Source organism: Yersinia sp. 2545 StPb PI (assembly GCF_052217125.1).
In the GTDB taxonomy this organism is placed as follows: domain Bacteria; phylum Pseudomonadota; class Gammaproteobacteria; order Enterobacterales; family Enterobacteriaceae; genus Yersinia; species Yersinia enterocolitica_E.
Window position 1 is genome coordinate 1 of the sequence record NZ_JAZGPY010000002.1, and the last position, 57,671, is coordinate 57,671.

A 57,671-nucleotide genomic window follows, 5' to 3' on the forward strand; every position below is an offset into this window, starting at 1 on the left:
AACGCCAACCGTGCGACCTTAACCACCGGTCAGGCACAGCTCAATAACGGCCAACTCACTGGCTACAATGTGGATCGGGGTGAGATTGTTATTCAGGGCAAAGGTCTGGACAGCAGCCGTCAGGACCATACCGACCTGATTGCCCGTTCGGTTAAAGTCAATGCCGGTCTCTGGGCCAATGATCTAAAAGTCACCGCCGGACGCAATCAGGTTGACGCCGCGCACCAAAATATTACCACCAAAGCCGACGATGGCAGCGCCCGCCCTACCGTGGCGGTGGATGTCGCCAATTTGGGTGGCATGTACGCCGGTAAAATTCGCCTGATCGGGACTGAAACCGGTGTCGGGGTGCGCAATGCCGGTGAGATAGGGGCGTCAGCCGGTGATATCACTATCACGGCGGATGGCATGCTGGTCAACAGCGGTCAGATCAACAGTGCTCAACATTTGGCGGTGAATACCGCCGCCGGTATAGCGAACGCAGGTGTGCTCTATGCGCAGGGCAATACCCAGCTCACCACCGCAGGCAAGTTGAATAACACCGGCACTGTCGCGGCGGCGGGTGATACCTCGCTGCGCGCGGCAGAAGTCAATAGTAGCCGCAACTCGGTACTGGGTGCCGGTGTCAAGTCCGACAACAGCGCGATCACCAGTGGCACCTTGCGCGTTGATGCCAGCGGGATGTTAACCGCCCAAGGCAAAAATATTAGCGGGACGGCGCAAGTGCTTAACGCGCACAGTATCGATCTGAGTGGCAGCCAAACCCAGAGCCGTGACCTGACACTCACCGCACAAGGTGGCGCTATCGATCTCACCGGCGCTGAACTGTTAGCCAGTGGCAACCTGTCTGCGTCGACCGCCGCGCTGTTACGTACCGACAGCGCCAGACTGATTGCGGAGAGGGTCACGCTGAACGCCCAATCGCTCTCCAATGTTGGCGGGGTGATAGCGCAAACCGGTACTACGGACTTCAACCTGAATCTGCCGGGTGATGTCGATAACCGGGGCGGCACAATTCTCTCTAAAGGCAATGTGGCGGTCAATGCACAGCGCCTGAATAGCAACGGGGGCAGCCTGTTAGCGGCGGGCGTACACAGTGATGGCCGCCTGATGGAGAGCGGTGACTTGAGGGTAACCACCCGTCAGGACCTGATCGCGCAAGGGCAGACCCTCGCCGCCGGTGCGATGACGCTAACCGGTAGCCGGGTTGATTTGACCGACAGCCATACCCAAGCCCGAGAGATAGACATCACCGCCAACAGTGGCGATATCAGTACGCAGCGCGCCAATATTCTCGCCCTTGGAACGCTGACCATTAATGCGGGGGCGAATGCCGGGCAAACCCTCAATAACCAGAGTGGCACACTGGCGGCGAATAACATCGCATTGAATCTGGGCCAGCTTGACAATAACGCAGGCAAGATAGTTGCCAGTCAGGATCTGACCCTTGATTTACAGCGTGATTTCAGCAATCTGGCCGACTCGACACTGCAGGCCGGACATGATTTAACCTTAACCACCCGCGGCGCGTTAACCAATGACGGGCAATTATTAGCGGGTGGCAAACTCAGCACCGATTCAAGCAGCTTGCTTAATAGCGGCCATATTATTGCGACGCAAGCCAGCCTCAGCGCAGCGGGCGCATTGATTAACCGTGGTGAGATATTAACCCGCGGGCGACTCGATACCGACTCCAATACCCTGTTCAACACCGGCACCCTGATCAGTGCCGAAGCCACGCTTAAAGCACGGGAGCGTATTACCAACTCCGGCCCTGGTGCCCTGATCGGTGCCACCGATGAAAACGGCACCTTAGCCTTGTTGGCACCGGTAATTGAAAACAGTGATACCGTCACCCACACTGATTCCGCCCCAACCACCACCCTTTTAGGCATGGGCAAGGTTATCTTTGCCGGTGCGTTGGACAATAGCGGCAATTATCTGGCGGCGGCTCAGGTGCTCAATATTTCGGGTTTGATTGAATCCGGCAAAGATATGTTGATTTACGCCACGACACTGACCAATCGCCGTCATATTCTCACCGCCAATAGCAACTTTGTTGTGGCCGACACCGTGAATGGGTCCGCGGTCTGGACAGAAGAAAACCCTGATATTCCGGGGGGACGCTATGCTGAACCGCCTCATGGCGGCTCGATGAATAGCGACTATATTGGCACCGATTATACATCGACTATCGCCTATAACAGCATCGATAACATTAGCCCAGAGGCGCAACTGCTGGCCGGTGGGAACCTGACCCCACAAGTGGGTACGCTGGAGAACTTCTGGAGTAAAATCAGTGCGCAGGGAGAGAGTGATCTTTCGGGTGTCACCCTGAACCAGGATGGTTGGGGGAATGCACAACGCCTGATTGAACAAACAACATCCACGGGTGAGTGGCGTTATCGGACCTACAAAGGCGATTTATGGGGCACCTCTTGGGGCCCTGAGGTTAGTGAGCGCGCGACTAACCAATATGCCTCCAGTATTACCGCACAAACCCTCAGCGGCAGTGGCACCACGATCAATAACGGTGCCAACCCTGGTGCCATTGCGCCCCCTAAAGGTAGCGACAATAGCGGAAAAGATATCGCCATCGAGTTTAACGGTATCTCGCTGACACAGCCCAACGGTGGACTGTATAAGTTCAATACCGACTACACCGTCAGCGGCGGTTATCTGATTGAAACTAACCCGGCGTTTGCCAATCTGAATAACTGGCGCGGATCAGACTACGTGCTCCAGCAGTTGAACAGTAACCCAGATGTGATATTCAAACGGCTGGGAGATAATGCCTATGAACAGCGTCTGGTGCGCGATCAGGTGCTGGCACTGACCGGTCAGGCGGTCGCCAGTGATTACCGCAGCGCCCAAGAGCAGTTCGAGCAACTCTTTGCGGCGGGACTCGAGTACAGCAAGACGTTCAATCTTGCCCTTGGCACCCACCTCAGTGCCGAGCAGATGGCGGCATTGACCCGTAACATTGTGCTGATGGAAAGCCGCGAAGTCGCCGGGCAAACCGTGCTGGTGCCGGTGGTCTATCTGGCGGGGGTCAAGCCGGGCGATTTACAGGCCAACGGCGCATTAATTGCCGCCGAGAATATCAGCTTAACCGAGGTTCAGGGGTTCACTAATCAGGGCGCGATGAAAGCCGGCAATAACCTGAGCATTAGCATGGCACAAGGCATCACGCTCAATAACCGCGGCGGCTTACTTCAGGCCGGTGGCAATATGCTGCTCAGTACACTGAACAGCGATATTGACCTGACCAGCGCGCGGTTAAATGCCACCAACCTGCAACTCGATAGCGGTCGCGATGTGATCCTGCGCACCGGCAGTGAGCAACTCAGCAGTGATAATGGTGCGGTTCAACGCAGCCAAACCGTACTGGGGCCGCTGGCGAGTATCAATGTCAGCAATAACGCGGTTATCAATACTGAGCGTGATTTTATCCTGCAAGGTGCCGGCCTCAATGTCGGTCAGGATTTGCAGGTGAATACCGGCGGCGACTGGCTGTTGAATACAGTACAAAGCAGCGACCAGATAAGTGCGAATTATGGTTATGGCAGTTCGACCAGTGAGCATATTCGCCATCTGGGCAGCGAGGTCAATGTCGGCGGTGCGCTAACCGCTAAAGTAGACAATCTGACTGCGGTGGGGGCTAACATTAACGCCAGCACGGTGGATGTGCAGGCGCAGAATATTAACCTCAGTGCAGCCACCGACAGTCTGCACGTCACTGGCGAATCGTCGAGCAAGCGCCATACCAGTTCAGTGGATCTCTACGATGAAACCCTGCGCGGCAGCCAGTTGAACGCCACCGGCGATATCAATTTGCAGACGTCAAAAGACATCAATATCAGTGCCAGTGCGGTACAAACCCATGGCGCACTGAAGCTGGCGGCGGGCGGCGATGTCACCCTCACCACCCAGACTGAACAGCATGATGCGCAGCGCACTCATACCGGCACCAAAAAAGGGCTGGCCTCCAGCACCACCACGCGTACCGAAGACAGTATTAGCCAGACACTGGCGGCCGGCTCCATGCTATCGGTAGGCAGCATTGATGTCAGCGGCAACAATATCGCGGTCATCGGCAGTCATGTGGTGGCCGATAACGACATTAATCTGCGGGCGAAAGAGAACATTACCGTCGGCACGGCGCAACAGATCGAGAGTGAGTCTCATCTGTATGAGCAGAAAAAATCGGGCCTGATGAGTACTGGCGGGATTGGTGTCACGGTGGGCAGCAACAGCCAAAAAACCACCGACACTGGCAAATCTATCTCCAACGTGGGCAGCACGGTGGGCAGTGTGCTGGGCAATGTCAGCATGACCGCCGGTGAAGATCTGACGGTGCAAGGCTCCGAGGTGTTAGCCGGTAAAGACATCAGTCTGACCGGTAAAAACGTCGCTATTTTGGCGGCGGAGAATCAAAGCAGCCAGACCCATACCGTTGAGCAAAAAAGTAGCGGCCTGACACTGGCACTGTCTGGCGCGGTTGGCAGCGCCCTCAATACCGCGGTCACCACCGCCAAAGATGCCCGCGAAGAGAGCAATGGCCGACTGTCTGCGCTGCAAGGGGTTAAAGCGGCACTCAGTGGTGCGCAGGCGGTGCAAGCAGGTCAGTTGGTGCAGGCGCAAGGGGGCGATACTGCCAGCATGTTCGGCATCAGCGCCTCATTAGGCTCACAAAAATCGGCCTCGCAGCAACATCAGGAACAGACCAGTGTGACAGGCTCGACCCTGACGGCGGGCAACAACCTGAGCGTGACGGCCACCGGTGAGGGGAACCCGGCGAACAGCGGCGATATTGTGGTGCAAGGCAGCCAGCTCAAAGCCGGCGGCGACACCACCCTGGATGCGGCGCGTGATGTGCTGTTGCTCGGTGCCGCCAACACGCAGAAAACCGACGGCAGCAACAGCAGCAGCGGTGGCAGTGTGGGGGTCAGTCTGGGGTTCGGTAGCGCTGGCGGTGGCCTGAGCATCTTTGCCAATGCCAACAAGGGTCAGGGCAATGAGCGCGGCGACGGCACCTTCTGGACTGAAACGCAGATTGACACAGGCGGCAAACTGTCGCTCAGCAGCGGGCGTGACACTTCGCTGATAGGCGCGCAAGCCAGCGGTGAAACTGTCAAAGTGGATGTCGGCCGTGACCTGTTACTGCAAAGCCAGCAAGACAGCGATAACTATGATGCGAAGCAGACCAGTACCAGCGGCGGTGTCAGCATGGCGGTGGTCGGCGGCGGTGGCTCTGCCAACCTGAGCATCAGTAAAGATAAGCTGCACAGCAATTATGACTCGGTACAGGAGCAGACCGGTATTTTTGCAGGCTCTGGCGGCTTTGATATCACCGTGGGTGAACACACTCAGCTCGATGGCGCAGTGATTGCCAGCACCGCAGACAAGAGCAAAAACAGTCTGGATACCGGCACACTGGGCTTTAGCAATATTGAAAATAAAGCCGATTTCAAGGCTGAACATCAGGGCGGTAGCCTGAGCACCGGTGGCCCGGTGGGGTCTGACCTGCTGAGCAATCTGGGCAGTGTGGTGCTGTCGGGTCTGGGTAATGACGGTCATGCCGAGGGCACCACGCAGGCAGCGGTCAGTGAGGGCAGCATCACTATTCGTGACACCGATAAACAACAGCAGAATGTCGATGACCTGAGCCGCGACACCGACAATGCCAATGCCAATGGCAGCATTGCTCCTATCTTTGATAAAGAGAAAGAGCAGAACCGCCTGCGCGAAGCCCAACTGATTGGCGAGATAGGGGGGCAGGCAATGGATATTGCGCGGACGCAAGGCAAGATTATTGCGACCAACGCGGCGAATGAGAAAATGAAGGACGTGAAGCCTGAAGATATTGCTGCGGCAGAAAAACAGTGGGCGAAGGCCAACCCAGGCCAAGTCCCCACTGCTGAGGACATCAACCAGCAGATTTACCAGACGGCTTACAATCAGGCGTTTAACGAGTCAGGTTTAGGAACCGGCGGCGCAGTGCAACGTGCCATGCAGGCAGCGACGGCGGCAGTACAAGGGTTGTCAGGTGGCAATATGGCGGCGGCACTGGCGAATGGTGCTGCACCGTATATCACTAAACTTATCGCCGATACCCTGCCTGATGATCCGGTATCGCGCACACTGGCACATGCGGCGGTTAATGCCGCACTGGCAGCGGCACAGGGTAATAATGCGCTGGTTGGTGCGGGTGGCGCGGTGACAGGCGAACTGATAGGCATGATTGCAATGAATGCCTATGGTAAGCCGGTTAGCGAACTGAGCGAAACGGAAAAACAAACGGTCTCGGCACTGGCAACACTGGCGGCAGGATTGGCGGGTGGATTGATTGGTGACAGTACAGCGGATACAGTAGCAGGGGCACAGACCGGTAAAACGGTAGTGGAGAATAACTCCCTGAGTGGAGATCAAGCCCGCGAGTCTGTTAAGCAGGTTACGAGCAACCTGAAAGATCAGGTAAGAGACAAACTGGGTGAAGGCGCACTCTCCGCTATCGTTAACAGTATAATTAATGCGACAGCTGACACAGGTGATGCGATATTAGGCGGGGCAGATTACGGCGCTGATGCGGCGATGGCGCTCACCTCATGTGCCATGGGAGACAGTTACTGCACTCAGGCATTGAACGATCTGGCGGATAAAAATCAGGCTGCGGCAGATACGCTGAAAGCCCTGATGAAGAGTGAAACCTGGTCAGCGGTTGCAGGACAGGTGAAAGAAGCGGCTCAAGGTAACCAGCTTGCTCTTGAAGCAACAGGCGGAATGCTGGCGGGTATTCTCTTGCCGAATAAGAAAGTGCCATATGTTCCTAATGCTGGCGCAGTTGGAAATATGGGCGAGTTCTTTAAGCAGGCTGGTTTTGGTAGTTTGACAAAAGATAGCTCACAGAAAACCAGCCAAATTTATCAAGGGCAGAGCGTCTATCAAGCCAAAGATTCTGTTGGCGAATATATTGCCAAAGGTGATAAATATTACCTTGATGGGGCGCATAAAAACCATCTTGAGGTTTTTGATAGCAAAGGAAAAGTTAAGGCGGTACTGAATCTTGATGGTTCTTATAATGACGCCAAAACACAAGCTGCGATTAAAGAAGGGCGGAGATTACCGAAATGATAAGCAATTCTCTCTTTGACAGTATGAAGGAAGATTTTATTTCTATATTAGAGAATAAATCGTCTTCACCTATAGATAAAGACGATTTATTCATTGAATACAATACGGTATTAGATAAGAAGTTTGAAAAGTATTTAGATCTGTTACAAACGCAAGGAAAGTTACTGGCTTTGGCTAAAAGTAAAGATGATGAGCTTGCAATGCAGTCTGCTTTGCTGAGACTAAGAACCTATGCGATGAGCCTATCTGGTTTTTTTGATGCTATCGTAGAGGATACAGAAATTATTCTTCGGTTGGATACATGGCCAGAAATACCAGAAGGATACAAACTTCCTGAATACTACAGTGACCCAGACTAAAAAATAAAAGATCCCGACCTTGGTGCTGGGATCTTTATATACAATTAAGCCCTGAAAATTTCCACTTCCCGCTGCTGTAACCGAATCACACCGGGCGCAGCGGTATATGCCTGTCAGTGATGGCTATGATCCTAGTGTTCATAGCTATAGGGGGTCCAGTGGAAGAACCCTCGAAAATGATGAGTACCAGATCACTTATCGTTCCAAAAATGTTGTTTTACATGCGCTTCCAGTATTAACGACATGGCATTTACATCAAGTTCCCCGCTACTTTTTTTGAAGTTATAGCGGCCAGTAAACAGCATATGGCTCTAGGCTCTAGGCTATTGGCGATATCCGAGTAAATTCATCAATAATCTCCTGAGATACGCTACTGGAAACCATTCTTTCATACACTGAATTTAGTATCATGCTGTTGTAAGCAATGATGCAGTTAGTAATTAATCTGGCTGCATGGGCACTAATGCAGTTTTCAACGATCCTTTTACCCTGAAATACACCGTGGTAAGTTTTCCATATATTACTCTGAAGTTGATGGTATCCCATGGGGCATGAAAAATGACTTATCGGTTTTGCTGCTTCAACAGATGGATGAGTCAGGAATAGTCAATAGCACGGAGTTTGCTCAACAGCTCCAGACAATTTATGGTTTAGAAAGCGGAAATATTGGTTGGTGTAGCAATGGTTGCTGTTACTGGTGGTGCTGGTAAATATCAGCCGAATAAAGGTGCAGTGGGAAATATGAATGAATTCCTAAAGCAACCGGGTTTGGAAACCAGATACAGGATAACTCACGTAAAACCAATCAGATGTTCCAGGGGCAAAGTGTGTATCAAGCCAAAGGTGATGTTGGTACATACATTTCTAAAGGCGATAAATATTATCTTGATGGATTACACAAAACCATATATAAGTGATTGATAGTAATAGAAATATAAAGGCTGCGCTTAATTTAGATGGAACAATAAATCAAGATAAAACCAACAAAGCAGTTGCAGAAGGGAGAAAACTACCAAAATGATTGATATGAACTCCATTGATTACTTTAAGAACATTTTTTTGAAAATGATTTTTGAAAAAAAATCACAAAACCTGAGGGAGAAGAATTATATCTTAGCGAAGATGATGATATTAAATGTCGGCTCGAAAAAATTTCATACGGCTAAATCAAGCTATTGATTTGTTTGTCAGTGCAGAGAGTAATAGGGATGAATTAGCTATGAGAGCGGCCCTCTTAGATATTAGAGTTTTTATGATGTCTATTTATGGCATTTTTTATCAATCAGTTGAAGATATTGACTTTTTTATCAGAGAGACAAAAGAGTTTTCTTTCCCTAAAGGCTACCAAGTTCCTGAACATTATAACTATCGTGGAGAATAACCTCCTGAAGGTTGTGCAATAGTTTCACCATGTCGAAGTCTTATCGCGAAGCAAGTTCTGGAAATTTCTACTTCCCACTGCTGCAACCGAATCACACCCGGTGCAGCGGCAAAGCCAGCAGGACAGAGATAACTATGATGCGAAGCAGACCAGTACCAGCGGTGGTGTCAGCATTGCGGTGGATCTGCCAACCTGAGCATGGGTCAGGATAAGCCCCTAGCAAATGATTTTGGTGAGTTTTTTTATAGACAGATACAAAGTATAGATTGATCGTAATGGTGCAATAAACTCACATTGACGTAGGAGATGGGCTTTGCATAACAATGATAAAACCATTATAATATTGATTTAATAGATATTTTTAATAAAAAAGAAACCCGATAGTTAACCTGTTTAACCTTCTGAGTCTTTTGGCAGCCTAAGCGCTCCATAACCGGTCTGCTAAGAGTACCCGATATAATTGCTCAATCTTTTATCGAGAATAGTACTTTTATGATGAAAAAAATATTATTAACGTCCACGTTAATAACCGCATTCTTATTAAGTGGATGTGCCTCTGAGTCCTCACGCTCGTTAGAAGTGGCGAAAGTCGCCTCTTACGGCACGCAATATAACGGCCCTCGCAGCCCTATTTCTGTGGGTAAATTCGACAACCGTTCAAGCTATATGAGCGGAATATTCTCCGATGGCGTTGATCGCTTGGGGAGCCAGTCAAAAACTATTCTGCTGACGCACTTACAGCAAACGGACCGCTTTAACGTATTAGAGCGCACCAATATGGAAGAGCTGAAAACAGAAGCAGCTATTTCAGGGCAAAGTCAGCAATTGAAAGGTGCGACTTATGTCGTGACCGGCGATGTGACCGAATTCGGTCGCAAAGAGACTGGCGATCGTCAGCTATTTGGCATTTTGGGTCGGGGTAAATCTCAGATTGCCTATGCCAAAGTGAATCTGAATATCGTCAATGTGAAAACCTCTGAAGTGGTGTTCTCTTCACAAGGTGCTGGCGAGTATGAACTCTCCAACCGCGAAGTGATCGGTTTTGGCGGAACAGCAAGTTACGACTCAACCTTGAATGGCAAAGTACTGGACTTGGCTATCCGTGAAGCGGTCAACAATCTGGTTACTGGCATCGAATCGGGTGCATGGCAACCAGCGAAATAAACATTAATAGCAAAATAATTTTTAATCACGGGTATGGATACTGCAACATGAAATTAGTGAAAAATCTCTCTTTGCTGCTAGCTGCAGCTGTATTGGCGGGTTGTGCCACAGCACCGAAACCTATTTATAACTGGGATAACTACCAAACAACGATTTATGATTACTATAAATCGGATGCCAGCCCTGAGCAGCAAATTGCAGCTTTAAAAGAAAATATTGAAAAGTCACGCGCGAAAAATATGCCCGTCCCTCCGGGCTTACATGCTCATTTGGGCATGCTGTATGGCAATACCGGGCATACCGATTTAGCAATGGCTGAATTCAATACCGAGAAAACGGCATTCCCTGAGTCTGCTCCGTTTATGGACTTCTTGATGAGCAAGGATAAAGGGGCATTTAAATGAAATCTATTTTCGCAATATGCGCTGTCATGATAACGCTGTTACTGACCGGCTGTGCCAAGCCGGTACAGCAGGACTATTCTGCATTTAAGCAAAGTAAACCAAAGAGTATTTTAGTACTGCTGCCACAGAACCAATCGCCAGAAGTTTCTGCCAGCCATGGCATGTTGTCTCAGGTCACTTATCCACTCTCTGAGGCAGGCTATTACGTGTTGCCGGTCGCCGTCGTGGAAGAGACATTTAAGCAAAATGGCATGACGAATGCGGGCGACATCAGTGCCGCCAGCCCAGCCAAACTGCATAAAATCTTTGGTGCAGATGCGGTGCTTTACATTACCGTGGTGCAATATGGCACCTCTTATCAGGTCATCACCAGCGATACTCGTGTCACCGCGAATGCCAAATTGGTGGATTTGAGAAACGGAAAATTATTGTGGAGCGGCAGTGCTACTGCATCCAGCAATGAAGGTGATAACTCGTCTGCTGGTGTCATCGGCATGCTGGTGCAAGCGGCGGTAACACAGATAAGCAATACCCTCACCGATCGTAGCCATGATATTGCCGGTGTTACCAGTACACGAATGCTGACGGCTGGAACGCCTAACGGCATTCTGTATGGCCCGCGTTCACCGAATTACGGTAAAGATGCTCAGTAACTCTCTTTAATGCCCATGCCCTCTGAAGTTGCGGGGGCATTTGTTCCCCGCCGTCACTAAAAATGCGGTTCTGTCGCATTAAGGCGTCGTCAGGTAAAATGCTGTTTTTTTTTACGATGTTGCCTGCCCATATCTCTCATTCGAAAAGCCTTCCGTCGTCTGCATTACCCCACTGATGTTATCGCTCAGTGTGTTCGCTGGTATCTCGCTTATGCCCTGAGACTGCGTAACCTCGAAGAGATGATGGCAGAGCGCGGTATTCTTGTTGACCACTCCACTCTGCATCGTTGGGTTATCCGCTTGGTACCGTTGTTAGATAAGGTTTTTCGCCGACACAAGCGCACAGTAGGTCGGCGGTGGCGCATGGATGAAACCTACATCAAAATCAAAGGCCAGTGGAAGTATCTGTATCGGGCGGTCGATACAGCAGGTCACACCATCGACTTTTTGCTGACCGCCAAACGGGACTCTGCAGCCGCATTACGCTTCTTTCGCAAGGCTATTCGCCATCACGGCGAACCCGAGGTTGTCACTATCGATAAAAGTGGGGCTAACACCGCAGCTTTGGCCACGCTCAACGCGGACAAACCCGATGAGGAAGCGATTACCGTCAGGCAAAGTAAGTACCTGAACAACCTGATTGAGCAAGATCACCGAAATATCAAACGTCGGAGTCGACCGATGCTGGGATTCAAATCGTTTCGGCGGGCAAAAACGATCCTGGCCGGCATCGAACTGAGCAACATGATACGAAAAGGGCAATATCAACATCCGCAAAGTGAGGGATTGTCACTCGCGGAACAATTCTATTTGCTGGCTGCCTAAATAACCGACAACGCAACTTTGGCCAACTTCATGTCACTAATGCGACAAAGCCCTATTTTCTCCGGAACGACTACTGAGGGTCATTCCAAACTGCCTGTATGCCCGCTCAGCGCATAACCCAAGCATAATTGAGGAGCAACGGAACAGTAAATGCCGTTAAGCGGTCATTTTCAATAGCAAAAAACATCAAACACGGAGGTAGCTTTGAATTCGCAATGTGGATAAGCGGACCTGAAACCCAAAATTTTTCTCTCAAACCAACTACACTTTATTGCTTCACAGCTTCTTAACTGGTTGACATACATATCACATCATCAGATATAGTCGTAAACATTAACAAAATTTTCCTCAGAGCATTTCCAAGACTCTCCGGGATTCTTTTGAGCCGTTGGTAAGGAACTCCTCAGTGGCAATAGTCAGACATCTACAAATCTTAAATTTCCGGTCAGTCAAACAGGCAGAATGGTTTCCTCAACCGGGCCTTAACTGTCTTATTGGTCCTGGGGATGCTGGAAAATCGACTTTTCTTGATGCAATTGACCTGGTACTCGGTGCAAGACGGACTTATGCTTTCAGCGACGCCGACTTTCACCTTCTAGATACCACCCGTCCGATTCAGATCTCCGTAACTCTTGGAGAGTTAGATAGTGAACTGAAAAACCTCGAAATGTATGGTCGCTATTTGCGTGGTTATAACGCCGAGAATCACCAGATTAACGATGAACCCCAGCACAATGATGAGGTCGTAATTACACTGAGAATGACGGTTGTAACGGTCAACTAAAACCGGACACGGATTTAGGCACATTGCTGTAGTCGGCGTTCATATTCATCCGGCGATATATTTCCCAGCCGATAATGCCGCCTTTTCAGATTATAAAAACTGTCAATATAATCGATAACATCAGCGATACCCTGACTTCGGGTTTCATAACGACGATAGTTAACCCTCTCAGCTTTCAGGCTGCGGAAAAACCTTTCCGTAACAGCATTATCCAGGCAGTTACCTTTTCGGCTCATGCTACCTGTAACATCCAGCTCCTGCTGGCAGCATTGGAACTGCGCGCTGGTATATTGCGACCCTTGATCGCTATGGAACACCACAGACCCTGTGGGTCGTCGTTTATTGACCGCCAGCCTTAAGGCCCGGACAGTCAAGTCGCTGTCCGGTTTATCTGAGAAGGCCCAACTCACTATTTTTCTTGAACATAAGTCCATCACGATAGCCAGATATAACCAGCCCTGAGCGGTACGCAGATAGGTAATATCACCTGACCACCAGGTATTCAATGTCTCTGGATTAAACTGCCGGTTCAACAGATTAGCGGCCACGACAGCGGGTTTTCCACCGCGTGGATAGCGATGACGCCCGGGCCGTTTAGCTACCAGTAATAAGTTTTTCATTATCTGCCGAACGCGGTATCTGCCCACGTTAAAACCTTGTTCCCGTAACTCGATGCACATGCGCCGGCTGCCATATGTGGCATCCATTTCAGCGTGAACATGCTTAGCCGCCGCGTGCAACATCAGAACATCGGGCTTGATCATTAGCCGACGACTACGGGCATAAAATACGCTGCGCGTGAGCGATAAGCAGCGGCATACCTGTTGGATATTTGCACCGACCTTCTTCAGTTTCACCGCGACTTTTTGTCGTTGTTCATTTCCATGGCGAAGAAGGCCGAAGCCTTTTTTAACAGGTCATTGTCGCTCTGCAACTGCCGTACCTGCTTTTCAAGTTCTTGTATTCGCCGTTGTTCCGGTGTTATAGCACTGGCTATCGGTGTATTTCCGCGGATCTCTCCGCGATACTGCCTTAGCCAGCGTTGTAAGGTTGAAAGGCCAATATTCATTGTTTCAGCGGCCTGAGTCACCGGGTACTTATGTTGAAGAACCAGATTGATGCACTCTTGTTTAAACTCATGAGTAAATGATTTTTTTCGCATTCTCACCTCGTTAGTGTTGCTCATTATATCTCTAACAAAGTGTCCGGAATGATTAGACCACTACAATTTTTTGAACATGGGGTTCTTCGCCGGAACCGCCGAAATTTCCGTGACGCATCATTTTGGCGTGCGGCGGCCTGTACGTAAGACTGCCGTCAACCGGACAGCAAAGAAATAGCCGTTTGGAGCGGAAAATGGCTGATTGCAACGTCTCACATAGCTGGTACGGATAAATTCTCATTCACGGCACCATAAACGTACACGTCAACACATACCAAAGATGCTTCAAAAATCGACTAATTCGTAGTGCCGGAAATTTCGGCGGTTCCGGCACATAACCCCTATCAGCTATATAATAACCAGCTACGACACTGAAATATTAGTGTTTTCTACCATCGTTTATATGGGGAAAAGGTTCTAAGCATGAGCATAGCAAACTGTGATCTGAATACATTCGCTACTAAACTCAACGATGTATTAACACTCAGTGTGCCAATTCGCACCCCTGAAAAACTTTTTGGGCGGGAACGCCAGTTGGAAACAATCCAACTGGCTCTGAAATCCCCAGGAAGGCATGTTTTCATTTATGGTGATCGGGGTGTCGGTAAAACATCGCTGGCTCATACTGCTGCCAATCTGGTGCAGTCTTCAGACAAAAAACCTCTAATGGTAAGTTGTGATCCTGATTCAACGCTGGAGTCCGTAATCACTGCTATTTGTGCGCAGAGTTTGACGAATATGCCTTTCGAACGGTATAAAACCTCAACTACTCTGGGTATAAATCTGTCTGCTATTAAAGCTGAGGCAAGGTTGGATGAAAGAGACCTTCCTTCAATTCAAACGATTATGAATATGGCTACGGCGGTAGCTGGCCTCAAATACATTAGCCAATATTACTCTGAAAACACCGTCATCGTTATTGATGAGTTCGATCTAATCCGCAATGAAGAAGAAAGAGCCAGATTCGGTCTACTTATCAAGCAACTCAGCGATGGAGATGTCCCTATACACATTATTTTTACTGGAATTGGGCAGTCTATTTCTGACTTGATTGGTGGTCACCTTTCCAGTCAGCGACAGATCGAACAAATAGATCTGGATCGTTTACACTGGAGTGGACGACAATGCATCGTAGAAAGCGCTTTTAGTCACTTTAGCATTGATATCCCCTCTGTAATTGCAGATCGCATCTGCGCCCTTAGTGATGGCTTCCCCTATTATGTTCATTTAATGTGCAGCAAACTTCTTCATGAGTGTTATATGGCAGAAGGTATTATCGACAGCGTTACCCGAGAACTCTTCATGTCCTCTCTAGATGCAGCTGTCATGTCAGCTGAGGAAACACTGAGAAGATGCTATGAAATGGCCACATATCGTGATGAACACATGCACTATATATTGTGGGCTATGGCCGAAGGTGCCGACCTTAATCGTAAGAAAGATCATTTTATTATTTCATATCTGCAAGTCATGAAGTTATTGGTGCTGCAACCGCTAACGCAGAAGGCTTTTGATAGTCGTATCAGCAGATTACGGCAAGATAATCATGGTGCCATACTTTCCCATGCCCTCATAGGCAACGACGGAGTTCGACCAGGCTGGTATCGTTTTGAACATTAGCCCGCCTGCGGCGGGAGCTAAGACTCTGTTAGAGAGTGACTTTCTTCAGCCATCGTAGCTCGCTATACTCCCGTGTATGCACATACCTCGACCGGCAAAACTCCTCTTCCAGATTGATGATGGCTGGGGCCAGTTACTCGCTAAACACGGCAATGTCGTCCCCGAATGGACCAAACTGGTCGTCGAGCGAATGCTCGCCTGCGGGACCGGCGCCATGGGCGTTCGCCGCTATTGTTGCGCTTCTGCCCACTGTTCTCACACCAAATACTTCTGCCAAAGTTGTAAAAACAAAGGCTGCAGTGCCTGTGGCATGAAAGCCACCGAGCAATGGATTGCTGAGCAACAGCACATCCTGCCCGACTGCGAATGGCAACACATCACCTTCACCATGCCCGATAAACTCTGGCCCGCCTTTGCCAACAACTGGCCCCTACTCAACAAACTCTTCGCCTGCGCTGCCAATACCCTGCTGAAATGGGCTAAAAAACTCGATATCGAAATAGGCTTGTTTGTAGCCCTGCATACCTATGGCCGCCAGCTCAATCAGCATCCGCACATTCATCTGTCCGTCACGCGCGGAGGTTTGTGCCTCAAACACGGCGTCTGGCGGCCGGTTTACTTCAAAAAGAAAATCGTTGAGCGCTATTGGCGTCAAGCCGTCATCACCTTGTTGCGAGAAAGCTATGCCTCGCTCAATGTATCTGCTGCCGGCTATCAACACATTCGGGATTACCGGGAATGGTGCCAGTTTCTTGAGGCGCAGTTTCAGCGTCGCTGGAAAATCCACTTTGCCAAAAAGACCCGACACGCCCGGCAAAACGTCAATTACCTCGGTCGCTATCTGAAACGGCCACCGATTGCCGCCTCAAAACTGCGTCATTACACCGGCGGAGCCGTTGTTCATCATTACTATGACCACCGGACTCAGCAACACCGTACGCAACGACTCAGCCAGGAAGAGATGCTGTGGCGCTATATCAGCCATATCCCGTCACGTCATTTTAAGATGGTGAGGTATTACGGTTTTCTGGCCAACCGCAAACGGGGTGAGTTATTGCCTAAGGTCTACACCGCCCTGGGGATTGAAATGAAGAAAAAACCGCAGAAACCGGGCTTTGCGTCGCTGATGAAACAATTTACGAATGTGGATCCTTACCAGTGCGTGTTGTGTGGTAGTCGGATGATTTTTAACAGTGCGGAAGCCGGTATCCGTGCAGAAGAGTTATTGGCGCGACGTCGGCAGGAGTTCAAAACAGAGCGATGGTTGCGGCAAGCGGCATAGGGAAGATCTGCCTGAAATTTGGATTGGGCATCAAAATGGGGGTTATTTTAACCAATCGTCAACGTCGCGCTGCATGAGCTGACGAAACTCATGGCCCTATAACCCTATTTTGCCTCTAACCTAAGGGAAAAAAAGGGATCCAACTTCCTAACCATCGAGTGTATTATGCTGTTGATAATAAAGAGATTATACTCCTACTCATCGGCGGTGATAAGACTACACAGGATAAAGATTTAGATAAGGCCGTGACCTTTTGGCGAGATTATCAAGCGAGGTAAAATATGATCACAACCAATAATAAGAAATCTTCCGCGAAGGTAGTTGACCATAACGACGCGATGATCGCCGAGTTAAAAGAAAACCCATCTTACGCCGAGATTTATCTACAGACGGCATTTGAGGAAATTTACGAACCTGGCGGTATTCCTGCCTTTTTGACAGCGCTACGCCGCGTTATTGAAGCCCGAGGCGGATTGGGTGAGTTTTCCAAACAATCTGGTATATCACGGCAGCATCTTTATACATCTTTATCTGAGAATGGAAATCCGACTTTATCCCGTCTTGTTGAGATAACCCGAGCTGTCGGTGTTCGGTTATTCCACACTTCACAAACTAAGTAAATTAGCCCGCTAATGCGGGCTTACATTACATGCAGATTGACGCCTAAATGAAGCGTTGAGGAAGATGCAGTAGAGACTAGATGAAGTGATTCTCTGGTATCAAAAATGATAAATCAACGTATATGAGAGTATTTTTTACGGAGAGTCATCCGCTATCACTAGGGTATACTCTAAAAATATTAGTCTGATTGTCTGATGCTAAGATCCGACTTTATGGATAGTTAAAATAATTTAAAGTACCGTCCAAATAAGGGAGGTACTTTATTGTTTAGACATCTGAAAAAGTCTTCTTACACATGCAAAAAAAGCTGATATTTATTAAGAGTTACTCTAGTGGCACTTAATAAGGTTATGTCGCATTAAGAGCTTGTCAGGTAACATGCTGTTTTTTTTATGATGTTACCTGTCCATGCCTCTAATCCGAAAAGCCTTCAAACGCCTGCATTATCCCGTCGATATCATCGCCCAGTGTGTTCGCTGGTATCTGGCTTATGCCCTGAGCCTGCGTAATCTGGAGGAAATGATGGCAGAGCGCGGTATTGTCGTTGACCATTCCACGCTCCATCGCTGGGTCATCCGTCTGGTACCGTTGTTGGATAAGGCATTTCGCCGGCATAAGCGTGCCGTTGGACATCGGTGGCGCATGGACGAAACCTACATCAAAGTCAAAGGTCAGTGGAAATATCTGTACCGCGCGGTGGATAATGCCGGTCAAACCATCGACTTTTTGCTGACCGCCAAACGGGACGCAGCTGCCGCATTACGCTTCTTTCGCAAGGCCATTCGTCATCACGGCGAACCCAAGGTAGTGACCATCGATAAAAGTGGTGCCAACACAGCCGTGCTATCCACACTCAACGCAGACAAAACAGAAAATGAGACCATCACAGTCATACAGAGTAAATACCTGAACAACCTGATTGAACAGGACCACCGCAATATCAAACGACGAACAAGGCCAATGCTGGGATTCAGCTCATTTCGGCGCGCGCAAACGATATTGGCCGGCATTGAGTTAGTGCACATGATACGCAAAGGACAATTTGATCATCCCGGTGGTGCAGCGTTGTTACCGGCGGAACAATTTTATCTGTTGGCTGCCTAAAAAATAGACATCTACCATTCTTTCGTCTTCTCTTCGTTAATGCGACAGAACCAAAAAAACAGCATACTACCTGACCACGCCTTAATGCGACAGAACCCGATAGAGCACAGACAACAGTGCCGAAACACTGTTGTCTGTGAGGAGGTATTACTCTTAGAAGTTATATTTAACGCCTAACATGACCGCCGTATCACTGTAGCCTTTGTTGCCCACTTGCTGACCAACATTGCCCCACAGATTCACTTGCTTATTGAGCTGCCCTTCAACACCCACTTTCAGTTCCGCAATATTGGCTGCGCCGTCTTGTTTCACGGTCACGCTATCCATTGTAGTACCAAAATCGTTGGTATTATGGACCCAGTTCGCTTCAACAAACGGCTGGAATACCCGGTCTTTGCCTTTGTCCTGGTCACTGTAGCCCTTCATAAACGCTTTCACGCCCAAACGGGTCTGGATATTGCCATCACCTTCACCTGACACATTCGTGCCGTTGGCTTCTTTATGGTCATCGGCTTTCACACCCATCCACGTCACTTGTGCTTTTGGCTGGATAAAGTACGTGGCGTTTTTAGCAGCATTCTCGCCCACTTTAAAGGTATAGCCACTCTCAACAGAAGCCGTTACCCCTTTGGACTTGTATTCTTCAGACGCTAAATCCTGACCATCCACGGTGTTGTTAAACCAGCTGTACTGTGCCCAGCTGTCCACGTATAAGCCAGACTTGTCGGCATCATTGGCATACCAGGTACCGTAAATGCCGGTGCTGTAACCGTCAGTTGACCCTTTGGCGTTGTAACCCGACAAACTGGACACTGTGGTACTCTTGCTGTTGCCGTAACCGGCCATCAGGCCCAGATGGAAACGGTCCCTGTCGTTATTGCTCCATTGCGCAATATCGCCCCCTAATTGAACCACGTAGCGGTTAGCCTGTGTGCTCAACTGACCCGAGGTATCACGGGAACGATTGTGCCCGCCTTCATTACGCAGCCACAGACTGGTGACTTTCTGCTCGCCGGTCAGGGCATCAATGTACTGCGTTTCACCCAGGCGGTCATGCAGTGTAGTGACAAACATATTATTGACTGCCGCCAGGTTGGCGGTATAGCTGCCAGCTTCCGGACGTTGAAGCAGTGTTGGTGGTGTTGGTTCTGGTGTTGGTGTTGGTGTTATTACACTGGTCAGATACCAGTTGCTGGCATTTGTATCTGCACCGCGCACCAATAAGTAATCATAGGCACCCGCCACAATACGGCCATTTTTGACAAACTCCCCATCAGAAACACCGCTGACCTGTATTAACTCAATACCGTTGAGCGTTGCGGCACCACTGCCACCGAGGTTGTTCACTCCCACATACGTGGTTCCGGCAGTACTGCCGTTCACCACCAACTTATCGGTGACCGATGCATCATCAGCCAGCACGGTATTCAACAGCAGGCTGCCGCCATTCCCCACATAATCGCCGTTAATGATGGTGACATCGCCCGCGCGGCCGTTGTCCATGTTCAGGATACCGGTGCTGGCGTTGGTGAAGGTACCAACATTGTTGAATGTGGTGGTCTGCACCGGGTCAGTTACAGACCCGTTCGCGGCGATAAGGGTGCCGTTATTGACCAGGCTATTGCTGGCTGTCAGCGCGCCGAACTCATTGGTCCCACCTGCGGTGACCCAAGAGCCGCCGGCGTTGTTAATGACACGGTTGCCTTCATCGCTCAGTTGAACAGTCCCCTGCAACAGGCCACTGTTGGTGAGGGTTCCCTGTGCTCCGCTGGTCTGGATAGCGATATCTGAAGCGCTGCCTGATAAATTACGGACAGTCCCGGCGTTGGTGATATCGATTGGCGTGGTCGAATTGACGTCAATACCGGTAAGAGCGCCTTGCACCGTACTGCCGGTGTTCACCTCGACAGACACCGGTCCAAGGCCGGTGTTTATCGCCTGAATGCCTTGCATGCCTCTCCCTGTTACCGTGCCGGTCGTAGTAATCGATGTTACCCCCGCGCCGCGATTTTCAGCAAGAATACCAACGTTTCCGGAGACATCAGCGGCCTGAATGGTCAGGTCTGTACCGAGGTTTATGGCATAAATACCATAACCTGCAAAACCCTTAGAATCATAATCTTCTGTGCTTTTCACCATGCCGGTACTGGTGATGGACAGCGCGCCCGTGCCGTAGTTTGAGGCATTAATTCCGTAACTCCCGCCTAAAACATCGGTAGTCTGGATGGATAGGTCAGTGCCGACGTTTATGGCGTAAATACCACTACGATTCGGCCCACCAGTGCCGGTTACCGTACCGGTACTGGTGATGGACAGCGCGCCCGTGCCGTAGTTTGAGGCATTAATTGCGTAATTCCCTAAAACATCGGTAGTCTGGATGGATAGGTTAGTGCCGGCGTTTTCAGCGAAAATACCATACCCGTTTGTGCCGGTTACCGTGCCGGTGGTGGTAATGGACATCTCCCCCGTACCGTTATTGGTGGCATTAATGCCTGCACCTTCACCAAAGACATCGGCAGCCTCAATGGTCAGGTCCGTGCCAGCGTTCGTGGCATCAATGCCGTACGCATTTGTGCCGGTCGCCGTGCCGGTGCTGGTGATGGACAGCGCACCTGAACCACGGTTGTCAGCATTAATACCGAAATACAGTCCGAAGGTATCAGCGGCCTGTATGGTCAGGTCTGTGCCGGTATTGATAGTAAAAATACCAGATCCCTCCGTACCCGTTGCCGTGCCGGTGCTGGTGATTGACAACGCACCTGAACCACGGTTGTCAGCATAAATACCGAGAGTTCCGAAAACATCGGCAGCCCGTATGGTCAGATCCGTGCCGGTGCTGTTGTTAACAGCTTTAATACCGTAATCGGTTGTGCCAGTCACCGTGCCGTCGGTGGTAATGGATAGCATGCCAGACCCATTGTTTACACCAGTAATACCTGTACCTCCACCAAAGACCTCCGAGGCCTGGAGGATCAGGTCCGTGCCGAGGTTATCGTTGTTGTAGACATTAATACCGTCCCCGGTTCTGCCGGTTACCGCGCCGGTGGTAGTGAGGTACACAGATCCAGAGCCTTTGTTACTGGCGAGAATGCCGTACCGCTCTCCGGTGATGGTGGACCCATTGTCGTCGGTAAAGCTCAGACCGTCGGTCCCATTCAAATTAATCGCATATATATCGCTGGTAACGATGCCGAAGCCCGGTGCGGTGGTCACCAACAGCGGCGAACCATACAAGACCTGATTTATGTCAGTTCCACTATTCTGCACGCCCGAACAGGTATAAATACCGGCCGAGCCGGTACACGACCCGGCATGGGCCGTTCCTGCTATACTACAAAGGATGACTGTACTCAGGGTGCTCAGAAGAAATGTACGCCTGCGAGTATCGCGGGACGTCGGACTGCCGGTTGATTTCAACATTTAATTTATTTGTTCCTGTGGAAGGTATTGTTGCCTTTTATAAGGCCAACGGTATGGTTGTGGCAGGTGCTGCCAATAAAGACATCAACATCAATAATTAAAATAAATAATACATACAAAACCCTCAAAGAAGGGCCTCAATAACATCATCGAAAAAGAGTCCGAAATAGCTAATGCCGAACAAGCCGATGTTAGGGGGAAACTCATTAGAAATAATACCTTGGGAGGTCGTCCTTAGCTCAGTAATTCTATTGATTGGCTACGGGATAAGTATGGCTCAAGATGTTTCTATAAACAGTTAACAATAATATTGTGTTTGTGCGATACATTATTTTTATATCATATAGCGATAATTATTAACTTAATATAGGAATGCATCATCCATTTAGTAAGAAATTTCCGGTTCTGTCGAAAATCTGAAAGCTCAGTGATACTACGGACCAAGACATCCGAGTAAAGGTTGAATGATGCTCAGTTTTAAAGGTCGCCACTTTCCTAAAGATATCATTTTGATGGCTGTGCGGTGGAAGCTTGCCTACCCGCTCAGTTATCGTCATATAGAAGAGCTTCTGGAAGAGCGGGGCGCCACTGTAGACCATTCAACAGTGCAAAAATGGGTCGCCCATTATGCGCCGCAACTTGAGCATTCTTTCAGAAAAAGCAAGAGGCCTGTAGGGTGCAGTTGGACGATGGACGAAACCTATATCAAAGTGAATGGCCAGTGGGTTTACCTTTATCGGGCGGTGGATAATGACGGGCATGCGATTGATTTTATGTTGTCAGAAACCCGTGACCGCGCGGCGGTATTGAGGTTTTTCAAAAAAGCGATTGGCGCCAGTGGATTTCCAGAGAAGGTCAATATTGATAAATCAGGCGCGAATACTGCGGCGTTAGAGCGTATCAATAACCTGTTATTCCTCTACGGTCTTTGGCCTTTGTTGATTGAGGTCAGGAGAATAAAATACCTGAACAATTTGGTGAGGCAAGACCATCGAGGGATTAAAAACATCACGAAATATACGCTCGGATTTAAATCATTTGAAACGGCCGAAGCGACTATTGCGGGAATTGAGTTGCATAGGATGCTTAAGAAAGGACAACTGGAAAACGCCGGCGATACGCCAGCCTGGAGGCAGTTTTATTCGTTAGCGGCTTAATTACGCCCTGAATAAGGCCACACTCGACTTTGCCCAATATTTTCGACAGAACCGCTGAAATCGCTAGGGGTCATGCGGGTTCACTGAAAAAGGGATGAATAGCCTCAGTTTTCATGACAACTCCATTTTTTTGCAACAAGCCCCGTTCTATTCGTTAGTGGCCTCACTATGCCCAGAATAAGGCCCCTTCGATTTTGTAGAATATTTTCAACAGAGCAGCGGAATGTACATCACAAAAAATAGCATGTTACCGGACAACGCCTTAATGCGACAAAATCGCCCCTGTTAAATGGGAAATTTCTCACTGAATAGAGGCTGTATTCCTATATCAAGTTAATAATTATCGCCATATAATACTGTCTTATATAACAATATCATTGTTGAGCGTTTATAGAAACATCGTGAGCCATACTTATCCCGTAGCCAATCAATAGAATTACTCAGTTAAGGACGACCGCCAAAGGTATTGTTTCTAATAAGATGTCCCCTAACATCGACTTGTCCGGTATTAGCTATTTAGGACTTTTTTCCTATAATTTTATTGCGGCCCTTTTTGATGGTTTTTGTATGTATTATTTCTTTGAATTACAGATATTGATGCCTTTATTGGTAGCACATGCCACAACCATGCCGTAGCCCTTATAAAAGGCAACAATACCTTCCACAGGAACAGATAAATTAAATGTTAAAATTAACCCGTTGCCCTCATCCCAGCGATACTCGTAGGCGTAAATTTCTTCTGAGCACCCTGAGTACAGTCATCCTCTGTAGTATGGCCGGAATGGCTCACGCAGGCTCGTGTACTGGCTCGCTCGGTGTTTATACCTGTTCGGGAGTTCAGGATAGCGTAACCGATTCCACTCAGTACTTGTCAGGTTCACCGTTGTCAGTAACCACTGAGCCTAACTTCGGCATCGTTACCAGTTCAGACGAGGCGTTTAATCTGAATGGGACCGACGGTCTGAGCTTTACCGACGACAATGGTTCAACTATCACCGGACAGGAGTACGGGATTTTAGCACGAAACGACGGTGCAGGAGTGCTGTCAATCACTACCACTGGTACAGTCACCGGAACAAACCTGTTTGGCATTAGTGCTACCAATAGCACCGGCACGGACATGATAATCCAGGCTGCAGATGTCTTTGGAGGTATGTTAGGTATTGATGCCTATAACAATGGCACAGGTGAGCTGTCCATCACTACCACTGGCAATGTGACCACCACAGGCCAGATGGGCATTTCTGCCAACAACGCCGGCACTGACTTGGCTATCCGAGCTGCCAATGTCTTTGGCGGCGGTCTAGGCATTGTAGCCAATCTCTTTGGCACGGGAACGCTGTCCATTACCACGACAGGTATGGTAACTGCAGGGGTCGGAATTTACGCCAACAACGCCGGTTCTGGCGCGCTGTCCATTACCAGCACTGGCACAGTGACTGGCATAATTGGGCACGGCATTAATGCCTACAACGATAACCTCAGCACAGACCTGACTATCCAAGCCACTGATGTCTTTGGAGGTGATGTAGGCATTAGAGCTGACAACCGTGGTTCTGGCGCGCTGTCCATCACCAGCACTGGCACTGCAACTGGTACGGTCGAGTCTGGTATTGCTGCTGCTAACGTCGGTACGGACCTGACCATAAAGGCTGCCGATGTCTCCGGGGGAACTGCAGGTATTGATGTCACCAATAACGGCTCTGGCGTGCTGTCCATTACCACGACAGGCGTGGTAACTGGCACTACCGGGTACGGCATTAGGGCCACCAACGATGGCACGGACCTGACCATTGAGGCTGCCGATGTCTTTGGTGAAGGTGCAGGCATTTATGCCACCAATAACGGTACGGGGGAGATGTCCATTACCACCACCGGCACGGTGTCTGGAGACCGGTCCGGTATTCTCGCCTATAACTACGGCACGGGTGCAATGTCCATCACCAGCACTGGCATAAATACCGGCATAAACGGTGGGAGCGGTATTGCAGCCGAAAGCACTGGCACTGACCTGACCATCCAGGCCGCCGATAACAATGGACTGTATTACGGTATTAATGCTGACAACCGTGGGTCTGGCGTGCTGTCAATCACCAGCACCGGCACGGCAACGGGTACGGAGGGATCTGGTATTTTTACTACCAATATCGGCACAGACCTGACCATACAGGCCGCTGATACCTTCGGACTGTATTACGGTATTAATGCTGACAACCGTGGTTCAGGTGCGCTGTCCATCACCAGCACTGGCACTGCAACTGGTACGGTCGAGTCTGGTATTGCTGCTGCTAACGTCGGTACGGACCTGACCATAAAGGCTGCCGATGTCTCCGGGGGAACTGCAGGTATTGATGTCACCAATAACGGCTCTGGCGTGCTGTCCATTACCACGACAGGCGTGGTAACTGGCACTACCGGGTACGGCATTAGGGCCACCAACGATGGCACGGACCTGACCATTGAGGCTGCCGATGTCTTTGGTGAAGGTGCAGGCATTTATGCCACCAATAGCGGTACGGGGGAGATGTCCATTACCACCACCGGCACGGTGTCTGGAGACCAGTCCGGTATTCTCGCACGAAACGACGGTTCAGGTGCGCTGTCAATCACCAGCACCGGCACGGCAACGGGTACGGGTACGGATGGATATGGTATTTCTACTACCAACCTCGGCACAGACCTGACCATCCACGCCACTGATGTCTTTGGAGGCGATGCAGGCATTTTAGCCATCAACAGTGGCACTGGTGCGCTGTCCATCACCAGCACTGGCACTGCAACTGGTACGGACGAGTCTGGTATTTATGCTTATAACCAAGGCACCGACCTGACCATCCAGGCCGCTGATGTCTCCGGAAACGTTGGTATTCTTGCTGAAAATCGCGGCACGGGGGTAACATCGATTACTACGACCGGCACGGTAACAGGGAGAGGCATGCAAGGCATTCAGGCGATAAACACCGGCCTTGGACCGGTGTCTGTCGAGGTGAACACCGGCAGTACGGTGCAAGGCGCTCTTACCGGTATTGACGTCAATTCGACCACGCCAATCGATATCACCAACGCCGGGACTGTCCGTAATTTATCAGGCAGCGCTTCAGATATCGCTATCCAGACCAGCGGAGCACAGGGAACCCTCACCAACAGTGGCCTGTTGCAGGGGACTGTTCAACTGAGCGATGAAGGCAACCGTGTCATTAACAACGCCGGCGGCTCTTGGGTCACCGCAGGTGGGACCAATGAGTTCGGCGCGCTGACAGCCAGCAATAGCCTGGTCAATAACGGCACCCTTATCGCCGCGAACGGGTCTGTAACTGACCCGGTGCAGACCACCACATTCAACAATGTTGGTACCTTCACCAACGCCAGCACCGGTATCCTGAACATGGACAACGGCCGCGCGGGCGATGTCACCATCATTAACGGCGATTATGTGGGGAATGGCGGCAGCCTGCTGTTGAATACCGTGCTGGCTGATGATGCATCGGTCACCGATAAGTTGGTGGTGAACGGCAGTACTGCCGGAACCACGTATGTGGGAGTGAACAACCTCGGTGGCAGTGGTGCCGCAACGCTCAACGGTATTGAGTTAATACAGGTCAGCGGTGTTTCTGATGGGGAGTTTGTCAAAAATGGCCGTATTGTGGCGGGTGCCTATGATTACTTATTGGTGCGCGGTGCAGATACAAATGCCAGCAACTGGTATCTGACCAGTGTAATAACACCAACACCAACACCAGAACCAACACCACCAACACTGCTTCAACGTCCGGAAGCTGGCAGCTATACCGCCAACCTGGCGGCAGTCAATAATATGTTTGTCACTACACTGCATGACCGCCTGGGTGAAACGCAGTACATTGATGCCCTGACCGGCGAGCAGAAAGTCACCAGTCTGTGGCTGCGTAATGAAGGCGGGCACAATCGTTCCCGTGATACCTCGGGTCAGTTGAGCACACAGGCTAACCGCTACGTGGTTCAATTAGGGGGCGATATTGCGCAATGGAGCAATAACGACAGGGACCGTTTCCATCTGGGCCTGATGGCCGGTTACGGCAACAGCAAGAGTACCACAGTGTCCAGTTTGTCGGGTTACAACGCCAAAGGGTCAACTGACGGTTACAGCACCGGCATTTACGGTACCTGGTATGCCAATGATGCCGACAAGTCTGGCTTATACGTGGACAGCTGGGCACAGTACAGCTGGTTTAACAACACCGTGGATGGTCAGGATTTAGCGTCTGAAGAATACAAGTCCAAAGGGGTAACGGCTTCTGTTGAGAGTGGCTATACCTTTAAAGTGGGCGAGAATGCTGCTAAAAACGCCACGTACTTTATCCAGCCAAAAGCACAAGTGACGTGGATGGGTGTGAAAGCCGATGACCATAAAGAAGCCAACGGCACGAATGTGTCAGGTGAAGGTGATGGCAATATCCAGACCCGTTTGGGCGTGAAAGCGTTTATGAAGGGCTACAGTGACCAGGACAAAGGCAAAGACCGGGTATTCCAGCCGTTTGTTGAAGCGAACTGGGTCCATAATACCAACGATTTTGGTACTACAATGGATAGCGTGACCGTGAAACAAGACGGCGCAGCCAATATTGCGGAACTGAAAGTGGGTGTTGAAGGGCAGCTCAATAAGCAAGTGAATCTGTGGGGCAATGTTGGTCAGCAAGTGGGCAACAAAGGCTACAGTGATACGGCGGTCATGTTAGGCGTTAAATACAACTTCTAAGAGTATTTTCCGGGGCCTGTATTGAGCGTCAATCAGGACCCGGAAATTCATTCATTTACTTGATCTGACTTTTTACACTTTCTTGTAAAGAAAATAGTCAATAATTTGGTTTTACCCTAAGAAGGGAAATAATTAACTAACGGAAGTTAGTCTTTCTCTTATAATTCAATAACAACCAAAAAAACTACATCAAAAACATTGGAGTTCAACATGGGTGACGTCATTATTTTCAGCAATTACTCTCTCATTAGATACACTCTAAAAGAAATCATCAATGAAGTCATCAATGAAAGCCTTACCGACATCACAACAATTAAAATCCAGGAATCATTTGAGCATTTTAAAATATCAATAACAACATTAGAGTGTCCTTTAATCATTTTAGACATGGATGGAATATCTAGATTAGAACTTTCGTTTATTTTTGACAATATCAATAAAGAATCAAGATTATTTTTATACACTTCGATAGTTGACCCAGGTCATTCATATATCATGATGGAATTAGTAAAAATATCATGTGGTTATATAACTAAAGTGACGCCTGTCGAATTTTTGAAGTTGACACTGTCCAATTTTATTTTAAACCATGAAATGAAGACGGTGCCGTTTGAAAGTGATAATGCTAAAGTCAAACTAACCAAGCGTGAAGAACAAGTCATTCACTATATTTTAAAGGGTGATTCAAATAGTGAAATCGCAAAAAAACTCAATATTAACAATAAAACCATCAGTACACACCGAACGAATATTTTAAAAAAATTTCAATTAAAAAATACAATAGATTTATATAAAGAACTTGAGGGATGCAAATGATTAACGTGATCATCTGTTTACCAATAGTGTTAACCCACATTCAGGTGCTGGCTGTTATATTTATAAAAAATCAACGGAGTACCTTATGTTGATGTAATATCATTGACACATGAAACCTCATGTGACATAAAATGCTTAGAACGATAATTTTATCGAAATTGACCACGGAAAGTTGAAGCAAATGATCAGTTTTGCAAACGCCTTTTAAGGCCTTATAGTAGTCGGTCGACAACCTAAATATTTTCTATTATCGAAGAAAATTATCTAATTCTATTTTCTCAACAAACCTTTCTGTTGGATATAGAGACAATTCAGTTTTGTTCCGTTAACAGAAAAAAATCATCAAAAGTTGCATTTATTTTTATACTGCTAAAATGTGAATTATTTTTCCTGGGACAATCTGGGGTCTATCGCATCAAGGTGTCGTCAGGTAACATGCTGTGTTTTTGTGACGATGCGGCCTGCCTATGCCTCTGATACGAAAAGCCTTTAAACGACTATCCCATAGATATTATAGCGCAATGTGTTCACTGGTATCTGACTTACGGCCTGAGCCTGCGCAATTTGGAAGAGATGATGGCAGAACACAGTATTATAGTTAACCATTCCACGTTACACCGCTGGACTATCCGCCTGGTGCAGCTACTAGATAAGACCTTTTATTAGCATAAAGTGGGTGCATGGACGAGACTTAAATTAAAATCAGAGGCCAGTGAAAATACCTATTGGCGCGCATTGAGCTAGTACAAATGATACGCAAGGGGCGACTTCCGCATCCTACCGTGGTAGCCTTTATCACAGTGAGAACAAATTTATCTGTTGGCGGCCTAAAAAATCGGCAGCGCAACTTTTTCTAACTTACCTGTACTATTGCGACAGAACCGCAATACTAGACAGTCGTTATTATTTAATCATAAAAAAAAGAAAATACCTCCAATGAAGTAGGCGATATACTTACATACAAAAAAGATTTTTCCTATAATTATAAAGAAACATTCCAATATATAAAATTTAATTTTATATATAAGATACTGAATATAAAGAATATTTTTCAATGGGTAAGTTAACCCAAATTTATTTTTATATTTTTCGACTATGTCACTTAGCATTATCATGTAGCACACGAGAATGTTAAGTAGCTAAATAGGCTTTAACCCAATGGGATATAATAGATGAGTATTCTTATTTACAGTGATAGTGCGTTAATTAGTTTTTTTTTACAGTCATCCCTGGAAAATAATGTTTTAAATATAAAAAAATCAGAAAGTAACAATCTAATTATATGTGAAAGTCTATCAAGCTTAGAAAAAAATATTTATAATGATATTCATCCGATGATTATCATTGATGTTGACAATATAGGAAGAATTGATTTATACAGATTATTCCATTTTATTGAATTAAAAAATGGCCGAATTCTAATTTTTACAAAAAAAAATGAAGCTTCTAATGGCTATATTGCGATGCAGAAAGAGTCGCCATTTATTATGAGTAAAGAATCATCATTAAATAAGATGGAAAAAGACCTTTATAACTTTATTTATAATCCCAATTTCTTTTTAAGAAAAAATAATTTCAATACAGCAAAGAAAACCTTATTAACACCAAGGGAAATGGAAATTTGCAGCTATATGTTTCGTGGAATGTCAAGTAAAGACATTGCAATTCAACTAAATATTAGTGTAAAAACAGTGTTTACACATAGGAAAAATATAAAAACAAAATACAAATCAAAAAATATAATTGATTTATATATGAAAATAAATCGGCTGTAATACACATGCTGCTACAACATATAATTTCAATGAAAATTAATACTAGAACAATCTGAGAAAACCTCGACATTGTTAAAAATATATAATTAACTATTATTTTTCTCTATATTTCAAGTAATATGTATTTAAGTTATCAATAGGTTCTGTTGCATTAAGGCGTCGTCAGGTAACAGTACTGTTTTTTTACGATGTTGCCTACCCATGTCTCTAATCCGAAAAGCTTTCCGTCACCTGCATTATCCCGTCGATATCAACGCGCAATGTGTTCGTTGGTATCTGGCTTACGCCCTCAGCCTGCGCAATTTGGAAGAGATGATGGCAGAGCGCGGTATTATCGTTGACCACTCCACGCTTCACCGCTGGGTCATCCGCCGGGTGCCCTTGCTGGATAAGGCGTTTCGCCGGCATAAACGCTCAGTAGGTCGTCGGTGGCGCATGGACAAAACTGACATCAAAGTCAAAGGTCAGTGGAAATATCTCTACCGGGCTGTTGATTCGTCAGACCAGACCCTCGACTTCCTGCTGACCGCCAAACGGGATGCTGCAACGGTATTACTCTTCTTTCGCAAAGCCACTCGACACCACGATGAACCTGAGACAGTGAACCTTGATAAAAGTGGCGCCAACACCGCAGCTTTAGCCACGCTCAACGCTGAAAAACCTGATGAGGAAGCGATTACCGTCAGGCAGAGTAAATACCTGAACAACCTGATAGAGCAGGACCATCGGAATATCAAACGACGCATACGGCTGATGCTGGGATTTAAATCATTTCGGCGTGCGCAGACGCTGTTAGCAGGCATCGAGTTGTTACAGATGATACGTAAAGGGCAACTTCAGCATCCCGCCGAAGAACATTTATCACCAGCAGAACAATTTTATTGGTTGGCTGCCTAAAAAAACGGCATCGCTACTTTTGCTGACTTACCTACGCTAATGCGACAGAGCAATAACATTAGCGGGGTAATGCTGTCGATTGAAAGCATTTCGGATCAGAGTCATAGGTAGGTAACATCACAAAAAAACAGCGCTGAATACTTACAACGCCTTAATGCGACAGAACCTTACTTATTGATAAGTAATATTGAGTGTTGCTGTTGCATTGGCGGTACCAGGCAAAACATTGCTCAATGTTTGATAATAACGTGCTGTAAATGGGAATGTTTCTACTCCCCCCGCCGAGGTTTTTAGTAACAACCAGCTACCAATAGTCAGTGGGCTATTATTATACAGGATTTGTGCACCGACCCCTTTGGCTACGCCCGCAGTTCCGGCACCGGTTAACGCTAGTACACTGGTGTTAACCGTATTGGCATCTTGTGTACCAGCCATCGACACATTGATTTTGGAGCCACTGGCACAATTCAGACCCAAATTAAAACTTTGTGCCCCTGTGAAACTACCCACCCCGGTAAAACTGGTCGCATAGATATTCCCTAGCGGCACGGTAAACGTTGGTGTCGTGAGCGAACAGGATAAGACGGTCACTGTCATACCGCTAATATTAATTGGGACTTCGGTGGCCCAACTTCCTGTAGCGCCAAGAATCATTGACCCAACTCTTTGTGTTAATACACCCGAGGTCATAGGACCTGTTTTATAAAAAGCGACAGCTGCTCCGGCATATAATGACGGCATCACACTCGGAGAGGATATGAATGCAACCTGATTAATATTTCCATCTATATTATTACCCGTCCCAATCCAACCGGTGAGATTCCCCGCAGAGGTCACAGCACCCAGTTGTACTCCCAGGCCTGGAATATTGGTATTAAAGATAGGGCTTCCACCACTGCTCATTCCTGAAGAGGCCGTGATAGCTTTTACGCCTGCATATTGATTCCCTGATGGATAGGAAAGACCCGCCGGACAAGTATATAGTAGTGTGATAGGTGAGGTTACATTTGATGGTTCTATGCGCGTACCATTAACAGCATCCCTATTGATTATTAACGAGCTGGTATTGATCGTGATCCCAGATGAGTTAACTGTACAACTAGTAAAAGCCCATGAGTGAATGCTATATAAAAATAACATCATACAACCAGCATTACATATAACTTTCATCTCTGTTCCTTTATTGGCAGAGGCCATTAATAATTTGGATACCGTTTGAGGTTGTGTCCTGAGTACTTTTTTTAGGCAACTGGTAATCAACCACACATTGACTATCACTATTTTTTCCCCACTGAACTTGCAGCTTGCCGATGCTTGTCATGCCGGTCAGATAAACCTGACCACTATCGCCAACGATAAAACCAGTTGTTGATGGATTGGCCATATCACTGACCATGGCACCAAAAGGTACCCACTGACCATTTGCTTGTTGTAATGTCATCATTATTCGCTGACCAATTTTTGTCTGATAATTAGCCACGACCACGGCCCCCCGCGTCGGAGTGACCGTTTGGCTGGTTAGCTCAAGTTCAACATCATCAGGCAGCGAACTGGTATCAAGGCTGATTGGGTTGTTACGGTACGGGCTGGTATAGGGCACCACAGCATATCCCCACCGATCTGTTTTAATTCCGCGATTATTATTGACGGCTACACCCTTGGCACCCGGTGCTTTCACCAATACTATTGTTTCACCCAATGGCTGTGAAAGTGTGATACCGCTCGAATGAGCAATAATTCCACCCTGCACACCATAGTTAATCCTTTTTTGATTATTGTCGTAACTGTAACCACCATTAATCTGTCCAATGCTACCGTCATAACTGGCGCTTACATTGCCATTCATCCCATCGCCCTGCGAGGCATAGCCCTGGTTAACGCCCCAGCTCAGATTATTTTTCTCCAGCGCGGTACCATTTAATGCAACGTTATGAGTCGTTGCCCCACCTTTGGTGTCGCTCATGGTGTAATTTACCCATGAATTGCTCATAAAGCGGTTGAGTGGAATACTGATATTTAAAGCAACTATCTGATCAGAAGTCTGACTGAGGGTTCCATTCATACTGGCTGCATTCTGGCTTCTATTATAGTTAATGCCATAGCTGATCCCTTGCCAGCTATTACTATAACCAATACTCACTGATTGAGTTTTTTGACCGTTATTCCAATAACTTTCATCGATCAGGCTTAACGAAAGGGAACCTGCGAACTCCCCGAGATTTTGACTGATAACAACCTCTGCACGGCTGCGTTTTTGCTGTTTAAACCAAGGGGTGTGATTACTATTATAGGTATCCAGCGTTTCCTGCAAGGTATAAAAACCTTGCTCGGAATAGCGATTACCAGCGAGACTAAGGTTGGTTCCAATGTCAACAAAACTCTTACCGTAACGGAAACGCCATGACTGACCGTTACTGCTACTCTCATCCGATAAGGTCGATTTTGCTTCGGTAATATCCAGTGATACCGCGCCAATACGCCCCATGTTTTTACCGATCCCACTGGCAACGGAATGATAATTTGCGGCACCCTGTACCCCTCCGTATATCGTTAAACCCCAGGGTAAACCGTAAATAGCCGTTCCCTGCGCAAAGGTATTTTTATCCACACTATTATCAGAAGAACGATAATTACCGCCGGTAAAGCTGTACTTGAGTGTCCCTTCACGTTGCAAAACCGGAACTGAGGCAAAAGGCACAATAAAGTTCTGTTCACGGCCATCAGCCTCAGTGACGGTTACGGCCAGGTCACCACTGCTAGAGGTCGAATACAGATCATTAATTTCAAATGCCCCTGGTGAAACATAGCTCTGATAAATAACAAAACCATTCTGACGCACGGTAACCTGGGCATTACTTCTTGCAATCCCGCGGACTACGGGAGAATAACCTCTCATGCTATCCGGCAACATGTCTTCATCTGAAGCTAATTGGCCGCCACGAAATGGCACACTGTCAAAAATATCACTCGGGGAAGTGCTGTCCCCCAATGTAAGCTGGCTGTGTAGAGCAATAATATCACGCTGCAAATAGGTATTTATTGAACTCCACTTATCTGAACCTTCAGCGTCACGGTTCCAGGTCGAGTTATTACGCAATCGCCACGGGCCGGTATTCAACCCTGTACGTAAATTCAAAAAATAACTATTATTGCTATTTCCGCTTTCATTATTCGATTTGCTGTTAGAACCGTTAAAACTATAATTAGCCAGAAATGCAGTGACGCCTTTATCCCACTGCTCTGGGGGGACATATCCTCGGATTTGCTGGGTCAACGCTGCCTGTGGAATACTCAGGTTAACCTGCTGTTGGCCAAAATTAAACTCTGAAGATGCCTGCGGAATAGCAGCGGATAAATCAACACAACCTTTCTTTTCTAATTCAGGGAATGCATCAACTTTAATTCCTAATTTTTTGAGATCATCAAATGACAAGCAAGGCTGTAGGCTTTCATTACCGGTACTTCCTTTTACCAGAGTGAACTCCAATTCGCGAGTATCAATAAGTTGGTTATTGAGTAGAACATCAACACGATATTTCCCCGGAGCTTGCATGTCATTTTGTTCAAATACGGATAAATCAGCACCTGCTTGGGATGGGTTATCCAGTTCCAATAATGCTGGGTTAAAATATTCTTGTGCCTGTGTGTTACTGATACCAGTGATCAGCAACCCCAATTGACACAAAATTAGGTAACTGAGCCGCGTCAAACAGGCATCGCGTTTTATTTTTTTGATGGTTTTTGGGGCCGGACCTTTTTTCATTTTCTATTACCAAAAAATATTTACGCGGTAGCTTTTTTTAACAAATCAACCGATTAAATTTACAGTGAGGCCCTATAGGTTTCACTGGTACCACCGTAATCATTAATGATTTGCCAATTGACACTGTTACCGGCACTGCCTGCGGGTAGGGGCATAGTCAATGTAGACCCGGGGGCTACCATTGTTACTTCTGAGATATCCTTTCCCCCAACATTGATGGAAAAAAATGTCACGTAATGACCAGAGTCATTGATAGCTTTAAGGGTATTACCATTTCGTTGCCATTTAATATTTTTTGCAGACTGATCTAGTGTTTCTTTCATTCCTTGCGGACGATAAATCAGTTTTATCCTTGTTTTTACTGCAATTTGTAAAGTGTTATCTGTTTTTTCACTGGAAGGAATTGATTTGATGTTCAACCAAAACAGTGATTCTTTCTCTTCCGGTAAGTTCCCCCCAGCACGGACGACCCGTAAAACGTTACTTTTATTACTGTCCAACCGAAATAAAGGAGGCGTGATAATGAAAGGAGCTTTAGCCTCTGCCCCCTCTTGCGTGTCCACCCAAGATTGAATCAAGTAAGCAACGTTATCAGGGTTACTGACACTTAATGTCACTTCTTTTTTGGCGGAATCATAAATAAGACGAGTCCCCCCCACAATAACACCTGCTGTTGAACTAAATGCGGTAACGAGTAAACCTGTCACTAATGCCATTGACCATGATTTCATATTGAAATTTCCTGTATGCGAATCCGAATGAGATCTAAATAAAGTATAGATGCTTTAGGCGATTCTGGTTTACCTAGTCTTTATTTAAAGACCATTACTTGCGCTCAACCAACTATATAATTTAATTCGGTAATAACGAAAACTTAAGTTAAGAGGCGCGACAGTTCAATATGCCTGATGAAAACGTTTAATCATATGGAAATTCTCATATTATTTCCATTCAAAAAAATAAGACCGGTTTAATACCGGCCTACTTTCAGCAAAATTTTCCTAACGTGTACAATGAAAAGAAAGATTACTGATAAATCACGGTGAACTGGGCAACCGCGTTTGCGCTACCAGCACTCACGGTCTCCTGAGTTGCTATATAACGTGCGGTAAAGTCCAGATTGGTCGTAGAGCCAGCGCCGGTCTTGAGGGTGTAAGGTGCAGAATTCTCGAATAGATTTATAACGTTCTGAGATGCATCAGATAACTGGATGCCCACCCCTTTAGCAACATTAGCGTTCGGAGTCAGAGCCAACACACTATTGTCACCGGCAACACTGGTTCCATCAAATTTGATAGTGGCGCTTGATGCGGCGAGCGGACACTCAGCAAGAACCAACTGGAAGTTGGTTGCGGTAGCAGTAGAGCCGACACCGGCAAATGATGAAGCGGCAATTTTACCCAGTGAAACACTCTTACTCACTGAGTTAGCATCGACTTGACAAGCTGAGTCAATAATTTCACCGGTAAAATTGATTACGCCGTCAGCAGCATAAACGGAGGTGGCTAAAAAACCAGAAACGACTAATGCAAGGGTGAATAAATTATTTTTCATTTCAATATCCATTAAATATTTGATAAGTACGCCTGCATAAATATATGTAGACGGTGATATAAATAACGTGCCAGACGGCAGTTAATAAGAGTGTAAATACTGTTACTTTCTGTAACCGGGTTACAGGATCATACATGAAAAATAAAAGTGTATTTTAATTTTCTGTTTATAGATTACTGCTAGTTTCCGCATTAAGAGTGTTCTTAAGCTTCAATAACGAAGAGGAAATGGGGCATATCACTATTAATTATAAATAGTAGTGTATTTCCACTACTAAAATCTACTTGAAGTATAGCATCAAGTATCGATGGGAATATATGGTCATTTATTGAATTTTTTGTAGGAAAATTCTTTTTTTATTGAAATTTAATTATGTGAACCCCATATTTACTGGTAAGTAAAAGTTGCCAGTACAGTACTGTTTATTGTGCCGGGCATTACATTACCGGCAGCTGAATAAGCGCGTGTTTGCAATGAAAAAACAGCTTGTTTATTTGAAGAATTCACTGTGACGTTAGTTTTTTTACTGTTTCCTAAATTAACTCCACCACTGCTTTGCAACTCAACGGACATATTAGAAGCTGTGCCGGTATTTTTATAACGTGTTGCATCTGACGTATCTGCCGTCCCTGAAAAAGCCGCACTGACTTTAGTTGTTGATACCGGACAATTGCTCAGTGTAATCGCAAAGCTTTTCCATGGACTGAAAGAACCCGCTGTCGCTAACGCTGTTGCTTGGATATTATCAAATTCAATATTCATCACTGAGTTAGCCGCATCAACGGTACAGGGCGTTGCAATAACGTTGCCAGTGATATTAATTGTACTTATATCAGCAGCCATGACCATAGAAGTGCCAAAAAAAAGAAGTCCGGTCAGCACGCTTATTTTGGTTGATAATTTCATTTTATGCTCAGATGCCTGGTTAATTGATAAAATATTACTTATTAGTAAGTAATGTTCAGGTTATGGATAAATCTAAATTTATTACTTACAAAATATTTCATATTTAATTTGAACTATTTGCCTTATTACCATGTGAAATTAAATTCAAGGGAAAAATCCCTAAAAAACCACACCGCCTTGATTTGATATATTGTAAATTTTGAGTAAAGATTAGTTAAACACAAATGCAACCTAATTCAATTACAATTGGTTACAACTCATTGAATATTATCAATTTAAATAGAAAAATATTGGGCTATATCCTTTATGAAAAAAAATAAAATTATAATTAAAGAGTTGTTTTGGTCAGCATTGTTTATGATTTGATACTTTTAAAAAGATAGAATTAGAATAAAACTAATGAAGCAATATAGCTAGTGAGTGATTTGATGTGGTTTAACTCTACAGTAAGGCAAATGCTGTTTATATCGGACTACATCCCTTTCTGTGTAGGAATATTCTCATTTATAACAGTCAGTTATGCACAAATGCACATGAGACAAAGCCAGTGAAGCGGGGAGGCTATGAACAGTAGCCCGCCTGCGGCGGGAGCTAAGACGCTGTTAGAAAGTGACTTTCTTCAGGCATCGTAGCTCGCTATACTCCCGTGTATGCACATACCTAGACCGTCAAAACTCCTCTTCCAGATTGATGATGGCTGGGGCCAGTTACTCGCTAAACACGATAGCGTCGTCCCCGAATGGACCAAACGGGTCGTCGAGCGGATGCTCGCCTGCGGGACCGGCGCCATGGGCGTTCGCCGATATGGCTGCGCTTCTGCCCACTGTTCTCACACCAAATACGTCTGCCAAAGTTGTAAAAGCAAAGGCTGCAGCGCCTGTGGCATGAAAGCCACCGAGCAATGGATTGCTGAGCAACAGCACATCCTGCCCGACTGCGAATGGCAGCACATCACCCTCACCATGCCAGATAAACTCTGGCCCGCCTTTGCCAACAACTGGCCCCTACTCAACAAACTCTTCGCCTGCGCCGCCAATACCCTGCTGAAATGGGCTAAAAAACTCAATATCGAAATAGGCCTGTTTGTAGCCCTGCATACCTATGGCCGCCAGCTCAATCAGCATCCGCACATTCATCTGTCCGTCACTCGCGGAGGTTTGTGCCTCAAACACGGTATCTGGCGGTCAGTTTACTTCAAAAAGAAAATCGTTGAGCGCTATTGGCGTCAGGCCGTCATCACCCTGTTGCGAGAAAGCTATGCCTCGCTCAATTTATCTGCTGCCGGCTATCAACACATTAGGGATTACCGGGAATGGTGCCAGTTTCTTGAGGCGCAGTTTCAGCGGCGCTGGAAAATCCACTTTGCTAAAAAGACCCGACACGCCCGGCAAAACGTCAATTACCTCGGTCGCTATCTGAAACGGCCACCGATTGCAGCCTCAAAACTGCGTCATTACACCGGCGGAGCCGTTGTTCATCATTACTATGACCACCGAACTCAGCAACACCGCACGCAACGACTCAGCCAGGAAGAGATGTTGTGGCGCTATATCAGCCATATCCCGTCACGCCATTTCAAGATGGTCAGGTATTACGGTTTTCTGGCCAACCGCAAACGGGGGGAGTTATTGCCTAAGGTCTACACCGCCCTGGGGATTGAAATGAAGAAAAAACCGCCGAAACCGGGCTTTGCGTCGCTGATGAAACAATTTACCAATGTGGATCCGTACCAGTGCGTGCTGTGTGGTAGTCGGATGGTATTTAACAGCGCGGAGGCTGGTATCCGTGCAGAAGAGTTGTTGGCGCGATGTCGGCAGGAGTTCAAAACAGAGCGATGGTTGCGGCAGGCGGCATAGGGAAGATCTGCCTGAAATTTGTATTGGGCATCAAAATGGGGTTTATTTTAACCAATAGTCAACCTCGTGCTGCCTGAGCGGATGAAACGCATGGCCCTATCCCCCTATTTTGCCTCTGACCTAAGGGAAAAAAAGGGATCCAACTTCCTAACCATCAAGTCCGGTTCTGAGGAGGCACTGTCCGAGTAACCAACAGCTCAACTCATACCCCTATGACTGAGACTTGAATGGAGTAACAATATACCAGCGCAGTGAGTTGTTGATTTTTCGGTGGCTGCAGTATACTTTTCCTTCATTATCAAGTATCAGGAGCAATCGGCGTGTCACATAAATATTCTCATCACACAGGTCTGCCAATTCCCGCGTTTTTCGCCAGTACTCAGGCGGAGGAAGTGGTTTTGGGGTGTCCTGATCAGGGGTAATGCATAATTCCCACAATGCATTGAGTAACCGTATTTTTTTGATTTCATATGTCTCTGATCTTCTTTTCATAATTGTCATCTCAATGCTGTCGCTTACGCAATGTCTATCCTGTTCAATTAGCGACGATGCTGTCTGAACAGCAGGATCCAGTTCCAACGCTATAAATCTTTATCCATGTCTTTATCCATGATGTGCAGTCAGCGCGAGTTTCACGCCACACGCTTGAGCATAACCCTTCAGCGTCCGCCACCCCACCCCGGTAACATTTTTTCCAGCTAACTGATAACCCGATTACTGACTCCCATACTGACTGTTGCATTGTCGCGGGTTAACCCTACATTTCCTCGCAATTCCGTCAGTTGATCCAGTAAAGCAAACTCTTCAACGACCTTTTCATATGCCTGATCTGCCTCCTGTGTGTTCAAAAAAAGAGCACGTGCTTGGGTATGATAAACGGTTAAACTTTATGCATCAGCCATACCTTCGGACGATGAAAAGCTAATGTAATCTTTGAGGAGTATTTTTCCATTTTTTTTGAAAAAGTACCGCAAAATATAAACTTTCTGCCCCAACTGAAAAACAAACAGATTACGAGCAAAATTCGCCCCGATGCCCGCAATTGAAAAGTGCCTGAGTTAACGGGGCGCATCAGCGGGAAACTCAACATATTGCCAAGCTCTTTCAATTGGTTGAGCAGAGGGATTACGCCAGTACGGCAACCGTCGCTTTTCCATTTCAGGGCATAGGCGTTGAACCCATCGGTAAATCGCAGTGTGATCAACATTCACACCGCATTAGGCCAGCATTTCCTGAAGTTCGTGATAGCTGATACCATATTTTTAATATCAGCGAACGGCCCAAAGGATGATCTCATTCTGAAAATGCTGACCATGGAAAAGGTTCATTCGCTTGTAACTCCAACGAAAAGATACCACCATTGGCTATTTGCAACAGTGCTTCCTCAGTTGCTCTGCGTCTTCTGCCTGAGTTTGCGGTGAGTTAATCTTTCTTTCGCCTTTTCAATCGCCGTTTGGGTTCGATTTGGAAACAATGCTGTCATCTCGGAAGGGAATAAATGCAGGTTTCTCTCCAGCAAACGCCATTCTTCATCACTCCAGCGCTGAAAGGGTGTCTCTCGTACGCTGAATTTCGTGTATTTCAGGCCCAGTTGGCTTGCTTTGATTTTGATCGACTCAGCACTCCTACGCGGCAGTTTTTGCGCCACTTTGGTGCCCATTAGGGCGTAAAACTGTGTCAAAATATGGACTTCACTTTCCTGCCAGCTCCGGAGACTTTTTATCCCCAGCACTTTTGCCATCATAAAAATGGACTTTCTCTCTCTACCTGGCAGTAAGGTGCGCACATAGGTTATCCCTTCACCGTTAGCATAATGTGTACGGAGGATTTCTTTTTCCTCTTCCGTCCAAGGTCCCACATGTGCCTTACAAAGCCCCAACGATTTGGCCGCCAGTCTTATTGCGGTCACAGTGCGACCCAGGTGAACCGCTATCTCTGAAACGGGTCGCGTGTGATAGTGGGCTTGCACAAACCTCAATTCGCCAGCGGTCCACGCAGTACGGTGGTTTCTGTATTCTTCATTCATTGCAAATTATTTAAGATTATGTAGCATTAAAGGTAAAAAAGTTAAGCGGAATTTGAATCCCAGCATCAGCCGTATGCATCGTTTGATATTCCGATGGTCCTGCTCTATCAGGTTGTTCAGGTATTTACTCTGCCTGACGGTAATCGCTTCCTCATCAGGTTCGCCGTGATGACTAATGGCCTTGCGAAAGAAGCGCAATGCCGCTGCAGCGTCCCGTTTGGCCGTCAGCAGGAAGTCGATGGTCTGGCCTGCAGTATCGACCGCCCGGTACAAATATTTCCACTGACCTTTGATTTTTATGTAGGTTTCATCTATGCGCCACCGACGACCTACTGAGCGTTTATGCCGGCGAAACGCCTTATCCAGCAAGGGCACCCGGCGGATGACCCAGCGGTGAAGCGTGGAGTGGTCAACGATAATACCGCGCTCTGCCATCATCTCTTCCAAATTGCGCAGGCTGAGGGCGTAAGCCAGATACCAACGAACACATTGCGCGTTGATATCAGTGGGATAATGCAGGCGTTTAAAGGCATTTCGGATCAGAGACATGGGCAGGCAACATCGTAAAAAAAACAGCATGTTACCTGACCACGCCTTAATGCGACAGAACCTAAGCTAAAGGGTTATGTCTCATTAGCGTAGAGAAGTTAGCGGGGTTTGAGGTCCAATGGGGCGAAAACCTACGCTAAGCGTCTATATATTCGTTAACCTGTTGATTTAACGGTCTTAGCTCACCTTTCATCACATTTTCAGACAAGGTGAATGAGTAATGACCTAACATATTGATATGGCCATGCATCAATGGTGATAATCTGGATATATCTTCTTCATTAATTTCAGTAGGCTGGCTATCAGTATTAATATGTCCAAGGGCTTCCTGCATATACAGCGTATTCCATAAAACAGTAGCATTTGTTACCAGTCCCAACGATCCCAGTTGATCCTCTTGCCCTTCGCGATAGCGCTTTCTGATTTCGCCACGTTGGCCATGACAAATGGCGCGAGCCACACTATGTCTTCCTTCACCCCGGTTTAGTTGCGTTAGTATTCGGCGACGGTAATCTTCATCATCAATATAATTCAATAGATACAGCGTTTTATTTATTCGCCCCGCTTCAATGATGGCCTGTGCCAGACTGGACGGACGCGTGCTCTTCAATAAACTACGGATTAACTCTGATGCTTGTACAGTACCCAGCTTAAGAGAGCCTGCAATCCGCATCATATCGTCCCAGTTAGCCTCAATCAGTGCCAGATTAATGCAACCACGGGCCAGTTCATTGAGAGGGCCGTAATTAGCATTTTTATCAACTCGCCAGAAAACGGCATCTCCGGCGTCCGCCAGACGGGGAGAAAACTGGTATCCCAACAGCCAGAACAGACCGAATATCAAATCGCTGGAACCTGCTGTATCAGTCATAATTTCCTGTGGATTCAACCCCGTTTGTTGTTCAAGTAAACCCTCCAGAACAAAGATTGAGTCCCTCAAGGTGCCCGGTACAACAATGCCGTGAAAACCAGAAAACTGATCGGAAATAAAGTTGTACCAGGTAATTCCCCGATTGGAGCCAAAGTATTTTCGATTGGGTCCGGCGTTAATCGTTTTTACTGGCGTAACAAAACGCATACCGTCAGCAGAAGCAACTTCTCCACCACCCCATCGCTGTGCCAGGCTCAAGGTAGCCTGATAATCAACCAGGCGGGCATTAGCTTTGATAAGCGTTTCGGCCCGAAAATAATTTTGTTTAACCCAGCTCAGGCGATGCCGGGTTAATGATGGAATATTGTGCTTAATCAATGGCTCAAAGCCAATATTGCAGGCTTCTGACAGTAATACGGCACAAATGCTGATATGCAGGTCTTTCGCTCGCGCATTGGACTCGCTGACATGAGTAAACTCTTCGGCAAATCCTGTATGAGCATTGATTTCCAGCAATAGCTCCGTCAGATCCACCAAGGGTAAAAGACGTCTGACTTGCCTGTTGAGAGCTATCAGGCTGGGTGGTTCATCCAGTTTCTCAAGGCTGCTGATAGTCAGCGTAGGATGTTTCCCTGCGTGGTCAATATGAACTGACGCATTATCATTAAAACCATCAGCTACCGTTTTCCAGGCAAAATCTAACTGCTGAGCCAGCTTTTCTGTTGCCTGCCGAGCATTTACAGGGTGACCTAATGCTCGACAGACAGGGACGCGTTGGGCTTGCCATTCTGCCCCTTGTAACAGTTTTGACCGTGGATCACCCCAACGATCGCTATTCTCAAGGTAAATATCCCGCCGCCTTAATGCATCCTGAAACCGTTCCAGTAGGCATAGTGAATAGCCAGGTCTTCTCACTCGGCCTTCTTCGTCAAAGACCAGTCGTTTCCAGGCACCGGTGATAATATTTTTCGGCGCGTCGTCAAGTATGTGCTTTCTTGAAGTGCCTAGTGACGATAAATAGTTAAAGGCTGCCAGGGTATGTTCTCCCGCCGGAGCAGCCCGAAAAGTTAACTCCCGTAGTACTCTGGGCAGAAAACGGCGAACGCGTCCATATTGTTCAATCATTTCATCGTGGAAATTATTGTCTGCCGGCCGAGCCAGCTCGTTGACCATTTTGACTGACTCAGCCAGTCTTTCTTTGGGAATGCAGGAAAAAATCGATTTTCGGAGGTGCACATCATCAGTTACCTCATCCAGCAGGAGTGCACAGGCTTTAGCTAGCATCAACGAAGAGCGGTCCAGATCCTTCAGCGTCCTCAGCCGCTTCTTTTGCCCCGCTTTTTTAGCCTCTCCCGCAATATTAGTGATCAGCATATCCAAAACATCGATGGCTTCATCCAGCGCAGTGACCTCCAATGATTTAACAAAGGCAATAAGTATCGCTGTACGTTTCTTCATGGGCATACGAGCTATCTTTTTTACCGAGGTAACATTTGCATAGCGGGCGAGACTTTTTAGCTGAGCCGGTGGAAGACCTGTAAAATCAAGTTGCTGAAAACCCAGTTGGTGCAATGTGTTATAGCGATCCAGTGCATCATTAAACGCAGGGCTACTGATTGTCACAGGACCTTTTTTCAGTCGCTCAAACATGGATACTCTCTGACCTTCACTAAAGCTCAGTAATTCACCCAGTTGCTGTTTCTGTTCATCATTGGGCAATACCAGCAATCGTTGCCAAAGCCGGTTAGCCGCTCGTTCGCGGATTTCGGTGATCACTCTGGTGAGTGTTGTGGCTCCTGGTAATAAAATTTTATGTTGTACCAGCCATGCAGTAGCGAAATCGAACATCAGGCTGGGGCGTTCATTGCTAATCCATGCACGGGTATACAACAACCGGTTCAGCCTAAATGTCCACGGAAACTCCCCGAATTCATGATAGTGATAATACTTTTTGATTTGAGCGTAATGCTCCCAACGGGTTGGTTCTCGTTTGGCGTATTCTGCCAGAATATCAGTCCGACTGATTGAAAGCTGCCTGGCAACAACGGTTTGTACATTGCGCGGAACCAAAGTCAAATCAGCCAGGAACGCTCCTAAAAATCGGACTGATGTCAGTTGAAGGGCTATACCGAGACGGTTCTGGTCCCCGCGCCGTTGTGCTATGAATGTCAGATCATTTTCATCCAGAATAAAATAACGAGACAGTTGTACCTCGTTCGGTTCTGCCGCATAACGCCCATAATTTTGTTTCTGCTCTTCGGTCAAAAAATCGATAGGCATTCAGCGTTCCTTGCATAAGTATGACTTTGGTCTACTTTTAATTATCTCAAATATTATGATATTTGATACCTGTCTAAACAGTTCGAAAGTAGGTTTCAAAAGTCGCATTTCGTGCATTATGATACCACGCAGTATCAAAAACGATAAGTGAGACCAAAAATGGCATTACTGGGGTATGCACGGGTATCAACCAGCCATCAAAAATTGACGCATCAGATTATGGAGCTGAAAAGTGCTGGTATCCGCGAGGATCGCATTTTTACAGATATGATGACGGGGGCAACGGATGAGCGAGAGGGGTTACAGCGCTTGTTGGCCCGTGCAGAGAAAGATGACGTCATCATCTGCACAAAAATGGATCGCCTTGGACGTAACACCGCTGACATGATCCGTGTTGTTGATGGCTGCTACAAAAAAGGGATAGCAATCCGCTTCCTGGAGAATGGCCTCAGTACCGAAGGTACTATGGGGAAAATGGTTATCCAGATCCTAGCTGCAGTGGCAGAAGCTGAGTGTGAACGCATCCTGGAACGGACTAATGACGGTAGAATAGTAGCATTGGCAGCAGGCGTAAAATTTGGAAGAAAAATTCATCCCCGGACACCGGCAGCTCTGACCTTGATTTTGCAAGGTGAAACGGTGAACAGTGTGACAGAAAAAACAGGAGTTTCTCGAGCGACCTACTTTCGGCTGAAAAGAAAAATAAAAAACGATGTTAAAAATGAAAAGCTTTCTCATGAAAATTCAAAGTGATATGACGTGAAGGTGGGGCTTTTGGAGGAAATGTGCACGGAACCCCAATTCATCTACCAGAGCAAACGGATCATCTACAGATGGTTCAACCGCAAGGGTGGGCACCGTCGTATGACATGGGAAAAACTAGGTCTGATTCTAAAAATGCGGGGCTATCCGTCGTTATGGAAAACCCGATCAATGTTCAAATCTGGCTGAATATGTGTGGGGACACTGATCTGTCGGGAGCCGGATGCGGTAGTTCGGCACGTCCGGTTCTGAGGAGGGACTTACCTGGGCGACTGGGTAGGTCTACTCAACCCCGAACCCCTGGATACACTCCTGAACCTAGAATTGCATACTATAGTAGCTCCAGAAAATCCCGCATTGCGCAATAATTTTGTTGCATCTGTGGCACGTATATTTGCTCATGAAATCCCTCATGCAGTCCGATGGTACGCTCAGGTTAAAATTTAGAAGGCATTGATATGATGAAAGAGAAAAAACCTCAACAGAAAACGATATCTACATTACTAATATTAGGGTTGAGTTCGCTGTCTTTATTGTCTAATGCTGGATTGTCAGCACCTCTTGTTTTCGATGATCTGGGTAATGTCATTAATACATCAACGAGTCAGGGGCAAATTACGGTTGGGGTGAATAACCCTGCCTCATTGACGATTGGAAATGGCGCTGTGGTAGATACCAACCTGGTTGGCACATCAGCAGTGCTCATTGGCGGGAGCCAGTCGGGCTCATTAACCGTCACTGGCGATGGGACAAGCCTGAATACCAACTCGTTGATTACGAGTAATGCCGCGGGTCTCGGGACATTGATTATCGAAAACGGCGGTAACGTTACCATAGCTAACAGCAGTGCGACAAAACCACTCACGATAGGAGACAGTGCCACGAGCTCAGGAGTGGTTATTGTGCGTGGCCCCGGCTCCTCACTGATTAATAATTCCGTATCAACTACTGGTATTGCACCGGGGATAAATGTAGGTCACTTAGGCTACGGTGAACTGTATGTAACAGACGGAGGCACCGTCAAGATTGCGTCAGTTTTGCGTATTGGGGGAGGTCAAGGCAATACTTCATTATCGAGGAATAGTAACGGCAGTGTTTATCTCTCCGGTGCCGGGTCTACTATTGAGGCGGCCACTGTCTCAGTGGGTACATTCGGTAACGGATCTTTAATGGTGCTAGACGGTGCGAAACTTATCTCTACTCACCCTACCTTTACAAATAATATTGCTCAACTCAATCCAGAAGGAAAAAGTGTTGCTCTGGTGTCTGGGCAAGGCTCCCTCTGGTCGATGGTCAGTTTATTAAATATTGGGCTAGGGACCAGCGCCAACGCAGTCGATGGCTCGCTGTATGTTGCAAATAATGGCACGGTATCGTCAGCCACGGGTATGGTTATCGCCAGTGGCATAAACGCTGTAGGCTTGTTGAGTATCGGTACTGGGGGAGACTCTACGGCAGGTTTTATTGAGACGCCAACGGTTACCTTTGGCTCTGGGAGCGGTACGTTGAGTTTTAACCACACCAGCACAAATTACCTGTTCTCTCCGGTTATCAGTGGGGCAGGAAAAGTTGATATTTACCAGGGGAGTACCACTTTTACCGGACTCAACACCTATTCAGGCATAACCCATATTATTGCGGGTAATTTATCTGCAGGGGCGGAAAACACCTTTAGTCCCAATTCAAATTATATTGTTGATGCACCCGGTGTTCTGGGCCTAAACAGTTTTCACCAGACGATAGCCAGTCTGGTGAACTCGGGTGGGGTCTATTTCGGTGACAACAGTCAGTTAACCATTACGGGAGACTATATCGGTAATAATGGCACACTCTACATGTCTACGGTACTTGGGGGGGACCCGTCGGATACCGATAAGTTAGTGGTAGAGGGGGATACTTCAGGCAGTAGCCGCGTAAAAATTAACAATGCAGGGGGGATGGGCGCACAGACAGTCAACGGTATTGAAGTGATACAAGTCCAAGGTGTATCAAACGGCGAATTTATTCAGTCTGGGCGTATCGTTGCTGGTGCTTATGAATACCAGTTAGAGCGGGGTCAGGGAACAAATTATAAGAACTGGTATTTGTTCAATTATCACATAGATCCTGGTCCTAATCCTGGTCCAAACCAACCTGTTGAACGACCAGAAATGGGCGCTTATTCTGCCAACCTGGCGGCAACTAACAATATGTTTGTTACCCGTCTGCATGATCGTCTGGGGGAGACCCAGTACATTGATGCCCTGACGGGCGAGCAAAAAGTCACCAGCCTGTGGCTGCGTAACGAAGGCGGTCATAACCGTTTCCGTGATGACCACGGTCAGTTGAGCACACAGGCAAACCGTTATGTCGTGCAACTGGGGGGCGACATTGCCCAGTGGAGTCATAACGGGGTGAACCGTTTCCATCTGGGGTTGATGGCCGGTTATGGCAACAGCAAGAGTACCACGGTGTCCAGCGTGTCTGGTTACAATGCCAAAGGGACGGTAGACGGTTACAGTACCGGTGTCTACGGTACCTGGTATGCCAACGAGGCCGATAAGTCAGGTCTGTATGTGGACAGCTGGGTTCAGTACAGTTGGTTCAACAACACGGTCACGGGTCAGGAGTTGGCGAGTGAAGAGTACAAATCCAAGGGAGGGACAGCGTCGGTTGAGAGTGGTTATACCTTCAAAGTCGGTGAAAATGCGGCGAAGAATGCCACGTACTTTATTCAGCCGAAAGCACAGGTGACCTGGATGGGGGTGAAAGCCGATGACCATACGGAAGCCAACGGCACCCGTGTGTCTGGTGAAGGGAATGACAATATCCAGACCCGTCTGGGGATGAAAGCCTTTATGAACGGTTACAGTGACCAGGACAAAGGCAAGGATCGGGTATTCCAGCCGTTTGTTGAAGCGAACTGGGTCCATAATACTCAGGACATTGGAACCATTATGGATGGTGTTAGCGTGAAGCAAGCCGGTGCGGCGAATATTGCAGAATTGAAAGTGGGTGTTGAAGGTCAACTCAACAAACAAGTGAGTCTGTGGGGCAATGTTGGCCAGCAGGTGGGTAACAAAGGTTACAGTGACACGGCAGCCATGCTGGGTGCCAAGTACAGCTTCTAGGCATTTTGGCGGGTTCCGTTCCGGCTTGGAACCCAGGCTACAGTCATGATGTATGGTTTTTCGGCACTGGAATATCTCTTGGATATTGGGATATTCAGTGGGTTTCAGACTGGTTGAACACTTTATCTCGGATTATATCCCGCTCAGAGGGCATCGATGCTTACAATGATTGATGCCCGGGATTTATTGACAATAATATAGCGTCTACGCGTTTAGCCCCAGAGTCTTGCTTTTTACCCTATGAGACTGCTTTCAGCCAATCCACTATTTTATGGGGCCGGAAATTTCGGCGGTGTCGAGTCGCTGGAAGTGATTACCCGCCGCCAGCCCTCATACGGTGTTTGGCTGGTATTTTGGGGTAATGAGATAACCTAAATGCGACACCGAAAGCGCGATAACTTAAAAGCTATATCCTTTGACGCTAAAACGCGTTTTTTTGTGATGTTACACGCAGATGCCATTGATCCGAAATGTCTTCCGTCGCCTAGATTATCCCGTCGATATTATGGCAGAGCGCGGTATTGGGGTTTGGGGAGTAACGGAACCAGAAACGCCGTTAAGCAGTCATTTTATATAGCCAAAAATTAACCAGCCAATTTACATCGCAGATTGCCCTTCTTAGCGTAGGTTTTCGCCCCATTGGCCCTCAAACCCCAATAATGGTCTGCCGAAAAATGCCAAACTTCGTCTCAGGGAACAGGGCAAGAACAGGATCCATCTGACGCCACTGGACAGACAGATTGAACCTCCCAATACAACGGCATTGAAGCGTGAGATTGGCCAACGGTGGGACGATCTGGAGTTAATCGATATTATTAAAGAAGTCGATTTACGTGAAAACTTCTCAGCGGTATTTCGAACTTCTGCCAGTCGGGAGGTTCTTGAACCAGAAATATTACAACGTCGCCTGCTGTTATGCCTTTTCGGCCTCGGTACCAATGTCGGGTTGAAGCGGGTAGCCAGCCAGCAACCCAGTGTCAGTTATGACGAACTGCGTTACGTCAAACGGCGTTTCATTAACAAAGACGCTCTACGTAGTGCGATTTCACACATTGTTAATGGAATTCTCCATATCCGCCAACCCGATATCTGGGGGAATGCCACCACATCCTGTGCCTCAGATTCCCGGAAATTCGGCGCCTATGACCAAAATCTGATGACTGAATGGCATGCACGTTACGGTGGGCGAGGCGTAATGATTTACTGGCATGTGGATACCCACTCAACATGCGTTTATTCACAACTGCGGCGCTGCTCCTCCTCTGAAGTGGCCGCTATGATGGAAGGCGTCCTGCGGCACTGTACTGACATGGAAATCAACCACCAGTATGTTGACAGCCATGGGCAAAGTGAGGTGGCCTTTGCATTCAGCTACGTGCTGGGATTTGACCTGTTGCCACGCCTGAAAGGTATTGCCAGGCAAAAACTGAATTTGTGCGAAAAAGAAGATGCTGCTTTGTATCCTCATTTGACGCCGATTTTAACCCGGGGGATCGACTGGGAACTCATTTCGCAGCAGTATGACGAGATAATCAAATATACGGCAGCACTCAGGGTCGGCACGGCCGAACCTGAGGCCATATTGCGGCGCTTCACCCGTAACAATGCGCAACATCCAACCTATAAAGCACTGGCTGAATTGGGTAAGGCGATTAAAACTATTTTCCTTTGCCGTTATTTGCATGATGAGTCTCTCCGCTGCGAAATTAATGCAGGTCTGAACGTTGTGGAAAACTGGAACAGTGCCAATGATTTTATTTTTTATGGCGAGCATGGTGAATTTACCAGCAACCGGACAGCAGAGCAGGAACTGTCGATGCTGTCATTGCATCTGTTGCAAATCAGTCTGGTGTATATCAATACGTTGTTGATTCAGAATATTTTGTCTGAGCCGGCCTGGCGCCAACGAATGACTGAAGAAGACTGGCGTGGACTAACGCCGTTGATATACCAACACGTTAATCCGTATGGCCGAATAGAGCTGGATATGGACCAGCGGCTTGCACTGGCAGCCTGATATTGTTTAACGGGCCTGAAACTTTGAGTCGCATCGATGAGTTGAGTAAAGAAAACGGTGGTTTGTGAGAATCGAATATGTCGTTTTTTGCATGACGTAGTTTCAGGGCTTAGCGATTCTCGAAATCCATTCTTGAAACTCTATTCTTAATTCACTATGTTCTTAATGGGGTTCCGTGATCATTTCCTCCAAAAGTCCCACCTTCACGTCATATCACTTTGAATTATAATGATATTAGTCATTTAAAGTAGAGTCTATGTCTTCTTCATCGTTTAATGGGTCAACATCTTCCAGAATACTATCCAGATTAATGAGCACCGCCTGCTCTTCAAAAGAATAATTCCCTCCTAACAAAATATGCCCCCAGGCTACCGGGGATAAATTAGCTAACATTTCTATCGCCTTGTCATTACCCTGATTTTCAAATTTATCAACAAGTCCTGATAAGATTGCTGAGTTATAATAAATGATGCAGTTCGCTATCAGTCTTGCACAATCATTCCATTGATCTATTTGATAGTCACTCCCCCCACGAAATTGATTACCATTTACTGAAGCAATAGCCCTTCTTAGCTGATGATAGGCCTCTCCTCTATTCAGCGCCTGCTGAACAAATTGTCTTAACGTTTTGTTATCAGCATAGTCCAGAACGTAAATACATTTGATCAACCGGTCATATTCTCTGAGCGCTGCAAGCGTTTTGCTGCTACGTTTAGTATTCGATAATTTTTTAACCACTGTACTTTGTACCGCCGTTTTTCGGCTCAAAGAACAAATAATATGCTGTATATTACCCCACTCCTGCATGATGAGTTTGTTGTTAAATGGTTTCTTCAATTTTATAATTAACTGGTCTTCATCTAAAACAATTTCAAATAATTCATTAAATATTTTTTTGAATTTTGCATAGCGTGGTGAAAACTGATAGGAAAAAATATCGAGAATGGCAAAGTTTACGTTGTTAACACCATGGTTGTCTGTTGCTAAAGACTTTGGCTGTATTTCACTCGAGTTGTTATATAATAGGTCAAATGCAAAATGTCCTTCATACTCATTTGGAGAAATAACAACTGTCGCTAATGGCACATGGTTAGATACCAGAGTCATTGGGCGTTGTTGAATAAATCGAACTTTTGGCCGTAGTTAGGATCAGATCACCACACTCCTGATCCTGCAGCGATATCACGTGGCAAAACAAAAGTTCAAAATCACCAACTGGGCCACCTACAACAAGGCGCTTGTCAATCGGGGCTCACTGACATTCTGGCTTGATGAGTCGGCCATTCAGGCCTGGTATGACGAGCCCAACACGTCTTTACGCGGTCGTCCGCAACGTTATTCTGAGCTGGCCATTTCAACCGTTCTGATGCTCAAACGCGTTTTTCGCCTCACACTTCGCGCTGCGCAGGGATTCATTGACTCCATCTTTACCCTAATGAAGCTCCCGCTCCGTTGCCCGGATTATTCCTGCGTCAGCAGGCGGGCTAAATCCGTCAGCATCCCTTTCAAAAACCCAACACGCGGTGAAATTGCCCATCTGGTTATCGATTCCACCGGCTTAAAAGTCTTCGGTGAGGGTGAGTGGAAGGTGAAAAAACACGGCCAGGAAAAGCGCCGCGTCTGGCGGAAACTGCACCTGGCGGTGGATGCTGATACGCATGAGATTATCTGCGCTGACCTGTCCCTAAACAACGTGACTGATGCAGAGGCATTCCGGGGCTTATCCGTCAGACGCACAGGAAAATCAGGGCTGCCTGTGCCGACGGGGCTTATGACACAAAGCGGTGCCACGACGAGTTGCGGCGCAAGAAAATTAAGGCGCTTATCCCGCCGCGAACGCGCGCCGGCTACTGGCCGGTGGAGTATGCCGACAGAAATCAGGCGGTGGCGAGGCAACGGCTTACTGGGAGCAATGCGTACTGGAAATGGCACACGGCTTATAACCGGCGTTCAGTGGCCGAAACGGCGATGTACCGCGTAAAACAGCTGTTTGGTGGGCATCTTACGTTGAGGGATTACGATGCGCAGGTTGGAGAAACTATGGCCATGATCCGTGCCTTAAACAAAATGACGCGTGCAGGGATGCCAGAAAGTGTGCGGATTGCCTGAGGAAGTCAGTGACGAGAGGCGCTTTTATCTAAATCCGAATTATTCAACAAAGCCGTAAATTAATCGTTTACAAGAATTAATGACCTGCCATATAAATCGTTAAGGTTCGATTTGTTCAGTAAAATCCAGCAAGGCTAGGCGTAAGGATTCATACGTAAATGTGTACCTTTATAGACGCTGTCAGCGGCGGCGACCCAACCAAATCACCTCAGGCTCCAGCGCCGGAGGTGATTTGGTTGAGTTTGCTCAGTTGCCGGTTGATTTTTTGGCGATTGAACCGGACGGCATCCAGATCGTCGATAAAAGGGCGGATATCACCAACTGTTGCTGCATCATCTGCGTTGATGATTGCCTCCAGGAACGCCAGCGTCTTATCAGCTTCATCCGCAGCCGTTGCTCCGGGCATACCATGACCGCTCATACAAAATGGCGTTTTCAGCGTGGAGTATTCATGAATAGCCTCAACACGAATGTCGTGAAGCCAGTGCTCAAAGAAATTGTATTCATAGGTAAAACGATCGCCAACATCAAAAGCAAAATCATCAATCACAACCCGGAACGGGTTATCCGGAAAGCCAACGCCCCCTTCGTATGAGATACCGTAATCTTTGCCATAAATGTGAAACTGATGAAGGTGGTCATCGCCCCAGCCCTGTACGATCTGGATTATGTAGTGAAGCGCGGCCAGTGACGTATCAGCAGCGATTCTTAACCGACGCCAGACCATAGGAGTGACACCACGAACAGCTATTTTGATAACATAGATTTTCATCGCAGGATAACAAGCATGGTGACGAAAGAATGCTGGTTATTCTAGCCCCAGCGAAAGACTCATTCGGTGATTGCCCCACACTTTTTCATGCTCTCCTATTAGAGACATGGGCAGGCAACATCGTAAAAAAACAGCATGCTACCTGATAACGCCTTAATGCGACAGAACCGTCCCGGACGGCTATTTTGGCCAGTATACGATCATACTCAGCGATTTTTAGCTCAATACTGTCAATATGACTGAGCAGGTCATCAACGCACTGGCTGACCCAGCCAGGCAAATTTTCGCGGTGTTCTCTGGCCAGTCTCCGCAGTTGTTCTGTACTCTGCGGGGCAATCAGGCCAAATTCAGATACCAGGCCACGAAGCCGGTTATATGATGCGGTGCGTTCTTCAATAAAACCCTGGCGGGTACGATGCAGACATTGCATGGACTGCTGCTCTTCATCTTTTACCGGCACAAAACGCATGTGGGGCCGTCGGACGGCTTCGCAAATTGCCAGCGCATCCGCGGCGTCATTTTTACCGGTTTACCTGCCAGCCGGTATGGCGAAACGAATTTCGGGGCCATCAATTTAACGTCGTGACCATACTGCCTGAAAAGCCTTGCCCAGTAATGAGCGCCTGAACAGGCTTCCATCCCAATAACGCAAGGCGGCAGACTGGCAATGAGTTCGGGCAGCGCAGCCCGGGCTACTTTGGGTTTAACGAGAACAGCATTGCCATTTTTATCAACGCCATGAACGGCAAACACATTTTTAGCGAGGTCGATCCCAACAGTTACAACGGCCATGGTTATTCCCCTGTAATATTTTGGTTACTCCCCATAATGTCACGGAAGATGGTTACAGTAACCACATCGAGGGGAAGTCCCTTTCATTCGCTAAGTATATTTTTTAACCAATTTTGCTAACTGATCTACGCTAATGCGACAGAGCTGTATTGCGTGCTGTTTGCTTGGAGAGGGTGGCACTGCTTACTATCACCAGATTTTCAGCAGTGCCAATTAAGATGGCTAACGGAAATTATCACCTTACCCTATTCATACAACAGTACCATCCTCCTTACTACTACAACACCGGTATAACCATTTTTGCGCCTAAAATATCAATTTTGGCTTATACAGGTATAACGGTAGGGATTAACAATATACAAGTAATCATAATCACCAATAGCTAAATTGGTTCCATATACAGCACCACTGGCTTGCAGAGTAGAAGAATAATAACGATTCACTCCAGAGCCCACGATCCAGCCATAAGCATTCATATTTCCCCACTCGCTCCACAGAGAGCTATTAGCTACCCGAGTTGCACCGGTACTTGAGGTAGAATTAGTTAATTCTCCCATAGTTGGAAGCCTATAACCTGCGCCCAGAGATGTTACGCAATGGTTAACATTATAAGTCGCTGAAGGTACATTATTATCCCACCATTTTTTAATGGTAAAGCTATATTGAACCGCTTCACTGTTAGTGTTATTCACCGCCTTAATAGTGACGATACTGTTCCCAGAGTTTGAGTTGATATTAATATTTCCTTGGTTATCAACCGCTACGGCAGAATTATCACTTGTCCATGTATAGAATAGAGCGGCTTCAGCTTCCGTATAATTGTTGATAACAATTCTGAATTTTGCATTTGCAAAACCATTTGCAGGAAAACTAGCATTAGCGGCAAAACTTGCCCCATTTACAGATAGTGATGTTATTGCACTACTTGCCGGAGCAATCAGTACGGTGGCCGGGGCCACGCCCAGTGCATTGCCCCCCACCGTCACCGTCAGACTGGCCACGCCCACCACGGTGCCGGCGGTCAGGGTCGCGGTATACACCCCGTTGCTGCCTTCACTGACCGCCCCGAGGGTGCCCAGCGTGCTGGCCAAGGCCACCGTCTGCCCGGTCACCGGGTTATTGTTACCGTCACGCAGCGTCAACGTCACCACCGAGGTGTCGCTGCCGTTGGCTTCGATGCTGACTGGCGCCGCCACCAAGGTGGAGTTCGTGGCACTCAGGTTGCCGCTGTCACCGTTCAGGGTCACGGTGGCTGGCGTCACGCCCAGCGCACTGCCGCCCACGCTGACACTCAGGCTGGCGACACCGGAAACGGTGCCGGCGGTCAGGGTGGCGCTGTAGATGCCACTGGCCTGCTCGGTCACATTGCCCAGTGTTCCCAGGCTGCTGGCCAAGGCCACCGTCTGCCCGGTCACCGGGTTGTTGTTGCTGTCACGCAGTGTCAACGTCACCACCGAGGTGTCGCTGCCGTTGGCTTCGATGCTGACTGGCGCCGCCACCAAGGTGGAGTTCGTGGTACTCAGGTTGCCGCTGTCACCGTTCAGGGTCACGGTGGCTGGCGTCACACCCAGCGCACTGCCGCCCACGCTGACACTCAGGCTGGCGACACCGGAAACGGTGCCGGCAGTCAGGGTGGCGCTGTAGACACCACTGGCCTGCTCGGTCACGCCGCCCAGTGTTCCCAGGCTGCTGGCCAAGGCCACCGTCTGCCCGGTCACCGGGTTGTTGTTGCTGTCACGCAGTGTCAGCGTCACCACCGAGGTGTCGCTGCCATTGGCTTCGATGCTGACTGGCGCCGCCACCAAGGTGGAGTTCGTGGTACTCAGGTTGCCGCTGTCACCGTTCAGGGTCACCGTGGCTGGCGTCACGCCCAGGGCATTGCCGCCCACACTGGCCGTCAGGCTGGCGGTACCGGAAACGGTGCCGGCAGTCAGGGTGGCGCTGTAGACACCACTGGCCTGCTCGGTCACGCCGCCCAGTGTTCCCAGGCTGCTGGCCAAGGCCACCGTCTGCCCGGTCACCGGGTTGTTGTTGCTGTCACGCAGTGTCAGCGTCACCACCGAGGTGTCGCTGCCATTGGCTTCGATGCTGACTGGCGCCGCCACCAAGGTGGAGTTCGTGGTACTCAGGTTGCCGCTGTCACCGTTCAGGGTCACCGTGGCTGGCGTCACGCCCAGGGCATTGCCGCCCACACTGGCCGTCAGGCTGGCGGTACCGGAAACGGTGCCGCCAGTCAGGGTGGCGCTGTAGACACCACTGGCCTGCTCGGTCACGCCGCCCAGTGTTCCCAGGCTGCTGGCCAAGGCCACCGTCTGCCCGGTCACCGGGTTATTGTTACCGTCACGCAGCGTCAACGTCACCAGCGACGTGTCGCTGCCGTTGGCTTCGATGCTGACTGGCGCCGCCACCAAGGTGGAGTTCGTGGCACTCAGGTTGCCGCTGTCACCGTTCAGGATCACGGTGGCTGGCGTCACACCCAGCGCACTGCCGCCCACGCTGACACTCAGGCTGGCGACACCGGAAACGGTGCCGGCGGTCAGGGTGGCGCTGTAGATGCCACTGGCCTGCTCGGTCACATTGCCCAGTGTTCCCAGGCTGCTGGCCAAGGCCACCGTCTGCCCGGTCACCGGGTTGTTGTTGCTGTCACGCAGTGTCAGCGTCACCACCGAGGTGTCGCTGCCATTGGCTTCGATGCTGACTGGCGCCGCCACCAAGGTGGAGTTCGTGGTACTCAGGTTGCCGCTGTCACCGTTCAGGGTCACCGTGGCTGGCGTCACGCCCAGGGCATTGCCGCCCACACTGGCCGTCAGGCTGGCGGTACCGGACAGGGTGCCGGCGGTCAGGGTCGCGGTATACACCCCGTTGCTGCCTTCACTGACCGCCCCGAGGGTGCCCAGCGTGCTGGCCAAGGCCACCGTCTGCCCGGTCACCGGGTTGTTGCTGTTGTCCCGCAGCGTCAGCGTCACCACCGAGGTGTCGCTGCCGTTGGCTTCGATGCTGACTGGCGCCGC

Annotated in this window: 34 protein-coding genes and 9 pseudogenes (1 of these 43 running past the window's edge); 25 read left to right on the forward strand and 18 right to left on the reverse strand. The window is 47.8% G+C overall.

Going from position 1 to position 57,671, the window contains the following annotated elements; genetic code table 11:
• Positions 1 to 7,134 (forward strand): hemagglutinin repeat-containing protein (locus V1955_RS22380; RefSeq protein WP_442821470.1); only part of this gene is annotated, 7,134 nt, incomplete at its 5' end.
• Positions 7,131 to 7,493, forward strand: coding sequence for a hypothetical protein (locus V1955_RS22385; RefSeq protein ID WP_442821471.1), 363 nt, complete (start codon positions 7,131 to 7,133; stop codon positions 7,491 to 7,493). The genes V1955_RS22380 and V1955_RS22385, both read left to right, overlap by 4 nt.
• A gap of 318 nt (positions 7,494 to 7,811) precedes the next feature.
• Here the strand turns inward: V1955_RS22385 and V1955_RS22390 are convergent, their stop codons facing one another.
• Positions 7,812 to 8,039: a Tn3 family transposase gene (locus tag V1955_RS22390; protein WP_442821472.1), complete on the reverse strand. Its 228-nt coding sequence runs from the start codon at positions 8,037 to 8,039 to the stop codon at positions 7,812 to 7,814.
• 673 nt (positions 8,040 to 8,712) lie between these two features.
• On the opposite strand from V1955_RS22390, the pseudogene V1955_RS22395 reads away from it, so the two are divergent.
• The 6 genes and pseudogenes from V1955_RS22395 to V1955_RS22420 all read left to right on the forward strand — a co-directional run.
• Positions 8,713 to 8,874 (forward strand): annotated as a pseudogene (locus V1955_RS22395) (adhesin); the annotation flags it as partial.
• 492 nt (positions 8,875 to 9,366) lie between these two features.
• Positions 9,367 to 10,038: a CsgG/HfaB family protein gene (locus V1955_RS22400; protein ID WP_442821473.1), complete on the forward strand. Its 672-nt coding sequence runs from the start codon at positions 9,367 to 9,369 to the stop codon at positions 10,036 to 10,038.
• Positions 10,039 to 10,085: 47 nt separating this feature from the next.
• Positions 10,086 to 10,442, forward strand: a complete 357-nt coding sequence (locus V1955_RS22405; protein WP_050135832.1) for a DUF4810 domain-containing protein — start codon at positions 10,086 to 10,088, stop codon at positions 10,440 to 10,442.
• Positions 10,439 to 11,095, forward strand: a complete 657-nt coding sequence (locus V1955_RS22410; protein WP_442821474.1) for a DUF799 domain-containing protein — start codon at positions 10,439 to 10,441, stop codon at positions 11,093 to 11,095. The genes V1955_RS22405 and V1955_RS22410 overlap by 4 nt, the downstream gene beginning before the upstream one ends.
• Positions 11,096 to 11,224: 129 nt before the next feature.
• The gene (locus tag V1955_RS22415) at positions 11,225 to 11,920 is read left to right on the forward strand and encodes an IS6 family transposase (RefSeq protein ID WP_442821539.1); all 696 of its coding nucleotides are present in this window, start codon (positions 11,225 to 11,227) and stop codon (positions 11,918 to 11,920) included.
• 406 nt (positions 11,921 to 12,326) lie between these two features.
• Positions 12,327 to 12,704, forward strand: coding sequence for an ATP-dependent nuclease (locus V1955_RS22420; RefSeq protein ID WP_442821475.1), 378 nt, complete (start codon positions 12,327 to 12,329; stop codon positions 12,702 to 12,704).
• A gap of 14 nt (positions 12,705 to 12,718) precedes the next feature.
• Here the strand turns inward: V1955_RS22420 and V1955_RS22425 are convergent, their stop codons facing one another.
• Both V1955_RS22425 and V1955_RS22430 read right to left on the reverse strand, forming a co-directional pair.
• Positions 12,719 to 13,561, reverse strand: coding sequence for an IS3 family transposase (locus tag V1955_RS22425; RefSeq protein ID WP_342222724.1), 843 nt, complete (start codon positions 13,559 to 13,561; stop codon positions 12,719 to 12,721).
• Complete coding sequence (locus tag V1955_RS22430) at positions 13,558 to 13,866, reverse strand: transposase (RefSeq protein WP_050136220.1); 309 nt, start codon at positions 13,864 to 13,866, stop codon at positions 13,558 to 13,560. The genes V1955_RS22425 and V1955_RS22430 overlap by 4 nt, the downstream gene beginning before the upstream one ends.
• Before the next feature lie 423 nt (positions 13,867 to 14,289).
• Between V1955_RS22430 and V1955_RS22435 the strand changes: the two genes are divergently transcribed.
• The 4 genes from V1955_RS22435 to V1955_RS22450 all read left to right on the forward strand — a co-directional run bounded on the left by V1955_RS22435 (position 14,290) and on the right by V1955_RS22450 (position 18,493).
• Positions 14,290 to 15,486 (forward strand): ATP-binding protein, encoded by a 1,197-nt coding sequence (locus tag V1955_RS22435; RefSeq protein WP_442821476.1) that lies wholly within the window; start codon positions 14,290 to 14,292, stop codon positions 15,484 to 15,486.
• Between the two features lie 76 nt (positions 15,487 to 15,562).
• A complete protein-coding gene (locus tag V1955_RS22440; RefSeq protein WP_442821477.1) occupies positions 15,563 to 16,768 on the forward strand; it encodes an IS91 family transposase in 1,206 nt (401 codons plus the stop codon).
• 281 nt (positions 16,769 to 17,049) lie between these two features.
• On the forward strand, positions 17,050 to 17,388 hold the full coding sequence (locus V1955_RS22445; protein WP_050288233.1) for a helix-turn-helix domain-containing transcriptional regulator: 339 nt from the start codon (positions 17,050 to 17,052) through the stop codon (positions 17,386 to 17,388).
• Between the two features lie 409 nt (positions 17,389 to 17,797).
• Positions 17,798 to 18,493: an IS6 family transposase gene (locus tag V1955_RS22450; RefSeq protein ID WP_442821478.1), complete on the forward strand. Its 696-nt coding sequence runs from the start codon at positions 17,798 to 17,800 to the stop codon at positions 18,491 to 18,493.
• 153 nt (positions 18,494 to 18,646) lie between these two features.
• On the opposite strand, the gene V1955_RS22455 is transcribed toward V1955_RS22450, so the two are convergent.
• Positions 18,647 to 21,913 (reverse strand): autotransporter outer membrane beta-barrel domain-containing protein, encoded by a 3,267-nt coding sequence (locus V1955_RS22455; RefSeq protein ID WP_442821479.1) that lies wholly within the window; start codon positions 21,911 to 21,913, stop codon positions 18,647 to 18,649.
• Positions 21,914 to 22,377: 464 nt separating this feature from the next.
• Between V1955_RS22455 and V1955_RS22460 the strand changes: the two genes are divergently transcribed.
• The 6 genes and pseudogenes from V1955_RS22460 (at position 22,378) to V1955_RS22485 (ending at position 31,293) form a co-directional block, all read left to right on the forward strand.
• A complete protein-coding gene (locus V1955_RS22460; protein WP_442821480.1) occupies positions 22,378 to 23,070 on the forward strand; it encodes an IS6 family transposase in 693 nt (230 codons plus the stop codon).
• Between the two features lie 682 nt (positions 23,071 to 23,752).
• On the forward strand, positions 23,753 to 27,805 hold the full coding sequence (locus tag V1955_RS22465; RefSeq protein ID WP_442821481.1) for an autotransporter outer membrane beta-barrel domain-containing protein: 4,053 nt from the start codon (positions 23,753 to 23,755) through the stop codon (positions 27,803 to 27,805).
• 210 nt (positions 27,806 to 28,015) lie between these two features.
• Positions 28,016 to 28,621, forward strand: coding sequence for a helix-turn-helix domain-containing protein (locus tag V1955_RS22470; RefSeq protein WP_442821482.1), 606 nt, complete (start codon positions 28,016 to 28,018; stop codon positions 28,619 to 28,621).
• A 467-nt stretch (positions 28,622 to 29,088) separates the two neighbouring features.
• Positions 29,089 to 29,281, forward strand: a pseudogene (locus tag V1955_RS22475) (IS6 family transposase); the annotation flags it as partial.
• Positions 29,282 to 29,793: 512 nt separating this feature from the next.
• Entirely contained in the window at positions 29,794 to 30,396 is a 603-nt protein-coding gene (locus V1955_RS22480; RefSeq protein ID WP_442821483.1) for a helix-turn-helix transcriptional regulator, read from the forward strand.
• A gap of 201 nt (positions 30,397 to 30,597) precedes the next feature.
• Positions 30,598 to 31,293 (forward strand): IS6 family transposase, encoded by a 696-nt coding sequence (locus V1955_RS22485; protein WP_442821484.1) that lies wholly within the window; start codon positions 30,598 to 30,600, stop codon positions 31,291 to 31,293.
• A gap of 171 nt (positions 31,294 to 31,464) precedes the next feature.
• Here V1955_RS22485 and V1955_RS22490 read toward each other — a convergent pair whose 3' ends face one another.
• The 5 genes from V1955_RS22490 to V1955_RS22510 all read right to left on the reverse strand — a co-directional run bounded on the left by V1955_RS22490 (position 31,465) and on the right by V1955_RS22510 (position 37,516).
• Positions 31,465 to 32,196 carry a fimbrial protein gene (locus V1955_RS22490; RefSeq protein ID WP_442821485.1) on the reverse strand — a complete coding sequence of 244 codons (732 nt, stop codon included), beginning with the start codon at positions 32,194 to 32,196 and terminating at the stop codon, positions 31,465 to 31,467.
• A gap of 277 nt (positions 32,197 to 32,473) precedes the next feature.
• Complete coding sequence (locus V1955_RS22495; RefSeq protein WP_442821486.1) at positions 32,474 to 35,056, reverse strand: fimbria/pilus outer membrane usher protein; 2,583 nt, start codon at positions 35,054 to 35,056, stop codon at positions 32,474 to 32,476.
• Positions 35,057 to 35,115: 59 nt separating this feature from the next.
• Positions 35,116 to 35,787 (reverse strand): fimbrial biogenesis chaperone, encoded by a 672-nt coding sequence (locus V1955_RS22500; protein ID WP_442821487.1) that lies wholly within the window; start codon positions 35,785 to 35,787, stop codon positions 35,116 to 35,118.
• Between the two features lie 295 nt (positions 35,788 to 36,082).
• The gene (locus tag V1955_RS22505) at positions 36,083 to 36,610 is read right to left on the reverse strand and encodes a fimbrial protein (protein ID WP_442821488.1); all 528 of its coding nucleotides are present in this window, start codon (positions 36,608 to 36,610) and stop codon (positions 36,083 to 36,085) included.
• Positions 36,611 to 36,997: 387 nt separating this feature from the next.
• Positions 36,998 to 37,516: a fimbrial protein gene (locus V1955_RS22510; protein WP_442821489.1), complete on the reverse strand. Its 519-nt coding sequence runs from the start codon at positions 37,514 to 37,516 to the stop codon at positions 36,998 to 37,000.
• A 650-nt stretch (positions 37,517 to 38,166) separates the two neighbouring features.
• On the opposite strand from V1955_RS22510, the gene V1955_RS22515 reads away from it, so the two are divergent.
• Positions 38,167 to 39,372 (forward strand): IS91 family transposase, encoded by a 1,206-nt coding sequence (locus V1955_RS22515; protein ID WP_442821490.1) that lies wholly within the window; start codon positions 38,167 to 38,169, stop codon positions 39,370 to 39,372.
• Between the two features lie 698 nt (positions 39,373 to 40,070).
• Here V1955_RS22515 and V1955_RS22520 read toward each other — a convergent pair.
• The 5 genes and pseudogenes from V1955_RS22520 to V1955_RS22540 form a co-directional block, all read right to left on the reverse strand.
• A complete protein-coding gene (locus V1955_RS22520) occupies positions 40,071 to 40,220 on the reverse strand; it encodes a hypothetical protein (protein ID WP_442821491.1) in 150 nt (49 codons plus the stop codon).
• A 270-nt stretch (positions 40,221 to 40,490) separates the two neighbouring features.
• Positions 40,491 to 40,700, reverse strand: a pseudogene (locus tag V1955_RS22525) (IS6 family transposase); the annotation flags it as partial.
• A 56-nt stretch (positions 40,701 to 40,756) separates the two neighbouring features.
• Positions 40,757 to 41,281 carry a hypothetical protein gene (locus V1955_RS22530; protein ID WP_442821492.1) on the reverse strand — a complete coding sequence of 175 codons (525 nt, stop codon included), beginning with the start codon at positions 41,279 to 41,281 and terminating at the stop codon, positions 40,757 to 40,759.
• Between the two features lie 168 nt (positions 41,282 to 41,449).
• Positions 41,450 to 41,947 (reverse strand): annotated as a pseudogene (locus tag V1955_RS22535) (IS6 family transposase); the annotation flags it as partial.
• Between the two features lie 136 nt (positions 41,948 to 42,083).
• Complete coding sequence (locus tag V1955_RS22540) at positions 42,084 to 45,098, reverse strand: Tn3 family transposase (RefSeq protein ID WP_442821493.1); 3,015 nt, start codon at positions 45,096 to 45,098, stop codon at positions 42,084 to 42,086.
• A gap of 159 nt (positions 45,099 to 45,257) precedes the next feature.
• Between V1955_RS22540 and V1955_RS22545 the strand changes: the two genes are divergently transcribed.
• The 5 genes and pseudogenes from V1955_RS22545 to V1955_RS22565 all read left to right on the forward strand — a co-directional run.
• Positions 45,258 to 45,851 carry a recombinase family protein gene (locus V1955_RS22545; protein WP_442821494.1) on the forward strand — a complete coding sequence of 198 codons (594 nt, stop codon included), beginning with the start codon at positions 45,258 to 45,260 and terminating at the stop codon, positions 45,849 to 45,851.
• Between the two features lie 45 nt (positions 45,852 to 45,896).
• A pseudogene (locus tag V1955_RS22550) lies at positions 45,897 to 46,049 on the forward strand (group II intron reverse transcriptase/maturase); the annotation flags it as partial.
• Positions 46,050 to 46,318: 269 nt separating this feature from the next.
• Positions 46,319 to 48,970 (forward strand): autotransporter outer membrane beta-barrel domain-containing protein, encoded by a 2,652-nt coding sequence (locus tag V1955_RS22555; protein ID WP_442821495.1) that lies wholly within the window; start codon positions 46,319 to 46,321, stop codon positions 48,968 to 48,970.
• Positions 48,971 to 49,210: 240 nt separating this feature from the next.
• On the forward strand, positions 49,211 to 49,345 hold the full coding sequence (locus tag V1955_RS22560) for a hypothetical protein (protein WP_442821496.1): 135 nt from the start codon (positions 49,211 to 49,213) through the stop codon (positions 49,343 to 49,345).
• Positions 49,346 to 49,607: 262 nt separating this feature from the next.
• A pseudogene (locus tag V1955_RS22565) lies at positions 49,608 to 50,987 on the forward strand (Tn3 family transposase); the annotation flags it as partial.
• Between the two features lie 234 nt (positions 50,988 to 51,221).
• On the opposite strand, the pseudogene V1955_RS22570 reads toward V1955_RS22565, so the two are convergent.
• A pseudogene (locus V1955_RS22570) lies at positions 51,222 to 52,094 on the reverse strand (Tn3 family transposase); the annotation flags it as partial.
• Positions 52,095 to 52,173: 79 nt separating this feature from the next.
• Between V1955_RS22570 and V1955_RS22575 the strand changes: the two are divergent.
• Positions 52,174 to 53,096, forward strand: a pseudogene (locus tag V1955_RS22575) (IS5 family transposase).
• A gap of 208 nt (positions 53,097 to 53,304) precedes the next feature.
• On the opposite strand, the gene V1955_RS22580 reads toward V1955_RS22575, so the two are convergent.
• The 3 genes and pseudogenes from V1955_RS22580 to yrIlm all read right to left on the reverse strand — a co-directional run.
• Positions 53,305 to 53,868 (reverse strand): plasmid pRiA4b ORF-3 family protein, encoded by a 564-nt coding sequence (locus V1955_RS22580; protein WP_442821497.1) that lies wholly within the window; start codon positions 53,866 to 53,868, stop codon positions 53,305 to 53,307.
• A 169-nt stretch (positions 53,869 to 54,037) separates the two neighbouring features.
• Positions 54,038 to 54,660, reverse strand: a pseudogene (locus tag V1955_RS22585) (IS110 family transposase); the annotation flags it as partial.
• Positions 54,661 to 54,974: 314 nt separating this feature from the next.
• Positions 54,975 to 57,671: the end of a YrIlm family inverse autotransporter adhesin gene (yrIlm, locus tag V1955_RS22590; RefSeq protein WP_442821498.1), read on the reverse strand. Its footprint extends 4,644 nt past the window's final position; 2,697 of the gene's 7,341 nt are visible here — the last part of the coding sequence; its start codon lies beyond the right edge, outside the window — the gene reads right to left on this strand; the stop codon is at positions 54,975 to 54,977.

Coding starts and splice junctions, on each gene's coding strand:
- V1955_RS22385 (WP_442821471.1), top strand. CDS start 7,131: ATGATAAGCAATTCTCTCTTTGACAGTATGAAGGAAGATTTTATTTCT.
- V1955_RS22390 (WP_442821472.1), bottom strand. CDS start 8,039: ATGGGATACCATCAACTTCAGAGTAATATATGGAAAACTTACCACGGT.
- V1955_RS22400 (WP_442821473.1), top strand. CDS start 9,367: ATGATGAAAAAAATATTATTAACGTCCACGTTAATAACCGCATTCTTA.
- V1955_RS22405 (WP_050135832.1), top strand. CDS start 10,086: ATGAAATTAGTGAAAAATCTCTCTTTGCTGCTAGCTGCAGCTGTATTG.
- V1955_RS22410 (WP_442821474.1), top strand. CDS start 10,439: ATGAAATCTATTTTCGCAATATGCGCTGTCATGATAACGCTGTTACTG.
- V1955_RS22430 (WP_050136220.1), bottom strand. CDS start 13,866: ATGCGAAAAAAATCATTTACTCATGAGTTTAAACAAGAGTGCATCAAT.
- V1955_RS22435 (WP_442821476.1), top strand. CDS start 14,290: ATGAGCATAGCAAACTGTGATCTGAATACATTCGCTACTAAACTCAAC.
- V1955_RS22440 (WP_442821477.1), top strand. CDS start 15,563: ATGCACATACCTCGACCGGCAAAACTCCTCTTCCAGATTGATGATGGC.
- V1955_RS22445 (WP_050288233.1), top strand. CDS start 17,050: ATGATCACAACCAATAATAAGAAATCTTCCGCGAAGGTAGTTGACCAT.
- V1955_RS22450 (WP_442821478.1), top strand. CDS start 17,798: ATGCCTCTAATCCGAAAAGCCTTCAAACGCCTGCATTATCCCGTCGAT.
- V1955_RS22455 (WP_442821479.1), bottom strand. CDS start 21,913: ATGTTGAAATCAACCGGCAGTCCGACGTCCCGCGATACTCGCAGGCGT.
- V1955_RS22460 (WP_442821480.1), top strand. CDS start 22,378: ATGATGCTCAGTTTTAAAGGTCGCCACTTTCCTAAAGATATCATTTTG.
- V1955_RS22465 (WP_442821481.1), top strand. CDS start 23,753: ATGTTAAAATTAACCCGTTGCCCTCATCCCAGCGATACTCGTAGGCGT.
- V1955_RS22470 (WP_442821482.1), top strand. CDS start 28,016: ATGGGTGACGTCATTATTTTCAGCAATTACTCTCTCATTAGATACACT.
- V1955_RS22480 (WP_442821483.1), top strand. CDS start 29,794: ATGAGTATTCTTATTTACAGTGATAGTGCGTTAATTAGTTTTTTTTTA.
- V1955_RS22485 (WP_442821484.1), top strand. CDS start 30,598: ATGTCTCTAATCCGAAAAGCTTTCCGTCACCTGCATTATCCCGTCGAT.
- V1955_RS22490 (WP_442821485.1), bottom strand. CDS start 32,196: ATGAGCAGTGGTGGAAGCCCTATCTTTAATACCAATATTCCAGGCCTG.
- V1955_RS22495 (WP_442821486.1), bottom strand. CDS start 35,056: ATGAAAAAAGGTCCGGCCCCAAAAACCATCAAAAAAATAAAACGCGAT.
- V1955_RS22500 (WP_442821487.1), bottom strand. CDS start 35,787: ATGAAATCATGGTCAATGGCATTAGTGACAGGTTTACTCGTTACCGCA.
- V1955_RS22505 (WP_442821488.1), bottom strand. CDS start 36,610: ATGAAAAATAATTTATTCACCCTTGCATTAGTCGTTTCTGGTTTTTTA.
- V1955_RS22510 (WP_442821489.1), bottom strand. CDS start 37,516: ATGAAATTATCAACCAAAATAAGCGTGCTGACCGGACTTCTTTTTTTT.
- V1955_RS22515 (WP_442821490.1), top strand. CDS start 38,167: ATGCACATACCTAGACCGTCAAAACTCCTCTTCCAGATTGATGATGGC.
- V1955_RS22540 (WP_442821493.1), bottom strand. CDS start 45,098: ATGCCTATCGATTTTTTGACCGAAGAGCAGAAACAAAATTATGGGCGT.
- V1955_RS22545 (WP_442821494.1), top strand. CDS start 45,258: ATGGCATTACTGGGGTATGCACGGGTATCAACCAGCCATCAAAAATTG.
- V1955_RS22555 (WP_442821495.1), top strand. CDS start 46,319: ATGATGAAAGAGAAAAAACCTCAACAGAAAACGATATCTACATTACTA.
- V1955_RS22560 (WP_442821496.1), top strand. CDS start 49,211: ATGAGACTGCTTTCAGCCAATCCACTATTTTATGGGGCCGGAAATTTC.
- V1955_RS22580 (WP_442821497.1), bottom strand. CDS start 53,868: ATGAAAATCTATGTTATCAAAATAGCTGTTCGTGGTGTCACTCCTATG.